This window comes from Nocardia salmonicida NBRC 13393 (genome assembly GCF_001613085.1).
Lineage (GTDB): Bacteria > Actinomycetota > Actinomycetes > Mycobacteriales > Mycobacteriaceae > Nocardia > Nocardia salmonicida.
In genome coordinates, this window is sequence record NZ_BDBR01000013.1 from 1 (window position 1) to 56,288 (window position 56,288).

Below are 56,288 nucleotides of genomic sequence, written 5' to 3' on the forward strand. Positions count from 1 at the left end.
CCGCGAGTGGGCCAGGTCACCCTGGAGTATGTTGTCGAGAACAACATTCGCTCCAGCTCGACCGCCCACAGGCGGTGGTTCCACGAAAGGCCCACGCTCATGCGTCAGGGGATCTTCGGCATCGCGGCCGTCTCGATCGCACTTCTCACGTCGCTCACCGCCTGCGGCGGCGACACTACGAACTCCTCGGGAGGCGGCGCCAAGATCGGCGTGATCCTGCCCGACAGCAAGACCTCGGCGAGGTGGGAGACAGCGGACCGGAAGTATCTCCAGCAGGCGTTCGACGCCGCGGGGATCAAGGCAGACATCCAGAACGCCCAGGGCGACAAGAACGCCTTCCAGACCATCGCCGACCAGATGATCACCAACGGCGCCTCGGTGCTGATGATCACCAACCTCGACAGCGGCACCGGCAAGGCCGTCATCCAGAAGGCAAAAGCGCAGGGCGTCACCGTGATCGACTACGACCGGCTGACCCTCGGCGGCGGTGCGCCGTACTACGTGTCGTTCGACAACGTGAAGGTCGGACAGCTCATGGGCGACGGTCTCGCGAAGTGCCTGGCCGACAAGCAGGCGGCCAAGCCGGTGGTCGCCTACCTCAACGGCGGCCCCACCGACAACAACGCCGCCCTGTTCAAGGGCGGTTACGACGGCGCGCTGAAGCCGAAGTTCGATGCGGGCGAATACGTGAAGGGCCCGGATCAGGCCGTCCCGGAGTGGGACAACACCAAGGCGGGCACCATCTTCGAACAGATGCTCACCGGTACGCCGAACCTCGGTGGCGCCGTGGCGGCCAACGACGGTCTGGCCAATGCCGCCATCGCCGTGCTGAAGAAGCAGAAGCTCAACGGGCAGATTCCGGTGACGGGTCAGGACGCCACGGTGCAGGGTCTGCAGAACGTCCTGGCCGGTGACCAGTGCATGACCGTGTACAAGGCGATCAACCTCGAGGCCGCCGCCGGCGCGAAGCTGGCGATCGCGCTGGCCAACGGTGAGAAGGGCGAGGCGCCGAGCACCGTCGACGACCCAGAGGCGAAGACGAAGGTGCCCGCCGTGCTGCTCGAGCCGAAGGCGATCTTCAAGAACAACGTGAACGACGTCGTGGCGGACGGTTTCGTCGACAAGGCCGAGCTCTGCACCGGTGAATTCGCCAAGCTCTGCGCGGATAACGGCGTGCGCTGATGACCGAGACCCCGCTCATCGAATTGCGCGGATTAGAGAAGAGTTTCGGCCCGGTTCATGTCCTGCACGACATCGACTTCTCCGCCTACCGCGGTGAGGTGACAGCGCTGGTCGGCGACAACGGCGCCGGCAAGTCCACGCTGGTCAAGTGCGTCGGCGGCACCCACGCCATCGACGCGGGCGAAGTGCTGTTCGACGGTGAGCCGGTGCAGATCGGCAATCCGAGGGACGCGGCCGAACTGGGGATCGAGATCGTCTATCAGGATCTCGCGCTCTGCGACAACCTCGACATCGTGCAGAACATGTTCCTCGGCCGCGAGAAGAAGCACGGCATCGTGCTCGACGAGTACGGCATGGAGGAACTCGCGGGCTCGACGCTGGCCGGTCTGTCGGTGCGGACGGTGAAGTCCGTGCGGCAGAAGGTGGCGAGCCTGTCGGGCGGACAACGCCAGACCGTCGCCATCGCCAAGGCCGTGCTGTGGAACAGCAAGGTGGTGATTCTGGACGAGCCGACCGCGGCGCTCGGTGTCGCCCAGACCCAACAGGTCCTCGAACTGGTTCGCCGCTTGGCCGACAAAGGTCTTGCGGTGGTGCTGATCTCGCACAACATGAACGACGTGTTCGCGGTATCGGATCGCATCGCGGCGCTGTATCTGGGCCGGATGGCCGCACAGGTGCGGACCGCCGATGTGACCCATTCGCAGGTCGTGGAACTGATCACCTCCGGCCGCAGCGGGAGTCTCGGAATCGGAGTGCGGGCATGAGCGTGGTCGTGACGGACAAGGCCGCCGAGCCTGCCGCGCCGATGACCGAATTGGTCACCGGCTATGTCGGGCGGATTCGCAGCGGCAACATGGGTGCGCTGCCCTCGGTCATCGCGCTGGTCGTGCTGTCGGTCGTGTTCTGGATCGCGCGGCCGGTATTCATGACCCAGGGCAATATCGCGAACCTGCTCACCCAGGGTGCCGCCATCGCGGTGATCGCGATGGGGTTGATCTTCGTGCTGTTGCTCGGGGAGATCGACCTCTCGGCCGGCTTCACCAGTGGTGTATGCGCGGCGGTGCTCGCGGTGCTGCTCACCGACAAGGGGTGGCCCTGGTACGCGGCGGTACTCGTGTCGCTGCTCACCGGCGTCGTGATCGGGCTGACCATCGGTGCGATAGTGGTGAAGATCGGTGTCCCGTCGTTCGTCGTGACGCTGGCCGCGTTCCTCGCGCTGCAGGGTGTCGCACTGAAGATCATGGACAACGGCCGCAATATCTCCATTCACGACGAGACGATCCTGGCGATCGCCAACAAGAACGTGCCGCCCCTGCTCGGCTGGGTGATGTACCTGGTTTTGCTCGGCGGGTTCTCGTTCGCGCAGTACCGAAAGTTGCGGGCGCGCAACACACTCGGGCTGACCGGCGAGACTGCGCGGGTGGTCGCGTTGCGGATCGCGGCGGTCGCGCTCGTCGCGGGGGTGGCGGTGCTGGTGCTCAATGACGAGCGCAGCCGTAACCCCGAGGTCAACTCGCTGCAGGGCATGCCGATCGTGGTGCCGATCATCATCGCGCTGCTGCTGCTGTGGACCTTCGTGCTCAATCGCACCTCGTTCGGCAGGCATGTCTACGCGGTCGGCGGCAGCGTGGAAGCTGCTCGGCGCGCGGGTATTCCGGTCGATCGGATCAAGATCAGCGCGTTCGTGCTCTGTTCGACGATGGCCGCCGTCGGCGGGTTGATCGCGGCCTCGCGGGCCAACTCCGTCGATCCGAACACCGGCGGTTCCGATGTGCTGCTCACCGCGGTCGGTGCGGCGGTGATCGGTGGCACCAGCCTGTTCGGTGGTCGCGGCCGGATGCTCGACGCGGTGCTCGGCGCCGCGGTGGTCGCGGTGATCAACAACGGGATGGGGCTGATGGGCTACAGCGCGGGCACGAAATTCGTTGTGACAGGATTTGTCCTGCTGCTCGCGGCGGGGGTGGACGCGCTGTCGCGCAAGCGTTCGCTGCCAGGAAGTTGACCATCGACCGGGAAGGCTGGGCCGAATGAGGGCTGCACCCGCCCCGGACGAGATCCGCACCCGCAACCTCGCCGCGTTGCTGCGCCACGTCCATGTGAGTGGCCCGGTCTCGCGGGCGGTGCTGGCCGAGCGAATGGGCTTGAACCGCAGCACGATTCTGGCCTTGACCACCGATCTCGCCGCTGCCGGGCTGGTGAGTGAGGAACTGCCACGCCAGACGGGCCGGGCCGGACGACCGTCGCTGGTGGTGCGACCCGAATCGGAGCGGGTGTATGTGCTCGCGTTGGATGTCGGCGCCGACCGGCTCGCGGTGGCGCGGGTCGGTCTCGGCGGCGTGATTCTCGACCGGCGCGAAACACCGCGTGACAGTATGGCATTCGATCCCGATGAGGTGATCGAATCACTGGCGGTGATGGCCGAGACGATGATCGGCTCGGCCGGGCCCGACAGTGTCTGTGTGGGTGTCGGGCTCGCGTTCTGTGGCATGGTGCGCGAAGGCGACGGCGTCGTGCGGTACGGGCCGAATATCGGCTGGGTGGATGTGCCGGTCGGCGCGCTGCTGTCCGAGCGGCTCGGTGTTCGGGTCGTGGTCGGCAACAATGCCAACCTGGGCGCGCTGGCCGAGCGTGAGCGCGGTGTCGGCGCCGGGGTGTCGGATCTGATCTATCTGCACGGTGAAGTCGGCATCGGCGGCGGCGTCATCATGGGCGGCGAGCTGCTCGGCGGTGAGGGCGGCTACGGCGGCGAGGTGGGGCACATGATCGTGAACCCCGGCGGCCGGGCGTGCAGGTGTGGTTCGCGCGGTTGCCTGGAGGCGGAGGCGGGGGAGCTGGCGCTGATCGCGGTGGCGGGCCGGGCCGGGCTCACCGGCCGGGCGGCGGTCGAGGCGATAGTCGACGCGGCGGCCCGTGGTGACGCGACCGCCCGCGATGCGCTGCACCAGGTCGGCGACTGGCTCGGGTTCGGGGTGGCCAACCTGGTCAATATCTTCAACCCGACGATGGTCGTGTTCGGCGGGGTACTGCGCGAGATCTACCTCGCCTCGGCCGCGCAGGTTCGGAGCCGGTTGGCCGTGAACGGGCTGTTGGCGGTCCGTGAGCGCGTCCGGCTCCGGACCTCCGCGCTGGCCGACGACGCCCCGCTGATCGGGGCCGCGGAACTGGCGTTCGTCGACGTGCTGACCGATCCACTGCAGACACTGGCACGCGCCTGCGGCAGTTGATCGATCGGCGCCGGTGTGGCGACTATCGTGAAGTCATGGCGACCACCAGGATCGGTACGCACATCAATGCGCCTCGCTCCACCGTCTACCGCCTGTTGCTCGACGGCGACGCGGTAGGTGTCTGGATGGTGCCCGACGGGATGACCAGCGAGGTGCATCGGTTCGAGCCGGTCGAGGGCGGATCGTTCTCGATCACCATCACCTACGACGCCTCCACCGACGCGGGCGATACAGATCTGCAGCACGATGCCTACTTCGGGACGTTCCGATCGCTGGTTCCGGACGAACAGGTGGTCGAGGTGCTGGAGTTCGTCACGGTGCGGCCGGAGATGACCGGCGCACAGTCGGTCACCTTCACACTGACCGACGTTGACGGTGGCACCCTCCTCGATGTCCTGCACGAAGGGGTTCCGCCGGGACTCGGTCTCGCCGACAACGAGGGGACCTGGCAGATAGCGTTGACCAAGCTGGCCTCGCTGGCGGAGCGGGGCACGATCGACTGAAACACGGTGCGCCGCAACGACTGGTGCCGACCCACCGCTGCCGGCAGCTTGCGTGGCGCCGTTCGGAGCCGCACCGGGTTCCCGTACCCGCCGGGGATGACGCCCGACTCCGACGTGGTACTCGATGCCGAGAAGTAGCCGAGCACTTCGAATCATGGCAAGGCTAATGGTGTTCGGGGGTGATCGCGGTTGCTTGAATCCTTCTATGCACCGACCGAACACCTTTCGACCCGGCCTGCGTGGCCGCGCCACCGCCGCACTCCTCGCGATGGCAACCGTTGCGACGCTCGGCCTGACCGGCTGCGCGCAAGGCAACGACACACCGGTCGGCACCCCCGACGCGCCACTGCCCACCGAGGTTCCGCCGGGGACCACGCTCGTCGTCGCCGATCAGTCGGAACGTCTGCAATCGGCGCTGCGGTTGTCCGGCGAGCTGGACAAGCTGCCGTTCAAGATCGAGTTCGCGAACTTCGTCGGCGGCCCGGCCATCCTCGAGGCCTTCCGAGCGGGCGCGGCCGACGTCGGTCAGGTCGGCGATGTGCCGCCGATCCACGCCTTGGCCGCGGGCCAGGACGTGCCGATCATCGGTTCCTATCAGACCAACCCCCAGGCCCTGAAACTCGCTGTGGCGCCGGGCCGTTCGATCACCAAGCTCACGGATCTGAAGGGCAAGAAGATCGCCTACGCCGAGGGCACCGCCCAGCAGGCGGCGGTGTTGAAGGCGCTCACCAAGGCGGGTCTGAAGCCCACCGATGTGGAGCTGGTCCGGCTGCAGCTGGCCGAGTTCCCTGACGCGGTCCGCACCGCTCAGGTCGACGTCGCGCCGCTGATCGAACCCAACGTGACCCGGTTCCTCCGCACCGAGGGCGCCTCGCTGATCCCGGATTCGGAGACCACGGGCATCTACAGCGGCCTCGCCTACGTGTACGCGCGCCGGGCGGTGGTCCAGGATCCGGCGAAGGCCGCCGCGACCCGTGCTCTGGTCGGCGCGTTCGTGCGGGCCTGGCAGTGGACCAACACCCATCGCGAGGAATGGGCCACCCGCTACTACGTCGGAAGCCAGAAGGTCAGCGCCGACGACGCCAAGCGGATCGTCGAATCGCTGGGCACCTACACCTTCCCGCACCTCGACCAGCAGTTGATCGCCCGGCAGCAGACCACCATCGACGCGATCGACGCCGTGGGCGAGCTGCCGAAGAAGATCAAGGCCGTGGACGGTTTCGACCTGCGCTTCGATGCCGCGGTCACCGAGGCCGTCACTGCCAGCGGGGCCGCGTTCGCACCGGCGGTGAGCTGATGGCCACCATCGACGCGGGGGCACTGCGCAAGCTCAGGAACAGCACCGCCCCGGTCGAGGCGCTCGCCCCGCGTGGGCGGGGTCGGCGCAAACTGGGACCGGGCAAGCCGATCCCGTTCGGTTTCGCTCTCGGTCCGGTGCTGCTCATCGGCACCTGGGTGATCGGTTCCGCGATCGGTGCCATCGACCCGGAGACCCTGCCCGCGCCGTGGACGGTCGCGCAGACCGCGGGTGATCTGATCGCCGACGGACGGTTGCAGTCGAACCTGCTGACCTCGTTGCAGCGTGCTGTGATCGGTCTCGTTCTCGGTGTGGCGATCGGCGTGGTGCTCGCGCTGGTCGCGGGGCTGAGCCGGATCGGTGAGGCGGTGGTCGACGGTCCCGTGCAGATCAAGCGGGCGATCCCGACGCTGGCGCTGATCCCGTTGTTCATCGTCTGGTTCGGGATCGGCGAGCAGATGAAGCTGATCGTGATCACCACCAGCGTGCTCATTCCGATCTACATCAATACCCACGCCTACCTGCGCAGCGTCGACTCGCGCTATGTGGAACTGGCCGAGACCGTCGGGCTGTCGCGGTGGGGATTCCTGCGGCGCATCGCGTTGCCGGGCTCGTTGCCGGGCTTCTTCCTCGGACTGCGGCTGGCGGTGACCATTTCCTGGTTGGCGCTGGTGGTGGTCGAACAGGTCAACGCGACCAGCGGCATCGGCTACCTGATGACCCAGGCGCGCACCTACGGCCAGATCGACGTGATCGTCGTCGGTCTGGTGATCTACGGGCTGCTCGGACTGTTCGGTGATCTCGCCGTGCGGGCAACGGAACGAAAGGTGCTGGCATGGCGACAGACACTGGGCGACTGAGCTCCGACGAGCGGGTCGTCGTACGCACCCGCGCCCTGACCCGCGGCTTCGGTGAGCGAATTGTGTTGAACGGCATCGACATCGAGATCCGGCGCGGTGAGTTCGTCGCGCTGCTCGGGCGCAGCGGTTCCGGTAAGAGCACGCTGCTGCGGGCGCTGGCTGAACTCGATTCCGAGGTACCCGGATCCGGCGAGCTGACGGTGCCGACACAACGCGCGGTGGTGTTCCAGGATTCGCGGCTGCTGCCGTGGTCGCGCGTCCTCGACAATGTGGTGCTCGGGTTGACCGGGCGCGACGCGCAGCAGCGCGGGCGGTCCGCACTGGCCGAGGTCGGGCTGGCCGGACGCGAGAAGGCTTGGCCGCGTGAGCTTTCCGGCGGCGAGCAGCAGCGGGTGGCCTTGGCCAGGTCGCTGGTGCGTGAGCCGGAACTGCTCCTGGCCGACGAACCGTTCGGCGCGCTCGACGCGCTGACCCGGATTCGGATGCACGCCCTGCTCCAGGCCCTGTGCGCGCGGCATCGGCCCGCCGTGCTGCTGGTGACCCACGATGTGGACGAGGCCGTGCTGCTCGCCGATCGGGTGCTGGTTCTCGACGAGGGCCGGATCACGATCGATCAGCGCATCGAGACCCCGCGCCCGCGCAGGCACGCCCACCCGGAGTTCGTCCGGCTACGGGAAGTGCTGTTGACCGGGCTCGGCGTCGACACAACAGATTCAGAGAAAGTGAAACAAGCGTCATGAGTGCACCGCGTCAACTGAGTCTGAACGCGTTCATCTACCCGTCCGGGCACCATGAGGCCGCCTGGCGGCATCCCGACAGCAGGCCCGACCGCATCTACGACGTCTCCTACTACCAGGAGATCGGGCGTACCGCGGAGGCGGCGAAGCTCGACGCGGTGTTCTTCGCCGACGGCCCCGCCCTGCGCACCGATGTGCGGCACAACGCCGCGCCCGGCTTGGAGCCGATCACGCTGCTCACCGCGATCGCCGCGGCGACAACACATCTCGGCCTGATCGCCACCGCGTCGACCACCTACTACGAGCCCTACAACCTGGCGCGGCTGTTCTCCTCGCTCGACCACATCTCCGGTGGACGCGCGGGCTGGAACATCGTCACCACCGGCACCGACCTGGCCGCGGCCAACTTCGGGCTCGAACGCCACCCGGACCACGCCGAACGCTATGCCCGCGCACGGGAATTCGTCGACGCGGTGGTCGGGCTGTGGGACAGCTGGGAGGACGACGCGATCGTGCTCGACCGCGCCGCCGGTGTGTACGCCGATCCGGACAAGATCCATCCGATCGACTTCGTCGGCGAACATCTCAGTGTGCGTGGGCCGTTCAACTCGGCGCGGACCCCGCAGGGACGTCCGGTGCTGGTGCAGGCCGGGGCGTCGAACGAGGGTCGTGCCTTCGCGGGCAAGTACGCGGAGGCGATCTTCACGGCCCATCAGCGACTGTCGGACGCGCAGTCCTTCTACGCCGATATCAAGTCCAAGGCCACCGAGTTCGGCCGTACCGCCGACGAGGTGAAGATCCTGCCCGGGATCAGCCCGTTCATCGCCGACACCGAGGCCGCGGCGCTGCGTTTGGAACGCGAGTTCAACGAGCTGACGGTCCCCGAATACGGGCTCAAGCAGCTGGAATCGATCACCGGTACCTCGCTGCGCAGCCTCGCGCTCGACGAGCTGGTGCCCGTCGAAACGTTCGCGGGGGCGGGCGATGTCACCGACAACGCGCGCAGCAGGTTGCAGGTGGTGGCGGGCATCGTCGAGCGGGAACGGCCGACCCTGCGTGGGCTGCTGCACCGGCTGGCCGGCGCGCGCGGACACCGGGTGTTCGCGGGAACGCCCGAGCAAGTGGCCGACACCATCGAAGAGTGGTTCACCCAGGGCGCGGCGGACGGCTTCAACGTGATGCCGCCGTACTACCCCGGTGGCCTCGAGGTATTCGCCGAAACGGTCGTGCCGATCCTGCAGGAGCGCGGGCTGTTCCGCACCGAGTACACCGGGACCACGTTGCGCGACCACTTCGGGCTCGCGCGCCCGGAGAGTCAGTTCGCCCGCAGTGCCGCACTAGCCGGATGACGGTGGGCTGTAGCAGCCGGCACGGCACTCGCCGGTCGGTGGCGGCGTCGTGACTCAGCTGCGATCCATGGCGCTGGCGGTCTTCGTTCCGTCCGCCATCTACGGAATCGGTTCGGGCGCAGCGGCTCCCATGCTGCCGCTGCGCGCACTCGAACTCGGCGCGTCGGTCGGAACCGCGGGCGTGGTCGTCGCCATGATGGGCTTCGGGCTCATCCTCGGCGATCTGCCCGCGGGTTGGCTGGTGGCGCGCACGGGGGAGCGCAAGGCGATCGCGCTCGGTTCCTTCACCTGCGCGCTGGGTCTGCTCGTGGCCATCCTCGCGCCGAATATCGGCGTATTCGCGGTCGGGCTGCTGATCAACGGCGCCTCGGGTGCGGTGTGGGGGCTGGCCAGACAGACCTACATCGTGGCCGTGGTGCCGAGTGCCGATCGGGGACGGGCCTTTTCGGCGCTGGCCGGGTGGATGCGGTTCGGGTTCTTCGCCGGACCCTTCCTCGGGGCGGGCGCGGTGCACTGGCTCGGCCCGATCGGTGGGCTGTGGATCCAGCTCGTGGCCATGCTCGTCGCGGGTGTGCTGGTGTTCGCCATGCCGGAGACCGAGGGTTCGCCGACGGTGGTCAGCGACAACACGATTCGCTCGGTGGTGGTCGAGCATCGCAAGCTGCTCAGCACGCTCGGACTCGGCGCTCTGCTCATGGGCGCGGCACGGGCCGCTCGGCAATCGCTGCTGCCGTTGTGGGCGGTGCACATCGGTGCCGACGCGGCGACCACCAGCATCGTGTTCGGTATCGCGGGCGCGGTGGACGTGCTGATGTCGTATCCGGCCGGAATCTGGCTGGATCGCTACGGTCGCAAGGCGATCGGCGTTCCCGCGATGTTCGCCTTCGCCGCGGGGTACGCCCTGTTGCCGTTGGCGGGGTCGGTGGTCGGGCTGACCGCTGTCGCCGTGCTGCTCGGCTTCGCCAACGGGTTGAGCAACGGCGTGATCATGACTGTGGGCGCCGATGTCGCGCCGCCAGGTCAGCGCGCGGAGTTCCTCGGCGCCTGGCGGCTCACCCATGACATCGGCATGTTCGCGGGTCCGATCGCGGTCGGCGCGATCAGCGCGGTGACGGTGCTCGGCGCGGCGGCGGGCGCGCTCGCGGTGGCGGGTCTCGGTGGAGCGGCCGCGATGTATCGCTGGTTCCCCGGACGCCCGGTGGCCCCGATCCCGGTGCCCGAACAGAAGACCGCGGGTCTGCGCGAGCCCCGGGAGTCGGTGGACAGCAACTGACCTCGCACGCCCGGTCGGTCGCCTACGGCCAGGAGGGGTCGCGTCCGGTGAGGCCGAGGATGCGGTCGAGCAGGGGAGCGGTGGCATCGACGGGGACTTCAGGGCTGTAGATGCCCATCTGGCGACCCTGTTCGGCGGTGGCGGCCGTCTCGTCGTAGGTAGTGCGCAGGAAATCGTCGTCCCAGTGTGGCGTGGCGCCGACGGCACGGGCGAGGTCCCAGCCGTGGACGATCAGTTCGCCGACCACCATCCCGCCGACCAGCGGTGCGGGCAGTTCCGTCGGCCCGCCCATGTGGGTGACTCCCCGCCACGCGGCGGGGTCGGTCCACGCGGTGGCGAGTGCGTCGAGGTGCGCGTCGAGGGCCGCGGCCCAGTCGCCCGCGGTCAGGTCGATATCGGTTTCGGCGGCTGCCGGGGGTGCGACCGCCTCCTTGCGTGCGGCGCCGACCAGCGACGGACCCCAGAAGAGCAGGTGGTTGAGCAGGGCTCGGATATCGAACTCGGCGCAGGGGGTGGGGTCGGACAGTCGGGCGGGATCGACCGTGTGGAGGAGCTTCGACAGCGGTGTCGCGGCGTGCGCTACGCGTTCGGTTTCGGACATGTACCGAGGTAACCACCGCGACGCCGCGCTGTCTTGAACAAACGCGACAAAGACCCGCCGGGTGGAACGCGACCCCCGTGAACTGGGCGGTGCCTGGCAGATGCTCGCGGGGCGCTGCGGGACGAGTGTCCGCCGGGTGCAGCGGTTGTTCGCCGAACATGTCGGCATCGGGCCCAAGTGGGTGATCCGCCGCTACCGCCTGCACGAGATCACCGAGCGGCTCGCCGACGGCGTCGACATCGATTGGGCGGTGCTCGCCGCCGACCTCGGGTACGCGGACCAGCCGCACCTCAGCCGCGATTTCCGCAAGATCTTCGGCGAGCCACCGACCAGCTACGCACAGCGGTACGAGCGGTAGCCGGCGCGACAGGTAGAGCGGGGCACCGCGCGGGCGCCCCTACAGTGGAGTGATGTCGTCATTCGATCGGCATCCGTCCACCGTCGCGGACTTCGACGATGCGCGTCGGCGGGATCGGTTGCGTGAAACCAGGCTGGGACACGGGTGGCGCGGTTGGCGCCGGACCAGGCTGGCGGTGCTGCGAATCCTCGGGGTGCTGCTGGTCGCGATGATCGTGTTCGGGCAGTACTGGGTGCACGATGTGGCTCCCGAACGCGATCGGCTGGCACAGACCACGCCGGAGTTGTTGCCCGCGAATCTGCCTGCGGACGCGCGGGATTGGGATACCGCGGTCGTCGATATGGTGGGGCTCGGGGGAGTCAACGCGGCACCGACCGCCAAAGCCCTGCCCGCGCTCAGTCGCCTCGGGGTGGTGTGGGCGGTGCGCTACGACAACGCGGGTATCGACACCAAGGTCATCGCCGAGATGATCGTGCGGGCCGCGCGGTACGGCAATGTGCGCAATATCGTGCTGGTCGGTCACAGCATGGGCGGGATCATCGCGCTCGAGGTGGCGCGCCATATCCACCTGGGCAGCGATCGGCGATTGGTGGCCGTCGTGCTGGACTGCACGCCGATGGATCTGGACGCGGTCCGACCCGAGAGTCGCAGCCGCGGCGCCGATCTGGTGCGGTGGGTGGGGTGGTTGCCCGGGGCGCGGGAGAGCAGGCTCCTGCGCTTCGTGGTCGAGATGTCGGCTCGGCGTGAACGTTTCGCGCAGCGGGACGGACTGTTCTTCGATATCGACTACCGCGCCATGGGGCAGGCGGCCTCAGAGGTATTGCGCGACAAGATCTTCTCTCGTGATGCCGCCAGCAACGGGTTGATCGAGGCGCAGTTCCTGGCGATCGTGGCAGGCGGCGGCACGGCGGATCTGCGGGCGCTCGGCAAGCCGAATCCGGACAAGCGAAACCCGGCGATCGTGTTCATCCGGCCCCGCGAGGCGTCGCGCGATGACGTGGTGGACGTGGAGTATTCGCACAGGGTGCTGATCGAACAGTCCGGCGGCGTCAACGGCACTCTCTCGGTGGTGCGGCCGACTCGGACCGAGCACGCGAATCCGATTCAGCGACCGCGTGAATACAACGAGGTCATCGAAGCGCAGGTACTGCCGTTCGTGCGCCGCTATCAGGAGGCCAATCGCAATGATCCGCCCTGATCAGCGCACGCGGGCCCCGAGGATGGTGCGCACGCCCGCGATGAACAGCTGCAGACCGAAGTCGAATCGAGCTGTGGGATCGGGAGTGTCGAGCAAAGGGGTGTTGTCCTCGGATAGCGCGCCGACGGAATCCATCTGCATGCGCGACTGTTCGTCGACGGTCTGGCCGAGCACGTAGTAGAGCAGGGTGTAGGCCGTGAGATCGGCTTCCTCCCTGGTCATTCCGGCACGGATGACAATGCCCGCCAGGCGTTCACGCGCCTTGCTCGTGGTCAGACGCGAGGCGTAGGTGGCCGAGACCAGCTCGGCGCCGTCGCGATAGGCGAGCAGGCAGTCGCGCAGTCGGTGGGCGAGTTCGGTGAGCTGCGCGGGCCATTCGGTGGCGGTGATCGGCTCGTCCATCGGAGCGAGAATCCGGTCGGCCACCGCGCCGAGCAGGGACTGCTTGTCCTTGACGTGCCAGTACAGCGCCCCCGGCTGCACCTGCAGCGAGCCGGCGAGCCGGCGCATCGTCAGGTCGGCGAGCCCGTACTGATCGAGAATCGCGACGGCGGCATCGACCACATCCGTCTTCCGCAGTTGCACGCGCGTCCTTCCGTCCGATTTTCCGACCCGAGTGTCGTGACTCACTCGCAGCCGCTACCCTATCCTGAACACCGTTCAAGTTGCACGGCCACGCCGGGTGGATCACACCCACGGCTCGTGCGCACACCCCCGTCGAAGGGACATCACGTCGTGACGCAGGCACCCGTCCAGACCGATATTCTGGCCATCGCCCGTGAGCAGGTGCTCGAGCGCGGCGAGGGCCTCACCGAGCAGCAGGCCGTCGAGGTGCTGCGCCTGGGTGACGAGCACCTGGAAGCGCTGCTCGAGCTGGCCCACGACGTGCGGATGAAGTGGTGCGGCCCCGAGGTCGAGGTCGAGGGCATCATCAGCCTCAAGACCGGCGGTTGCCCCGAGGACTGCCACTTCTGCTCACAGTCGGGCCTGTTCCAGTCGCCCGTGCGCGCGGCCTGGCTCGACATCCCCAGCCTGGTCGAGGCGGCCAAGCAGACCGCCAAGACCGGCGCCACCGAGTTCTGCATCGTCGCCGCGGTGCGTGGTCCCGACGAGCGCCTGATGGCGCAGGTCGCCGCGGGTGTGGAGGCCATCCGCAACGAGGTGGACATCCAGGTCGCGTGCTCGCTGGGCATGCTGAACCAGGAGCAGGTCGACCAGCTCGCCGCGATGGGCGTGCACCGCTACAACCACAATCTCGAGACTGCCAAGTCGCACTTCCCCAAGGTGGTCACCACCCACTCCTACGAGGAGCGCTTCGAAACCCTGCGGATGGTGCGCGAAGCGGGCATGGAGGTGTGCTGCGGCGGCATCCTCGGTATGGGCGAGAGCATCGAGCAGCGCGCGGAGTTCGCCACGCAGCTGGCCGCGCTGAGTCCCGACGAGGTTCCGCTGAACTTCCTCAACCCGCGACCCGGCACCCCGTTCGGTGACCTCGAGGTGCTGCCCGCCGCCGACGCGCTGCGCGCGATCGCCACGTTCCGGCTCGCGATGCCGCGCACCATCCTGCGTTTCGCCGGTGGTCGGGAGATCACCCTCGGCGACCTGGGCGCCAAGCAGGGCATGCTCGGCGGGATCAACGCCGTGATCGTCGGCAACTACCTCACCACCCTCGGCCGCCCCGCCGAGTCCGATCTCGATCTGCTCGGTGAGCTGAGCATGCCGATCAAGGCGCTCAACGACACCCTGTAAAACGCTGTGTACGATCGAGTATCGACCCAGGTCGCGGCCGTCGAGTCGCACTTCGCAGAGGCGGTAACAGCATTGGACGAGCGCTACAACCCGTTCACGGGTAAGCGGATCGTGCCCGGGCTCGACGACGCGATGCCCGTGTCGGCCGCGCTCGGTCTCGAACCGCCGCGATTCTGCGAGCAGTGCGGTCGCCGGATGGTCGTGCAGATCAGTCCCGACGGCTGGTGGGCCAAGTGCTCGCGCCACGGTGTCATCGAATCGGCACGGTTGGAACGTCGGTAGTGCTCGGCCGCGGGGAGCGCCCTGAGGTGTTGCGTCGTGAGGTCGTCGGCGTCGGCATCGTCGTCGCGGCGGTGCTGGTCGCGAGCGTGGCGGCCGGGGTGGTGTGGGGTCTGCTCGCGCCGACCGAGCGGTTGCGGGTGACCCAGCCCGGCCGCGCGGCCGTGCTCACCGGCGAGAGTCTGCACCTGTTCGACGCGGTCGGGATGTTCCTGTGCATCGGCGCGGTGGTCGCGGTGCTGAGTGCGGTCGGTGCTTGGCGGGTCCGGATCACCCGTGGGCCCGCTCTCGTGCTCGGCATGCTGGTCGCCTCGGGGCTCGGCGCGGCGCTGATGATGTGGATCGGGGAATGGGTTGCGGGCGTGCGGCATCCGCGTCCCGACGATCCGGCGATCGGCCAGATCATCGCGCTGCCAGCGGAAGTCGGCACCGATCTCGCCCTGCTGGTACAGCCGTTCCTCGCTGCCCTCGTGCTGTTGTTTCTCGCCGCACTGCACCCGTCCGTCGATCTCGGTTCCGGTGCCGGCGGACTGCTCGGTGACCTGCGCCCGGCCGATTTCGGCGACGATCCCGACGCCTACCGCCTGCCGTACGGAGTCGAACAGTATCGGCCCAGCGGCGATTTCGATCCGAGTTCGCAACCACGCGGCTGAGCGATCATTGCGCGATACCATTTCTGCATAACAGCAGTTAGATGCCTTGCTGTGGTGCGAGAGGAACGGTCGTGGCATTCATCGGTGGTGGTCCGGTCGTCGAGGAACTCGACGCGAAATTCTGGCGGCTCACCGAACCGCTCACCTATGAGGGCGCGGTCGAAACCTTCACGGTGCCTGCCGGATTCCGCACCGACTTCGCCTCGGTGCCGCGCGCGTTGGTGTGGCTGATCCCGCGCTACGGCGTCTACACCAGGGCCGCGATCCTGCACGACTATCTGTGCCGCACAGCCGAAGTCGGGCCCGCCGACGCGGACGGGATATTCCGGCGCAGCCTGCACGAGGCCGGGGTGTCGGTGCCGCGACGCTGGATGATGTGGACGGCCGTTCGCCTCGGTAGCCGGTTGCGCGGAGCGCGTGCGGTCGACATGCTCGGCTGGTTGCTGATCGCGGTGCCCTCGCTGGTCTTTCTCGCGGTCCCGGTACTGGTGGTGACCGCTGCGCTGCTGGTGTTCTGGGTGGTCGAGCTGGGGTTCTGGGCCCTGGGTCGGATCACGCGCAGTACCGCGGCACCCCCGCCGAAGCCCCAGATGAAAACGGCCTGAGCCCGGATCTCACCCGGAATGGGGGAGGCGGCCCCACCTTCGCGTGGCTACCGTTCGGCGCATGTCCGAGCCGAGCACCGAACCCGCGACCGCGGCCCCGCCTGCCGAATGGTCGATTCCGCGCGGACTGATCGTGCTGTTGTCGCTCGCGGCCATGGTGGTCACCATCGCCGGACTGGAGGCCTTCTCCGGCGTGGTCGGACCGGTCTTCCTCGCACTCATGCTGACCATCGCGGTGCAGCCGATCCAGACCTGGGCACTGCGCAAGGGCTGGCCCGCCTGGCTCGGCATGGCGGCGGCGCTGGTGGCGGTGGTCGCGATTCTGTTCGGAATCGGTGGTGCGCTGGCACTGTCGGCGGCGCAGCTGGCCTCACTGCTGCCCAACTATGCCGACGAACTCAACAGATTGCTCGACCATGGGCGCGACTGGCTGTCGAGTGCGGGGGTGAGTTCCGATCAGATCCACAAGGCGCTGAGCGGGATCGATGTGGGCAAGGCCGCCGGTGTGATCGAGGAGGTACTCGGCGGCGTGCTCGGGGTCTTCTCGAATCTGTTCTTCGTCCTGGCGCTGCTGCTGTTCATGGCCGTCGACGGGATGACGATGAACCGTCGGCTGGCGATGGTGGCCCACGAGCGGCCCGCGATCGCGCAGGCACTGGGCGATTTCGTTGCCGGGACCCGCAAATACCTCATTGTCTCCACGGTATTCGGCGCCATCGTGGCCGTGATCGATGGTGGCGCACTGTGGTTGATGGGCGTGCCGCTGCCGATCCTGTGGGCCTTGCTGTCGTTCATCACCAACTACATTCCGAACGTCGGGTTCGTCATCGGCGTCATTCCGCCCGCGCTGCTCGCCCTGCTCGACAGCGGGCCGGAGCTGATGATCTGGGTGATCGTGGTCTATTCGGGGATCAACTTCGTGATCCAGTCGATCATTCAACCCAAGTTCGTCGGTGATGCCGTCGGCCTCGGGGTGACCATCACGTTCGTGTCGTTGGTGTTCTGGGCATGGGTGCTCGGTGCGCTCGGTGCGCTGCTGGCGATTCCGCTGACGTTGCTGGTGAAGGCGCTGCTGTTCGACATCGATCCGACAACGCGATGGGCGGACGTGTTGCTCGGTGCGCCCATGGAGAAAAAGCCCGCGCCGCGCGAGAAACCGGACGAGCCCGCACAGACCGAGGCGGCGGTGGACAAGGAATAGCGGGCGCCATGGATCGGTTCACCGGAAAACCAGTGGAATGTGGTCGTACCCGCTCCCTATCCTGGCGGCATCGTGATTTTCGGGGGAGGACCTTGACCATGAAGACCGCAGCCGAGCAGGTCGCAGCGCAGCCCGCCGAGCGACCCGATCTGGTCGCCTGGCGCCGCCGCCATGCCCTACGCAGCTCGTCGGCCGCCACCGCGGTACCCAGCGGTCGCACCTATCGGCGCTCGTCGAAGCATCGCGATCGTCGCCACGATTCCTGAACGGGGCCGGGCTTTTCCGGTTTCGTCCTGCCGCCACGGCTACGCGGTCTGCACGGTGATCCGGTAGCCGACGCCGATCCCCTTGCCGATGTACGCGGCTCCGCCGAGGTGGAGCCAACGGTCGGTGCCGCCGCGCGGATCAGCCAGGAACGCGGCACGCACGTATTCGACGCCGACGGGGAATCCGCCGGCGGGGGAGGACACGGTGCTCATGACATATGCCTCAGCCCACACCCGGGGTTCGTCCGCGATGTCGCGCACGGGCGCCACATCGGGGACGAAGACGCCGAACTCGTCGGCCGGTGCACGAAGAGACTGGAGGAACTTCCCCGTGACGGCGAGCCGCACCACGCCGGTGTAGACGGTGCAGCCCGGTGTCAGCCGCAACGGCGGGGCGGGTTGGATGTCGCACTGCAAGGCCATGTTCCGACTGTACGGACTGCCGGGAGTGGGGCTTCGGTCTCACATATCGAGCCCGAGATCGAGTACGCGCACGGAGTGCGTCAGGGCGCCGATGGCGAGGTAGTCGACGCCGGTGCTCGCGTACTCGGCGGCTTGATCGAGCGAAAGTCCGCCGGAGGACTCGAGTTTCGTGTCGGGAGCCGCCGCGTTGCGGCGCTGGACGGCGGCCTGCGTCTGCCAGAGCGCGAAGTTGTCCAGCAGCACCAGTTCGACGTTCTCGGCGAGCACCGCGTCGAGTTGTTCGAGGCTGTCGACCTCGACCTCGCAGGCGATATCCGGGGCCAATTCGCGGACCGCGCGCAAAGCGTTGACGACCGAACCCGCGGCGACCACGTGGTTGTCCTTGATCAGCGCGGCATCGCCGAGCCCCATCCGATGGTTCACGCCGCCACCGACGCGGACCGCGTACTTCTGCAGGGCGCGCAGGCCGGGCAACGTTTTCCGGCTGTCGCGGATCTTGCACTCGGTGCCGTCGACCGCGTCGACCCAGGCGGCCGTCGCGGTGGCGATGCCGGACAGATGGCAGACCAGGTTGAGCATGGTCCGTTCGGCGGTGAGCAGGCCGCGGGTGGGCGCGACGACGCTCAGCACCGACGTGCCCGGCTCCACCCGGGTGCCGTCGGGGACTCGCGCGGTGATCTCGTAGGCATCAGCGCCGAGCACCTCGTCGAGAACGAGCAGCCCGGCGTCGATGCCCGCGACGGTGCCGTGCTGGCGCGAGACCACCGAGGCCTTGCTCACGGCGTCTTCGGCGACGGTGGCGACCGTGGTGACGTCGGGCCCGTAGCGCAGGTCCTCGTCGAGAGCGGTACGGATCAGCGTCAGCAGCTCATCACGGTCCAGGGTGGCGTCCAGAGCCATTACTGCACTCCTGTTCTCCGGGCGACTGTGCGCCGCGTCGATCGGGCGGGGCGAGTCTCGCTCCGCCGGAATTTCTTGAACAACAGACCGGGCGTGCGATGTCACCGCACCCCGGTCGGCAAGGGCGCGAAATCGACTGCCGCGGTGGATAGCTCGAGTGCGCCGCGCGCGTCGAGAGCGACCGCGATGCTGTGCCGCTGCCCGTCGACGGGCCCCGGATACTCCGAGCGGGTGTGGCAGCCGCGACTCTCCTGACGTGCCGCCGCCGCGAGCAGCAGGGCGCGCGCCGTCACGGTGAGCGCCGCGTCCTCGATACGGCGCAGGTGCGGGGCCGCGGTCACCGAATCCTCGGCAGTGTCGAGCATCGGCACGATCGAACTCGCCGCATCGATACGCGTCAGCGCCTCGGTGAGCCCGGCGCCGTCACGCACGACGGAAGCGCGCTCGGTCATCGCCTGCTGTACCACCGAACGTTCAGCGAATTCCAGTGTCCACGAGTAGATCTCGTCGACCCGAGCGCGCGTTCCGACACGTTCGGCCGCCGCCGCGCCTGCCCGCTCGCCCACCACCAGCCCTTCGAGCAAACTGTTGGAGGCCAGTCGGTTCGCGCCGTGCAGTCCCGTTCTGGCGACCTCGCCCGCGGCGTAGAGCCCCGCGACGCCGGTGCGCCCGTGCGTATCGGTGACGACGCCACCGCACTGGTAGTGCGCGGCGGGCGCGACCGGGATCAGTTGCGCCGCAGGGTCGATCCCCGCCGCCAGGCACGACGCGGTGATCGTCGGGAACCGCTGGGCGAACCCGTCGACGGCGCGCGCGTCGAGGAAGACATGGTCGGTGCCCGACGCCCGCATGCGCTCCGCGATCGCGCGCGACACCACATCCCGGGGAGCCAGGTCGCCTCGCGGATGCACCCCTTCGGTCACCGAGCGCCCCTGGGAATCCACGAGTATCGCGCCTTCGCCACGAACCGCCTCGCTGATCAACGGCCGCCTGCCCACTCCGCCCGGGGTGTAGAGCACGGTCGGATGGAACTGCACGAACTCGAGATCGGCCACCGCCGCCCCGGCCCACAAGGCCAGCGCCACACCGTCACCGGTCGCTCCCGGCGGATTGGTACTGAGCGCGTAGAGCTGCCCGAGCCCGCCGGTGGCCAGCAGGACAGCGGGCGTGTGCACGACACCGAAACCGTTGTCCGACACCGCGATAACGCCCTGCACGCCGTCGGCGCCGGTCACCACGCGCAGTGCGGCGGCGCCGAAGATCACCGGCAGTCCCGCCGCGTTGAGCGCGCGCTGCACCTCGGCGCCGGTGGCGTCGCCGCCGGCGTGGATGATGCGACGCGTGCTGTGCCCGCCCTCGCGAGTGCGCGAGATCTGCCCGTCACGACCGAGGTCGAAGACCGCGCCGAGGTCGGTCAGCGCGGCCACCGCGGCCTGGCCGCCCTCGACGATCGAACGCACCGCGTCGACCTCGCACAACCCGGCGCCTGCCTCGACCGTGTCGAGCACGTGCGAGTCCACCGAGTCGCCGAGCGGTGCGACGACAGCGATGCCGCCTTGCGCGTACTGGGTCGAGGTATCGGTCGGGCCACCCTTGCTGAGGATGAGCACCCGCAGCCCACGCAACGACGCCGTACGCGCCGCGGTGAGACCGGCCACGCCCCCGCCGATGACGACCAGGTCGACCTCGGCCTCCCAGGAAACCGGAACCGTCATGGTCGTTACCGGCTCGGCCCCGCGGCGGCGGTCATTCGCCACCGCCGGAGTTGCCGATGGCGATCATCCGCTGCACCGAGGCGCGACCGGCCTCGGCCATCGCCAGGTCGACGTGCACCTCGTCGGCGCCCTCGACCAGGCAGCGCAGCAGCGCGGCCGGGGTGATCATCTTCATGTACTTGCAGGACGCGCGATCGTTGACGGCCTGGAAGTCGATTCCGGGCGCCGCCTTGCGCAGCTGGTGCAGCATGCCGATCTCGGTCGCCACCAGCACCTGGGTGGAGTGCGAGGCCTTCGCCGCGTCGATCATCCCGCCGGTCGACAGGATGTGCACCCGCTCGGCCGGGAACGCGCCCTCGCCGGCCAGATACAGCGCCGAGGTGGCGCAACCGCACTCCGGGTGCACGAACAGCTCGGCATCGGGGTGGGTGCGGGCCTGCTCGGTGAGCTCGTCGCCGTTGATACCGGCGTGCACGTGGCATTCGCCCGCCCAGATGTGCATGTTCTCGCGGCCGGTCTCGCGCTTGACGTGCGCGCCGAGGAACTGGTCGGGCAGGAACAGCACCTCACGGTCGCGGTCGATCGAGTCGACCACGTCGACGGCGTTGGAGGAGGTGCAGCAGATGTCGGTGAGCGCCTTCACCTCGGCGGTGGTGTTCACGTACGACACCACCATCGCCTCGGGGTGCTCGGCCTTCCAGGCACGCAGTTCCTCGGCGGAGATCGAATCGGCCAGCGAGCAGCCCGCGCGCTGATCCGGGATGAGCACGGTCTTGGCCGGGCTCAGGATCTTGGCGGTCTCGGCCATGAAGTGCACGCCGCAGAACACGATGGTGTCCTCTTCGGCCTCGGCCGCGATGCGCGAGAGCGCCAGCGAGTCGCCGACGTGGTCGGCCACGTCCTGGATCTCGGGCAGCTGGTAGTTGTGCGCGAGGATGGTCGCATTGCGTTCGCGCGCCAGGCGGCGCACCTCCTGCGCCCATTCCGGCGTCGCCTCGACACCCGCGTAGCCCGTGGGTCCGTCGAAGACGGAATCCATCAGCGTCCGCTGTGCAGTCGTCGTCGCCATGGTGGCTCCCTTCATCGTGCGAGCGGCTCCATCGCCGCGATTCGCACCTAACCAGGTTTTCGACTTATAATCGAAAACGTGCCCCATAGTAACACCATCCACGAATCGCTCACCGCGGTGTTCCAGGTACGCCGCTTCCCTCCGAGCATTTCCGCAGGTAGAGGCGCCAAGCACCCGGAGTTGGCGGTTCTGCTGTGGGAACGTGCGCTCGATCCGCAGAAAGGCACGTGGTCGCTACCCGGCGGCCGCCTGCGCGACGACGAAGACCTCGACACCTCCGCCCGGCGCCAGCTCGCCGAGAAGGTCGACGTGCGCGATCTGCACCACCTCGAGCAGGTGTCGGTGTTCAGCAACCCCGACCGGGTCCCCGCGCCGCGCCGCATCGCCTCGGCCTACCTCGGCCTCGTCCCCCTCACCACCGAACCCGAACTCCCCTCCGACACCACCTGGCACCCGGTCTCGAACCTGCCCGACATGTCCTTCGATCACCGCACCGTCGTCGACCATGCCCGCACCCGCCTGGCCGCCAAGCTCTCCTATACCAACATCGCCTACGCACTGGCTCCCGACACGTTCACCATGTCGACGTTGCGCGAAATCTATTGCGCCGCACTCGGCTACGACGTCGATACCACCAACCTCCAGCGAGTTCTCACCCGCCGCAAGGTGATCACGCCCACCGGCGACACCGCTCCCTCCGGGCGGGCGGGAGGTCGGCCCGCGGCGCTGTACCGCTTCACCGACTCCGGCCTGCGCGTCACCGACGAATTCGCCGCGCTACGGCCACCGGGCTGAGAGCGAGACTCAGGCGCGGGTCGGCACCAATTCGGCGACAAGGGCTTCGATGCGAGACCTGATCTCGTCGCGGATCGGGCGCACCGACTCCATGTCCTTGCCCGCCGGGTCTTCCAGGACCCAGTCGCGATAACTCACGCCGGGGAATACGGGACAGGTGTCGCCGCAGCCCATGGTGATGACGACGTCGGAGGTTTCCACGGCGTCGTAGGTGAGGATCTTCGGCGTCTGGTCGGCGATGTCGATGCCGAGTTCGGCCATCGCCGCGACCGCGGCCGGGTTGATCGTCTCGGCGGGCGCGCTGCCCGCGGACCTGACCTCGACGGCGTCACCGGCGAGGTGGGTGAGGAAACCGGCGGCCATCTGGGAGCGACCGGCGTTGTGGACGCAGACGAACAACACGCTGGGCTTGGTGGTCATGTGGGGCAATGCCTTTCAGTGGGCCGGGGAGGCCGAGGGCGTGGTGGTGGGAAATCGTTGACGTAGTGCCAGCGAGACATAGACCAGCGCGACGAGGACGGGGACCTCGATCAGGGGGCCGACGACTCCGGCGAGTGCCTGGCCGGAGGTGGCGCCGAAGGTGGCGATCGCTACCGCGATGGCGAGTTCGAAGTTGTTGCCCGCGGCGGTGAACGCGAGGGTGGTGGTGCGGGCGTAGCCGAGGCCCATGGCGGCGCCGAGGGCGTAGCCGCCGCCCCACATCACGGCGAAGTACGCCAGCAAGGGCAGGGCGATGCGCACGACGTCGACGGGGTGGGCGGTGATCTGCTCGCCCTGCAAGGCGAACAGGATCACGATGGTGAACAGCAGACCGTAGAGCGCCCATGGGCCGATCCGTGGCAGGAATCTCTCCTCGTACCAGTCGCGGCCCTTGGCGCGTTCGCCCAGGCGGCGGGAGAGGAAACCGGCGAGCAGCGGGATGCCGAGGAAGATCAGGACCGATTTCGCGATCTGCCAGGGGGAGACGTCGATCGTGGTCTGTTCGAGGCCGAGCCACCCGGGCAGGACCGACAGGTAGAACCAGCCGAGCACGGCGAACATGAGGACCTGGAAGACCGAGTTCAGGGCCACCAGTACGGCGGCGGCTTCGCGATCGCCGCAGGCCAGGTCGTTCCAGATGATCACCATGGCGATGCAGCGGGCCAGGCCGACGATGATCAGGCCGGTGCGGTATTCGGGCAGGTCGGGCAGAAATAGCCAGGCCAGGGCGAACATCAGCGCGGGGCCGAGTACCCAGTTCAGGACCAGCGAGCCGATCAGCAGCTTGCGGTCGCCGGTGACCGAGTCGAGGCGGTCGTAGCGCACCTTGGCCAGCACCGGGTACATCATGATCAGCAGGCCGAGTGCGATCGGCAGGGAGATGCCGTCGATCTCGACCGCGCTCAACGCGTCGCCGAGGCCGGGGATCATGCGCCCGAGCAGCAACCCGGCGGCCATCGCCACCCCGATCCAGACCGGAAGGAAGCGGTCGAGCGTGGACAGTTTGCCCACGACGGCGGGATGCTCGGTCGCGGTGCTCATAGGGTCACCGCTCCGGCCTCGGTCGCGAGTACCTCCGACAGCCGCGCCAACGCGTGCGGGACGACCCGGTAGTACACCCAGGACGCGCGGCGTTCGCTGGTCAGCAAACCGGCTTCGCGCAGCACCTTCAGGTGGTGGGAGATGGTCGGTTGGGTCACGTCGATCCCCGTCGACAGGTCGCAGACGCAGGCCTCGCCGCCGGCGCGGGACGCGATCGCCGAGAGCAGCCGCAGGCGAACCGGGTCGGCGAGCGCCTTGAACAGCACGGCCAGCTCGGTGGCGGTCTCGCCGGTCATCGGTGCGCGGGTGCTGAGTGTGGCCTCACACGAGGGTGCGGCCACACTCAGCGGCAGATCCTGATTCGACATACGTCGATATTGATCGATGTCTAATCAAGAAGGCAAGCGAACACTGTGTGAACTTGCTCGCGGTAGAGGCCGGTCAGCCGCAGCAGCTCGCGCCGGAGTCGACCGCCTTCGCCTTGGCCTCGGTGCCGCAGCAGGCGCCCTCGGCCTCGGCTTCGGCCGCGGTGCCGCAGCAGACCTCGACCGCTTCGGCGTCGGTGCGGCCGAGTTCGGGTGCGGTGCCGAAGGTTTCGCTGTCGGACAGCACTGTGTAGACCTCCCACCGTTCGGCGCTCGGCCCGGTCACCCACACCTTGTCCTGGGTGGCGAAGCAACAGGTGGTCGCGATCTGTTCCTCGGTGAACAGGCCCGCTTGCGAGAGTCGGGCGATCTCGCCGTGTACCTGCTCGGAGGATTCGACCTCGACTCCGAGGTGGTTGAGGGACCCGCCCTGGCCCGCGTTCTCGATCAGTACGAGCTTGAGCGGGGGCTCGGCGATCGCGAAGTTGGCGTAGCCGGGCTTGCGCTTGGCCGGTTCGGTGGCGAACAGAGTGGAATAGAACCGCACGGCGGTGTCGAGGTCGTCGACGTTGAGGGCCAGCTGGATACGAGACATGATCGAACCTCCACTTGTGTGACATATATCGAAGAACTTGTGAGGCCGAGTCTGCCCACCTTTTCGACATATGTCAATACCGCGGGTAAGGTCGATGTCATGCCGAAGGCGCTACCGATGATCGATATGTCCGCCCCCGTCTGCTGCGCGCCCGTGGCGGCGGGGCCCGTCGACGACGCCGCCGCGCTGGAGGTGGCGCTGCGGCTCAAGGCGATCGCCGACCCGGCCAGGGTCAGATTGCTGTCACTGCTACTGACCAGCCCGCTCGGTGAGGAGAACGGCGGCGACCTCGCCGCCGCGGTCGGTCTGAGCGAGTCCACCGTCTCTCACCATCTCGGCCAGTTGCGCAAAGCGGGCCTGGTGGAGTCCGAACGGCGGGGGATGAACACCATCCATCGCGCCCGCCGCGACGCACTGTCCGCACTGTGCACGGTGCTCGATCCCAACTGCTGCACATAGTCTTCCGCCGTTCGAGCTTCGTCGTGGGTTGATTCGCCCTCAGGCGGTGAGTTCGCGTTGCAAAGGGGTGCGGAAGCGGGGGATGGCTCGGACTTCACCGAACCAGGTTGTGGTGCGGGCGATTTCGGCGTCGATAAGTTTTTCGGTGTCGGCGCCGACATCTTCGAGTAGGCGGGTCACTACTTCGCCGTCGGGGCGTTGGGCCCAGCCGCCCACTATGCGGCCGTCGGCCCAGATGGTGGGGCCGATATTGCCGTTGGTGTCGAAAAGCGCAGGGGTGTGGGGGCCGAGGAACCATGCTCGGGATTGCCAGCCCATGGGGGTCGGGTCGAGGGCGGGGAGTAGGGCTGCCCACGGTTCGGGGGTGGGGGCGGGGGCGAGGTCGTCGGCGAGGATTATGCCGGGGGTGCCGTCGAGGTCTACCTCGACTGTGTCGAGTTCCGCCAAGGCTTTCCGGACTTCACCGAGCGTCCAGCCGGTCCACCATTTCAGGTCGGTGACCGGGGCCGGTCCGAAGGTGCGCAACCACTGACGTACCAGTTCGACGCGGGCCCGTGCGGCGGGCAACGGTGAAAACCCTTCGGGTAGCCAGGTTTCCACGGGGGCCCAGGTGTACTGGCTGCTGGTCCAGCTGCCGTTCGGGCGGCCGCGCACGATGCGACCTTCGGCGCCGAGGACGACCAGGACCCAGGTGGTGATGCTGGTCGGTTTGGAATAGGACTTGCCGGGCGCGGTGTCTATCTGGGTGCGCAGGCGTGGCACGTCCTTGCTCAGCTGGACGCCGGTCGCCGCGCCGCGGGTCAGCAATGCCGCGTGGGTCTCGGCTTCCACGTCGGCGAGCCAGGTCGAGATGTCGCCGTCGACCACGCCGGCCTGTTCGATGAAGCGACCGTAGGTGCGGCGTTGTTTGTGGGCCAGCGCATCGCAGGTGGAGGCCTGTAGAACAGGGAGCAACTCGGTCGGCGCGACGAACATCGTGCGGCGCATGGCGAGCATGCGAATCAGGGCGCGGTCGTCGTACAACGCCTTCTCGACATGGGCCGGAGTGAGATCGATGCCACGGGCGCCGACCGAAAGGAACACCGTCGCCGGGTCGGTGGCGTGCAGAACCACCATCGAGCGCGCGATGTCGACCGGGTCGTTCGAGCGGGCCGACGGCGCGAGGCGATGCCTGGTCGCCAATCTGGCGCGACGCTGCGCGGTATCGATCGAGAGCATGAGCGGATGGTATGCGGGGACACCGACAACCACGCGCGTGTGCGGCGCGAGCGGGTTCGGATCGGCTGTGCTGTCGAGGGCGCGTCAGCTCGGCGGTGGGACGGGGGTGAGACCGTCGAGGAACTTCGCGGCCGCGCGATGTGAGCCGAGCCGAACGAAGGTGAGGTTCTGAAATACCGGGTCGGATTGTGCCGCAAGGTAATTCATCCGGTTCTTCGCATGGGTCGTCCAGGCCCACGCGATCACCGATCGTTGCGGGTCGAGCGAGATCATGTCGCGCCAGCGTTCCCGATTGCCGTTCCACAGCTCGCGCCCGGCCAGTGCGCGGCCCACCGTCCGGCGGACGATCTGGCGCATGACCAGCGACCGGGGCAGATCGAACCAGGCCACCGTATCGGCCTGTCGCCACACCAGATCGCCGAGTTTGCCTCGGTAATTGCCGTCGACCACCCAGGCTTCCTCGGCGATCCGCTCGGCGACGGCGGCCTGGAAATCGGGCGCGGGCATCGGCGTCCAGTTCGCTTGATGATGGATCGCGTCCAGCTCGATGTGCGGGATATCGAGCTGAGCCGAGATCTGCCGGGCCAGGGTGCTCTTGCCCGACCCCGATGTCCCCACCACGAGAATTCGTCGCATCCCAGCCACCACGACAGTATCCACCCCGGTTCGGTCGGGATCGAGAGTTATTCGGGGCGCCAGGTGCGGACGAGGTCGAGGAGGCCGGGGAAGCGGGTGTCGAGGTCGGCGACTCGGACCTGGCTGCGGCGTTCGAGGCCATAGCGGTGCTGGCGGGTGATGCCTGCTTCGCGGAGAGCGCGGAAGTGGTGGGTGAGCGTCGACTTGGGGCGGTCGATGCCGAACCAGCTGCAGGGGCGGTCGAGGCCGGGGGATTCGATGAGGAGCTTGTGCACGATCCCGAGGCGGAGTGGATCGCTGAGTGCGCCGAGAACGACATCGAGGCGCAGGTCTGCGCGCGCGGGCTCGGGGAGTCGTTCGGCTTCGATCGCTGCCTGCATCGGACACCTTCCACTTCGGGGGTTGTACGAATCTTATCGTACTGAGTATGTTCGATTTATCTCGTACTAGTACGAGTTAAATCGAACTAGGGAGTGGGCATGACGATTCAGGCAGCGGCACCACGAGTGCGCGATGGGGCGATATGGGCGGCGGCGTGGCCGGTGCTCGCGGTGTTCGTGCTCTCGAACGCGGCGACCCCGCTCTATGTCGTGTGGCAGCGGGAGATGGGATTCTCCTCTGGCACGCTCACACTCGTGTTCGCCAGCTATATCGCGGGATTGCTCGGGGCGCTGACCGTCGCGGGGGTGGTCTCCGACCGGGTGGGGCGCAAACCGGTGCTGCTGCCCGCGATCGTGCTGGCGATGGTGGCGTGTGTGCTGTTCGCCTGTGCTGGTTCGGTGCTCGTGCTCGCCCTGGCGCGGTTGCTCACCGGCATCGCCGTGGGCTGCGCGGTCTCGGCCGGTATGGCGGCGGTAACCGATATCGCCGGCTGGGGCCGGATGGCGAAGGGTGCCTTGGCCGCTTCGGTGGCCATGGTGCTCGGCGCCGGACTGGGTCCGCTGCTGTCCGGGGTGCTGTCGGAGCTGGCGCCCGGCGCGACGGTGACGGTGTTCGTCGTCGAAATCGTGCTGCTTGCCGTCGCTTTCGTGGTGGTACTGCGGATGGATCTGCCGAGCGGCGCGGGCGGGCGTGGCCCGTGGATCCGGTTGCCCGCAGTGCCCGTGCAGGGCCGGACAGCGGTGCTGCTCGGGATCGCTGCCTTCGCCCCGGGCATCACGGCCACTTCCTTCGTCCTGTCGCTCGGCCCTTCGGTGCTCGGGTTGCTCGGGTCGGCGAATCGGGTCGTGGCGGGCGGGACGGCCTTCGTGATGTTCCTGGCCGCGACAGGGATTCAGTTCGCGGTGCGGCACAGGGGTGTTCGCGTGATCTTGGTCGGCAGCTCGGTGGCGACGACCGCGAGCACTGTCGCGCTGGCCGGTGCGGTCGCGACGGCGTCGGTGCCGGTGTTCGGTGTCGCCGCGGTACTGGCGGGGATGGGGCAGGGACTCGGGCAGCTGGGAGGATTGACCGCGATCGGGTCGACGGTGCCGGCGGATCGGTTGGCCGAGGCCAACGCCGCGCAGAACGTGGGCGGATACCTCCCCGCCGCGGTCGTGCCGCTAACGGCCGGATTTCTCGGCGACGCGGCCGGGCTGGCTACGGCCACAACGGTGTTCGCGGTCGTCGTCGCGGTCACGGCCCTCGTGGGTGCCACCTTCGCGCTGTGCCGGGGTGCGGAGGTGGATCGTGGTGTGGGGCAACGATGATCGCCACTCGTGCGTAGTGTCCATTTTGTACAGACTGTACGGTTGTCGATTTCGTCACCGGGCAGGAATCTCGTTGCTATCGTCCGCTCATGAACGCGGCGCCACCTGTTGTCACTGCGGCTGAGGTGGGGGTGGACGACGAAGAGCGGCCCGCGCGGGTGCTCTCCGGATTTCCCGGTCGGCTGGTCGGTGTTGTCGCGCTCGGGCTCGCGCTGTTGTCGGTGTGGCAGGTGTTTCGGCCGTTGGCGCAGGGCAGTCAGTACTACCTGGTCATCTTTCTGGCTGTCGCGCTGCCGCTGGTGTATCTGAGCTACCGGTCGTGGTGGGGTCCACTCGATCGGGCGGACGGGCCCTCGGTGCTCGACTGGGTGCTGGCCGGAATCACGGTGGTGGTGTGTCTGTATCCGGTGCTGCCGATCCGGATCGGTGACGCGGGCGGCGGATACGACGCGTTCCTCGATCGCCAGGGAATGCTGGCGCCGCTCGACGTGGTGATGGGCGGGCTGCTGCTGGTGCTGGTGCTCGAGGCGTGCAGGCGTACCACCGGGGTGATCTTGCCGATCGTGTGTCTGGTGTTCCTCGGGTACGGGTACTACGGGGGTCTGCTGCCGCAGGACTGGTCGATCGCGCACGCGGGGCTCGATGTCGATCAGATCGTCGACGCGCTCTACAACTCCGGCAGTGGCTTCTACGGCACGCCGCTGGACGTGGCCGCCAGTTACATCGTGTTGTTCACGCTGTACGGGGCGGTGCTCGAATTCTCCGGTGCCGCGAGGTTCTTCGTCGATCTGTCGGTGTCGTTGTTCCGTCGCTCGCACAGTGCGGCGGGGCGGACAGCGGTGGCGTCGGGATTTCTGCTCGGGACCGTCTCGGGGTCGGGGACCGCGACCGCGGTGAGCACCGGCGCGGTGACCTGGCCGATTCTGCGCAAGGCCGGATACCGGCCCGAGCAGGCGGGCGGGATGCTGGCCGCGGCGGGCGTCGGTGCGATTCTGTCGCCGCCGACGCTGGGTGTCGCGGCGTTCATCGTCGCCGAGTATCTCGACGTGTCGTATGTGACGGTGCTCGGGTGGGCGCTGATCCCGACATTGCTGTACTACCTCGGTATCCTGCTGTCGGTCGAGATCGACGCGCGCCGCATCCACGCGGAAGGCCGCGCGCCCGCGGATCTGGCCGATGGTCCGCTGCCGACGCCGTGGTGGAAGCTGCTGGGGCGCTTCGGGTATCACTTCTCGTCGCTGCTCGTGATCGTCGTGCTCTTGCTGGCCGGTGTGAGCGCGACCCGCGCGGTCGTCTACGCGACGGTGCTCGCGCTGCTGCTCGCGATCCCGGACCGGATGCTGCGGACTGCCGCCGACGACAGTGCGAGCCCCGCCGATCTGACGAAAACGCCCGCCGGACAGGGGGTTGCGGAATCGGCTGACAGTGCGATCACCGACCGTGGCTCGGCTCCGAAGACAGGTGGGTTCAGCTGGTCACGGAAGAGCTTGGGGCAGTTCGTGATCGAGGCATTGCGCTCGCTGTCGTATGGCATGCGCTCGGCGCTGCCCGTGGTCGCGGTGTGTGCCGCCGCCGGCGTGATCACCGCGATGACCACCAAGACCGGACTCGGAGCGCAACTGGCCGCGCTGCTGGTCAAGGCCGGATCGGCACTGTCCGATGATCCCGCCGTGGTGCTGGCGACCACTGCGGTGCTGGCGGCGATCGCGTTGTCGCTGCTCGGCCTCGCGGTGCCGGTGACGGCGTCGTTCGTCATCGGCTGGGTGATCATCGGGCCCGCGCTGCTCGACCTGCACGTGGCCGCACCCGCCGCCGCCATGTTCGTCTTCTACTTCTCGGTGCTCTCGGAGGTGACGCCGCCGACCGCGCTCGCCGCCGTCGGCGCGGCCGCCGTGACCGGCGCGAAGGCCATGCCGACGATGTGGCACGCCCTGCGGTACGCGCTGCCCGCGTTCCTGGTGCCGCTGATGTTCGTGCTCACCGACTCCGGACAGCATCTGCTCGGACTCGGCGCGGTGCTCGACGTGCTGTGGGTCAGCGCGGCCGCCTGCGTGGGTGTCGCGGCGCTGGCCGCCGCGACGGGCGGATGGTTGTTCGGAATCGGGGCGATCGGCCCGATCGCGCGTGCGATCGCCGCCGCGGCGGGGCTGACATTGCTGTACCCGAATCCGGTCGCCACGGGGATCGGGCTCGGACTGCTGGTCCTCGCCGCGGTGGCGGGTCTGGTCGAACGGGCGAACAGAACATCCACGGACACACCGTGATCCGTGGGAACAGGCAGGCGGCCTCGCCGTCGACGGAAGGGGACCGCATGGTCAGAACAATTGTCGCCGTGGTCGCGGCCGCCGCGTTACTCACCGGCTGCGGTGGGCGCCAGGACACCCCGACGGCCGACGCGGGTGGTGAGGTGAGCTGTGAGGTGAAGCAGAACACCAGGATCGGCATCGCCACCGGCAACGCGACCGGGGTGTACTTCGCGCTGGGCAACGCCTATGCCGAGCAGATCTCCTCCGCCACCGGCGGCACCGTGAAGGCGACCGCGGCCGAGACCGGCGCCTCGGTGCAGAACATCCAGCAGGTCGTCGGCGGCACCTATCAGGTCGGCTTCTCGCTCGCCGACTCCGCGGCCGACGCGGTCGCGGGCAAGGGCAGCTTCACCAGCGAGCAGCCGATTCGCGCACTGGCCCGGCTCTACGACAATTACACCCAGGTCATCGTGCGCACCGACGCGGGCATCAACTCCCTCGCCGACCTGCGCGGCAAACGGGTCTCCACCGGCTCGCCGAAATCGGGCACGGAGGTGATCGCCCAACGCGTGCTGCAAGCCGCGGGGCTAAACCCGGACAGCGATGTCTCCGCCCAGCGCCTCGACCTGACCAAGACCGTCGACGGGCTCGAGGACGGGTCTATCGACGCCATGTTCTGGTCCGGGGGCCTGCCGACACCGGGCATCACCGACCTGTTCACCACCGCGAAGGACAAGGTCCGCTTCCTCGACATCACCGGGGTGCTGCCGAAACTGAAGGAGATCAACCCGGTCTACGAGACGGGCTCGATCCCGGCCGCCACCTATGGCCTGTCCGCCGACACACCGACCATCGTGGTGCCCAACCTGCTGGTGGTGCGCGAGGACCTCGACGCGAACCTGGCCTGCGTGCTCACGACAACGTTGCTGGATCGCAAACCCCAACTGGAACAAGCGAATCCGGCCGCCAAGGGGATCAGCGCCGACACCGCGAGCAAGACGGCGCCGGTGCAGTTGCATCGCGGGTCGGAGGTCGCGCTGCGCTGAGGTCACCTCGGACGGACCCGCGCCGACACACGGGTTCCGGCGGTCCTCGCGACCCCTACGACTGGTAGAGGTCGCGAGGACCGTGTCAGGTGAGCGTGGGAACGCGCGAGGATGTGCTGGACCCCCGCCGACCGGTGGCGGACAATCGCGGCATGAAGCGGGTCGGAGTCGTCGTGGCGGTGTGCGCGTTGCTGTTCGCGATGGCGGCCGCGGTCGGACCCGCCTTGCGTGCGCAACCGCCGTGCACGGCGGGCGTCGATCTGCGACAGGTCGCGATCACGGTGGACGGTGAGCGTGCGACCGGGCGCGTATACGAGCCATATCGCTGTGTCCCCGGCGATATCCCGGCCACGAAGTTGGTGGTCGCGGTCCACGGTCACGGCGGGTCCTCGGCCGATTTCGCGCCGTATATGTCCGCGCTCGCCCGCACGGGCGGGTCGCCGATTCTGCTCATGGATCTGCGCAGCGCCGACGGACCGTGGCGCACCGGTGACTGGAATCTGTGGGCGGGCTGGCACGACCTGGTGGCGGCGACGCAGTGGTATCGCGGCGAACATCCCGATATCGCGTCCACCGTCCTGTGGGGATGGAGTCAGGGCGGCATCACCAGCGGGCTCGCGGTGGCGCACGGTCCGCCCGGGCTGTTCGACTACTGGGTCGACAACTACGGTCCCTCCGACGATTTCACCATGTGGGCGGCCAGCGGGTCGGTGAACCCGGCGCTGCCGCGACAGATCGAACGTGACGCGGGCGGCTGCACACCGATGATCTGCCCGCTCGCCTACATCGAGCGCTCGCCCGCGCTGCTCGCCGACCGGATGAGCATGCGCAGGGCCTTTCTGATCCACGGCACCGCCGATGCCGTCGTGCCCTTCGCCACCAGTGTGGAATTGCGCGCGGCGCTGACCGCGGCGGGCAAACCGTTCTCCTTCTACACCGTGGTCAGCGGGCGCGATCTCACCGGCGCGATCGTCCCCGGCGATCACGCTGTCGGACCCGCGCTGTTCGAGGGCGGCTGTGTGGTGTTGCGGCTGCTCGCGGGGACCGAGCCGCTCGCGCCGCAGGTCAGCGACTATGTCGTCGATGTCGGGCACGACCTGGTCACCGCGCCCCCGGCGCCCGCGGGCGCGAAGTGCGCGGCCTGAGGCGCCAGGGAACAACGTTCGCCGGACCGCGGTTGTGCGAAAGACACCGACCGGAACGAGGATGCGATGACCGACCCAGTGCCCGACGATCACGGCTGGCGGGGCGCCGAGCTCGACCTGGACGCCTACCTGGCCCGAATCGGCTTTGCCGGGCCGCGCACCGCCTCGGTCGACACCCTGCGCGCACTCGTGCGCGCCCACACGACCTCGATCCCCTTCGAGAATCTCGAGATCATCCTCGGACGGGGCATCCCGCTCGACCTCGACTCGCTGCAGCGCAAGCTGATCCTTCAGCGTCGCGGTGGTTACTGCTACGAGAACGTCGGGGTGTTCGCCGCCGCGCTCGAACGGTTCGGTTTCGGTGTCAGCGGACTCAGCGGGCGGGTCACCTACGGTGTGGCCGATACCGGCGTGCTGCGGCCGGCGACCCACGCCCTGCTGCGCGTGAGCACCCCTGACGACGATCGCGTCTGGATCTGCGATGTCGGTTTCGGTTTCGGACCGCTGGAACCGTTCGAACTGGTCGACAGCGGCGGCGAATTCGCGCTCGGCGACTGGCGCTACCGGCTGGAGCACCGGGCCGGTGGCCTGTGGGTGCTGTACCAGTTCAGCCGCGACGGCTGGACGGACCGCTATACCTTCACCGAGAACCCGCAGTTCCGCATCGACTACGCGGTCGGCAACCACTTCGTGTCGACCTCGCCACGCTCGCCGTTCACCACCCGCCCCTTCCTCCAGCGATTCCTGCCCGAGGTCCACCATGTGCTCGACGACCTGACGCTGAGCTCGGAATACCCCGACGGCACCGCCACTTCGCATGACCTCGATCCCAGCGAGCTGACCAAGGTGCTGGCCGAAGTATTCGACATCGACCTCGACGAAGCCGACGCGGCCACCCTGGCGACCACGCCCTGGCGAACCCGATAGCACCCTCTCCGCGCGGCACGGCGGTTTGCTTCCTGGGTGTCCCTACGGCAAATTGATGGTTACTTGCCGGGAAACAAATCTGTTGTGGGGGCCGATTCTGTGGGGTCGTTGGTGCCGAATATCCGGACCGCATCGCCGCTCGTGCCGGGTGCGGCGGCGGTTCGCGGCACCGTCGAACGGCGCCAGGATCTGGACGGACTGCGCGGGGTAGCGATCGCGCTCGTGGTGGCGTTCCACGTGTGGGCGGGCCGCGTATCCGGCGGAGTCGACGTTTTCCTCGTGCTGTCGGGATTCTTCTTCACCGGCGCGGTGGTGCGCGGGGTGGAGCGCAGCGGTGGGGTGTCGGCCAAGGAGACGGCGCGACGGACCGTGCGCAGGCTGATGCCGTCGTTGGTCGTGGTGTTAGGGGCGATTCTGCTCGCCACGGTGGTGATGCGGCCGTATACCCAGCTGGGCGAGGCCGCGGCGCAGACGTTGGCCTCGATGTTCTACGGCCAGAACTGGTATCTGGCCACCGCCGAGCTCGACTACCTCTCACCCGATCCCTCGGTGAGCCCGTTGCAGCACCTGTGGTCGATGTCGGTGCAGGGGCAGTTCTACCTGGTGATCCTCGCGCTGCTGGCGGGGTGGGCCTGGTTGCGCAGACGCGGTTCGGCCGGGCGGCTCACCCTGGTGATCGTGCTGGGCGGGCTGGCGTCGCTGTCGTTCTGGTACGCCGTTTCGGGGACCGGGCAGCACCAGGCGTGGACCTACTACGACAGCGTCGCGCGCGGCTGGGAGTTGCTCGCCGGTGCGATGCTGGCCGTCGCGGCACCCTGGTTGCGGTTGCCGAATCGGCTGCGTGGGCTCGCGGCCGCGCTCGGGCTGGCGATGGTGCTGTCGTGCGGACCGCTGTTCGACGGCGCGAATCAGTTCCCCGGTGTCGCGGCGCTGTGGCCGGTGGCGGCCGCCTGCCTGGTGATCGCCTCGGGGTTCGCGGCGGCAACGCAGGCGTGGCCGAACCGGCTGCTGGCCGGACGGTTCTGTACCGAACTCGGCGCGCTGGCCTACCCGCTGTACCTGTGGCACTGGCCGATCCTGATCTTCTATCTGGGCGAGACCGGGCGCGCGAATGCCGGGATCGTCGACGGGCTGGTGGTGATCGGCGCCTCGCTGGCGCTGGCCTACGCGACCACTCGGCTGATCGAGACGCCGCTGCGCATGCCGCCTCGGGGCGAGCGGCCGGAAACCCGCAAGGCGGCCGGCGCCCTGGTCACCGCCACCGCGGTGGCGGTCCTGATCGCCTCGGTGGGGTGGCAGGTGGTGCTGGTGGCCAACCCGGCGGTGCCGCCGCAGGCACTCGACACCCACCGCTATCCGGGCGCCGCCGCCCTGTACTCCGGCGCCGAGTACTCGCCGGAACCCATGCGCCCCACGGTCTTCGAAGGCCAGGCCGACACCCCGTCGCCGACCACCGACGGCTGTATCACGCCCAACCGCGAAGTCCGCGTCTGTACCTACGGCGACCCCACCGCAACCCGCTCGATCGCGCTGGTCGGCGGCTCGCACTCCGAGCACTGGCTGCCCGCGTTGGAACCGCTCGCCGTCGAACACGGGTTCCGGGTGGTCTCCTATCTCAAGGAAGGGTGCCCGGTGGTCCTCGCCGATCAGCCGTCCTATGCCGAGTGGCCCTTCCCGGAGTGTCACGAATGGTCGGTGGAGGTGCTCGACCGGCTGTCGGCCGAACCGCCTGACTGGGTGCTGACCCTGTCCACCCGCTACCGCATGAACGGCGTGGGCGACGAGGTGCCCGCCGAATACCTCGAGGTGTGGACGGCGATGCAGGATCGGGGCTTCAACGTGCTCGCGCTGCGTGACACCCCACGGCTGCGCCGCGACGGCGTCCTCTACCGCGCCACCGATTGCCTGGCCCACCGCGGCGACCCCGACAGCTGCGGCCTCGATCGCGGCGAGGTCCTCGACCCGCACGATCCCGCCGAGATACCGGCGGCCGGCTACCCGAATATCCATCCGCTGGACCTGTCCGATGCCGTCTGCCGACCGCAGCGCTGCCGGGTGGTCGAGGGCAATGTGCTCATCTATCGCGACGAGCATCACCTGACCGCCAGTTATGCCCGCTCGCTCGCTCCCGAACTCGGCCGCCAGATCGGGGCGATCACCGGGTGGTGGTAGCGGATGGCCTCGTCACAGCAGAAACGACAACCCCACCGGCACCACGGATCGAGCTAGTCTCGGACCCGTGCGCACTCCACGGAAGGCATCGGTCCTACTCGTCGCGCTCGCTGCGCTGCCCCTGGCCTGCTCGTCCGGACCCGACCAACCACAGACCGTTGCCGAGTCCTTCGCCGCCGCGCTGACCAGCGGAGACGCCGCCGCCGCTGCCGAACTCACCGACGCACCCGAGGCAGCCCGCCCGGTGCTGACGGCGCTGTTCGACAACCTCGGCAAGAACGACACAGTCCGGGTGTCGTCCACCGACGACAAGTCGTTCACGCTGGAATCCACCTGGAAATTCGGCCCAGACGGCCGCAACGCGTGGACCTACTCGAGTGCCGGAACCACCACCGGCGCCGACGGGTGGAAGATCGCCTGGCAGCCGACCACGGTCGCGCCCGGCCTCGACCTCGGCGCGCTGAGCTACAGCCCGGTCGCCGCGAAACCGGCCAGAGTGCTCGACGCCTCCGGTGGTGACCTGATGACCCAGCAGGTGGTCACGCTGGTGAACGTCGCGCCCGATGCCGACCTGTCCGCCGCCGCCGCGCTGCTCGCGCCGCAGGGGGTCAGCGAGGCCACCTTACGGGCGGATCTGGCTGCGGCACAGGGCAAACCGATTACCGCCGTCGCCCTGCGCGATGCCGACATCGCGCCGGTGCAGCAGGCACTGACCGGCGTGCGCGGCGTGACGCTCGCGCCACAGATTCGGCTGCTCACCGTCGACAAGACGCTGGCCGGACCCACCATCGGCGGGCTCGCCGAGGTCTGGCAGGACCAAGCCGACACCGCCGCGGGCTGGGCGATCCGCGCGCAGACCGCCGAGGGCACCCAGCGCATCGCCGGACCCGACGCGAAGCCGACCCCCGACATCGCCAGCACCCTCGACATCGACCTCCAGCACGCGGCGGAGGACGCGCTGACCCCGATCGCCACCCCGTCCGCCATCGTCGCGCTGCGACCCTCGACCGGCGAGGTGCTGGCCGTCGCGCAGAACGCGCCCGCCGACGCCCAGGGCCCGATCGCGCTGACCGGGCTCTACCCGCCGGGCTCCACGTTCAAGACCGTCACGGTTTCGGCGGCCCTGCAAGCGGGCGGCGTCACCCCCGACACCGTGCTGCCCTGCCCGGGCCGCGCCACCATCGAGGGCCGCACGATTCCCAACGACAACGGCTTCGACCTGGGTATGGTGCCCCTGCACACCGCGTTCGCGCGTTCGTGCAACACCACGATGGCCGAGTTGGGAGTGCAATTGCCCGCCGACGGATTGACCGCGGCCGCCCAACAGCTGGGCCTCGGGGTGGATTATGTGACACCCGGCTTGACGACTGTCACAGGGAAAGTTCCACCCGCCGAAAATCCGGCGCAACGGGTCGAATCGAGCATCGGACAGGGCACGGTGACCGCCTCGCCGTTCGGGATGGCGCTCGTCGCGGCCTCCCTGGTGCACGGTTCCGCGCCCGCGCCGAGCCTCATCCGCGGCCGTCCCGGCACCCCGGATCGGACTTCGCCGCCGGTGCCCGCGACGGTGACGTCGCAGCTAGAGACCATGATGGGGGAGACGGTGAGTGCGGGCACAGCCACCGCGCTGCGCGACATCCCCGGTCTGCTCGGCAAGACCGGCACCGCGGAGTATCTCGACGACACCCACGCCCACGGCTGGTTCGTCGGCATCGAGGGTGATCTGGCGTTCGCGGTGTTCGTCGCGGACGCCGGAAGCTCCGGACCGGCGGTCGAGGCAGCGGGACGGATGCTACGTGTGACACCATGAGTCGTCTTTCCCCCCGCAGGCGAGCAATCCCCCCGCTGCCGCACGCGGTCATCACTGCGCCAGCTACACTCGGCGGCGGACCATACCCATGGTCAATACGCGGGATGTCACAATTTCGAGAAGGTTCGGAGTAGGCGCCATCGATACCGGTCAGAAGATCGCGGAGCATTACCGCCTGGTCGAGCGTATTGGTAGCGGCGGCACAGGCGTTGTATGGCGTGCTGTCGACGAACGCCTCCAACGCTCCGTGGCTGTGAAGCAGATCCACATCAAACCCAGCTTGCCCGAGGGCGAGCGGGATGTGTTGCGCCAGCGCGCGATTCGGGAGGCCCGCAACGCGGCGCGCTTCCAGCATCCCAATGCCATCGTGGTATTCGACATCACCGAGCACAACGGTGATCCGTGCCTGGTGATGGAGTACCTCAAGTCGGTCAGCCTCGCGGGGGAGCTGGGTCAGAAGGGCCCGCTGCCGCTGCTCGAGGTCGCCCGCATCGGTGAGATGGTCGCTTCCTCGCTGATCGCCGCCCACCAGGCCGGTTTGGTGCACCGCGACGTGAAACCGGGCAATATCCTGCTCGGCGACCACGGTGAGGTGAAGATCACCGACTTCGGCATCTCCCGTGCGGCCGGCGACGTGACGCTCACCGAGACCGGGTTGATCTGCGGAACTGCCGCTTATCTGGCACCCGAGGTGGCACGCGGCTCCGACCCCACGCCCGCCGCCGACGTATTCGCCCTAGGCGCAACGCTTTTCCATGCGCTGGAAGGCGAACCGCCCTACGGCGCCAACTCCAACCCCCTCGCGGTGCTCTACGCCGCCGCCAACGGTCAGGTGCGCGAGCCCCACAACGCGGGCCCCGCCACCGACTTCCTGCTCGACCTGCTCAGTCCGGACCCTCTCGACCGTCCGACGATGACCGAAGCCCGCGACGCGCTGGCTTCGTTCGCTGAGGACGACGCGGTCCCCGCCGGGTTCGTGCCTGCCAGTGAGGCTTTCAATCGTCGCAACTCCGCGGCGACCACCCAGGTGATCCGGCAGTCCGGTCGCCGGGCCTCCCACGCGGGCGCGTCCACGGCCACAACCCGCCAGATCCGCTCGAATCCGCGTCCGCAGGTCCGGCAGGACACCGCGGCGCACCCGCAGACCCAGGCTCATCCCATGCCCGCCCCGCGCAAGCAGGCAGGCAAGGGGCGTGCGGTGCTGATCGGATCCGGTGTCGGCGCGCTTGTCGCTGCGATCGCCGTCGCCGTCAGCGCGCTGAGCAGCTCCGATTCCGATTCACCGCGGGTGCAGGCGAGTCCGCCGACCTCGGTGCAGGCCTCGGCGGCTCCCAAGCCGAGCGCGGCGGTTCCTCCGCTCGGGCAGGCCGGCAATGTCGGCACGGTGGACATCGGTTCGGCCGGTCTGCTGGTCGAGAACTTCTTCAGCAACCCAGGCGGTTCGTGGTCGCTGCTCACCCCCGCCGCGCAGGAGGTGTACGGCAGTGAGTCCGCGTTCCGCGAATACTGGAACGACCGCACTGTCGAGAACTTCGCCAGCATCACCGCGGTCAGCGGCAACAATGCCGACGGCTCCACGAATATGCGCCTGGCCAGCATCACCATCAACGGCTCGACAAAGGCCATGGTCATGCGTGTGGTGAGCTCGGGTGGCAGTCTGCGCATCGACGGAGACACCCGCTAGGTGGTACGTGCGACGGATCCGTAGGACGGGTCCGTCGCCTCGGCGGGATGTGGGTGGAAAAGCGATGGCGGGCGACCATTAGGCTGGTACCTGACCTGAGCCCCACCACAGAACAGGACCGTACCCCGATATGACTTCCCGCATCGAGCTCGCCCGCGTCGATCTGCGCGGTCGTACTCCTTCCGCTGCCGAGCTGCGCACCGCGCTGCCGCGCGGAGGGGTCGACGTGGACTCGGTGCTGCATCATGTGCGGCCGGTCGTCGAGGACATCCGCGATCGGGGCGCCGCGGCGGCGCTGGACTACAGCGAGAAGTTCGACGGTGTGCGGCCCGCCGTGGTGCGGGTGCCGGTCGGCGAGCTGACCAAGGCGCTGGCCGAGTTGGACCCGGCCGTGCGCGCCGCACTCGAGGTGGCGATCGAACGGACCAGGAAGGTACACGCTGATCAGCGGCGCACCGACACGGTGACCGAGGTCGTGCCCGGCGGCACCGTCACCGAGAAGTGGCTGCCGGTGGAGCGGGTCGGGCTGTATGTGCCCGGCGGCAACGCGGTGTATCCGTCCTCGGTCGTGATGAACGTGGTGCCCGCGCAGGCCGCCGGTGTCGAATCGCTGGTGGTGGCCTCGCCGCCGCAGGCGCAGTTCGGCGGGCTGCCGCACCCGACGATCATGGCGGCCGCCGCGCTGCTCGGGGTCGACGAGGTGTGGGCGGTCGGTGGCGCGCAGGCGGTGGCGTTGCTGTCGTACGGCGGTGTCGATACCGACGGTGGGGCGCTCGAGCCCGTCGATCTCATCACCGGTCCCGGCAATATCTATGTCACCGCGGCCAAGCGACTGTGCCGTGGGCTGGTCGGCATCGATGCCGAGGCGGGCCCGACCGAGATCGCGGTGCTGGCCGACGCCACGGCCGATCCGGTGCATGTGGCCGCTGATCTGATCAGTCAGGCCGAGCACGATGTGCTCGCGGCCAGTGTGCTCGTCACCGATTCCGTAGCGCTGGCCGACGCGGTCGACGCCGCGCTGAATGCTCAACTCGCCGTGGTCAAGCACAACGATCGTGTGCGGGAAGCGTTGAGCGGCAAGCAGTCCGGGACCGTGCTCGTCGACGACATCGCGCAGGGCCTTCGGGTGGTCGATGCCTATGCCGCCGAGCATCTCGAGATCCAGACCGTCGACGCCGCCGCGGTCGCCGCTCGGGTGCGCAGCGCGGGCGCGATCTTCGTCGGGCCGTGGGCGCCCGTCAGCCTGGGCGACTACTGCGCAGGCTCCAATCACGTGCTGCCGACCGCGGGTTGCGCCCGGCATTCCTCGGGGCTGAGCGTGCAGACGTTCCTGCGTGGCATCCACATCGTGGAGTACACCGAGGCGGCGTTGAAGGATGTGGCCGGACACGTTGTCGCCCTGGCCGACGCGGAGGATCTGCCCGCGCACGGTCAGGCTGTGCAGGCGCGTTTCGAGGCGCTGTCGTGAGCACTCCCACCGTGCCCGGCGCCTCGGCGACCCTGGATCAACTGCCGTTGCGGGACAATCTGCGGGGCAAATCGCCTTATGGCGCACCGCAATTGACGGTGCCCGTCCAGCTCAATACCAACGAGAACCCACACCCGCCGAGCAAGGCGCTGATCGACGACGTCGCCGAATCGGTGCGGGCCGCCGCCGTGGACCTGCACCGGTACCCGGATCGCGACGCCGTCGCACTGCGTCACGACCTGGCCGAGTACCTGACCCGCCAGACCGGCGTCGCTGTCGACACCGCGAACGTGTGGGCGGCCAACGGCTCCAACGAGATTCTGCAGCAGCTGTTGCAGGCCTTCGGCGGGCCCGGCCGCAGCGCACTGGGTTTCGTGCCGTCGTACTCGATGCACCCGATCATCTCGGAGGGCATCGACACCGAGTGGGTCGAGGCGAAGCGCAGCGGTGACTTCTCGCTCGACATCGACTACGCGGTGGCCCAGATCGTCGAACGCCGCCCCGATGTGGTGTTCGTGACGAGCCCGAACAATCCGACCGGGCACAGCATTCCGATCGACGAGCTCGAGCGGATTCTCGATGTCGCGCCCGGCATCGTCGTCGTGGACGAGGCCTATGGCGAGTTCTCGGCGGCGCCGAGCGCGATCACGTTGATCGACCGGTTCCCGACCGAGCTCGTGGTCACTCGGACCATGAGCAAGGCGTTCGCCTTCGCGGGTGGGCGCCTGGGTTACCTGGCCGCCTCGCCCGCGGTGATCGACGCGATTCTGTTGGTGCGGTTGCCGTATCACCTGTCGGTCGTCACCCAGGCCGCGGCGCGCGCCGCCCTGCGCCATGCCGACGAGACCCTCGGCAGCGTGGCGGAACTGGCGGCTCAGCGTGACCGGGTCGCCGCCGCGCTGGTGGCGCTCGGCTTCGATGTGATCCCCAGCGACGCCAACTTCGTGCTGTTCGGCCGGTTCACCGATGCGGGCGCGGCGTGGCAGCACTACCTCGACGCGGGCGTGCTGATCCGCGACGTCGGGATCCCCGGTTACCTGCGCGCCACCATCGGCCTGCCCGCGGAGAACGACGAATTCCTGCGCGTGAGCCGCGATATCGCGGGCACCGACCTTACTCACTGAATCCACCTGTGGAGGAACACATCATGAGCAGAACAGCGCGGGTGGAACGCGTCACCAAAGAGTCCTCGATTCTGGTGGAGCTGAACCTCGACGGCACCGGGCAGACCGAGATCTCCACCGGGGTGCCGTTCTACGACCACATGCTGACCGCACTGGGCGCGCACGCCGGGTTCGACCTGGTCGTGCGGGCCGAGGGCGACATCGAGATCGAAGCCCACCACACGGTCGAGGACACCGCGATCGTGCTGGGTCAGGCACTCGGCCAGGCGCTGGGCGACAAGAAGGGCATCCGCCGCTTCGGCGACGCGTTCATCCCGATGGACGAGACCCTCGCGCACGCCGCCGTCGACGTGTCCGGTCGCCCCTACTGCGTGTTCACCGGCGAGCCGGAACACCTGGTGCACACCATCATTCCCAGCGCGGGCCCCGGCGCCTCGTACTCGACCGTGCTCAACAAGCACGTCTTCGAGTCGATCGCGCAGAACGCCCGTATCGCCCTGCACGTGCGGGTGCTCTACGGCCGCGACCAGCACCACATCACCGAGGCCGAATTCAAGGCTGTCGCGCGGGCTCTGCGCGCCGCCGTCGAGATCGACCCGCGGGTCAGCGGTGTGCCGTCCACGAAGGGTGTGCTGTGAGATCGGTTGTTCTGCTCGACTACGGTTCCGGCAACCTGCACTCCGCCGAACGCGCGCTGGTGCGTGCGGGCGCGCAGGTAGAGGTCACCGCCGATCCCCAGGCCGCGTTGGCGGCCGACGGACTCGTCGTCCCCGGCGTCGGCGCGTACGCGGCCTGCATGGCCGGGCTGCTCGCGGTGCGCGGTGACCGGATCATCGGCCAGCGCCTCGCCGGTGGGCGTCCCGTGCTCGGCATCTGCGTCGGCATGCAGGTCATGTTCGACCGCGGCGTCGAGTTCGGCGTCGAGACCGAAGGTTGCGGCGAATGGCCCGGCACGGTCGCGGGCCTGGACGCCCCCGTCCTGCCGCACATGGGCTGGAACACGGTGAAGGCCCCCGCCGACAGCACCCTGTTCGCCGGTATGGACGCCGACACCCGCTTCTATTTCGTCCACTCCTACGCGGCCCAGCAGTGGGAACTGCCCGAGAACGAGCACATCGCCTCCCCGAAGCTCACCTGGGCCGAGCACGGCGTGCCGTTCCTCGCCGCGGTAGAGAACGGGCCGCTGTCGGCTACTCAGTTCCACCCGGAGAAGTCCGGCGACGCGGGGGCGCAGCTGCTGCGCAACTGGATCGGCTCGCTGTAGCTCTATCGAGGGCCTCGAATCGTTGTCGGGTCAGGGGTTGTCGACGTCGGCTCGGTCGGCGGCTTCGGTGCCCGCGGTCCAGCCTTCGGCGCTGCGGATGGTGATGCCCCGGGTGCGGACGGTGGGGAAGTAGGTGTCGAAGGCTTTGTCCACTCGTTGCTGGTGGGTGGCCAGGACCGGGAGTAGGTGGGTGGGGTCGGGGGAGTCGGCGATGGTCGCTTCGGCGGCCTCGGCGAGGCGTTCGCCGATGCGGGTGGCGTAGGCGGTGAGGAAGGCCTTGCGGTAGTGGCGGGAGCGGGATTCCTCGGTGGCGGCGTTGTCGATCATGGTGCGGGTGGCTTGGACGAGTAGGGAAGTCGACAGGATTTCCACGGCGTCGAGGTCGGGATCGTCGCCGACGATCGTGACGAAACCCCAGTCGGCGACGAAGATCGCGCGGGAGCGGTTGGCGCGGGTGACCATGTCGATGAGCAGGGCTTTGGCGTCGGTGTAGGGGGTTTCGAGCCAGATACGGCGGGCGGCGGGGAGGTCGGGGTCGGTGCGCTGGGAATCGATCAGGGCACGGTCGATCGCGTACTTGGTCATGAGTTCCTGCGCCTTGGCGGACAGGGTTTCGGCTTCCTCGGCGAAGGACGTCGACTCGGCTTTGGCCAGGAGACCGCGGACTCGGCCGAGGGTTCTCTCGTCGACGTGGTGGTGGGTGACGGTCTGCCCGCGGGTACCGGGCAGGGGAACGATCTGCTCGAGTTTCGGGAGTTGGATGAGCAGGGCCAGGGCGCCGAGGGCCGACTCGAGGGCCTCGTCGTCGGTGAGCAGTGCACGGTCGGCCCACTGTTGGAGGTGGGGGCGCTCGGCTGTCCACCACACCGTGGCGCCCAGTTCGTCCAGTTGGGACTGCCAGATCTCGTCCACCGACTCGGACGCGAAGCCGACCCGGTGTTCGGCCAGCAGATCGGTCAGATAGCCGACCGCGAACTCGTCGACCCGCCTGCGCGCGGCCTCGTGAACATCCCTGGGCAACCAGCCGAACTCGAAGGCGCGGGCGATGATTCGTCGCGCGGCGAGCTGGACCCCGGCGGCCGACTCCGCGCCCGCCACCTGTTCGACGAACCTCGTGATCGCGATCTTGTCGCCCTGCGCGGCGAGGAAGGCGACGGTCGCGATCGCGTCGGCGACCTGCGACGGATCGCCCGACAACGCGGCATCGATCGGGAGTCCAGGAGCGGCTGTCGGTTTGCGACCGGTCCGGCGCCGACGATTCTGCTTGGCCAAGGTGTGCGCCGATCCTGTTCGTGAGGTGAAAGCGGGCAGCGGAGGAGAAGTTCGCGGCGTTCATTGTCGCGCATCGCCGCACGGTCGGCTTCGACGCGTCGGTCCAGGTCAGCCGCCCTGGACGGATCACGGATCGTAATCACTCCTCGCCCAGCAGAATCCGACCGTGGAAGGATTCGCCGAGGCGATCGGTCCGATTAGGGTGGCGGTATGAGTTATCGGGGGATGCTGGTCGACGAACGGGCCGAACTGGTCGAACTGCTGCGGGGGTTGAGCGAGCAGGAATGGGAGACGCCGTCGCTGTGCGCGGGGTGGCGGGTTCGCGACGTCGTGGGACACCTGATGCAGGACACGCTGAGTCCGCTGAGTTACGCGGGGGTGGTGCTGAAGAGTCGCGGGTCGGTGAATCGCACCAATAATGCTCTCGCGCAGTCGTTCTCGGGGCTTTCGACCGAGCAGTTGGTGGACAAACTCGACAGGGAGTCGGGTCGGTTGTCGAAGTATTCGCCCCGGCTCATGCTCTCCGACCTCGTGGTCCACCACCAGGACATCCGCCGCCCGCTGGGTCGTCCTCGCACCATCCCCGCCGACCGCCTCGTCGCGGTCCTGTCCTACCCCGATCCCTTCGCCTTCCCCGGCAGATTCACCAAGGGGCTGCGTTTCGTCGCCACCGACGTGTCCTGGTCCTCGGGCGAGGGCCCGGAAGTTCGCGGCCCAGGTGAGGCCATCGTCCTGGCCGTGGTCGGCCGCACCGTCGCGCTCGACGATCTCACCGGCGACGGACTGCCCGAACTCCGCCGCCGCTTGGCCTGACCCACCTCGACGAGATCGCGCGCGGCGCCGATCGGTTCAGCGTCGCAGCGCTGTCTCCGTCTCCGTTCGCGACAACTTGTCGGGATTGCGCACGGAGTAGAGCCCGGTGATCAGACCGTCGTCGACGCGCACCGCGAACACCGTGTCGATCGCGCCGTCGAGTCGCAGGATCAGGGCCGGGTGGCCGTTGAGCTGGGCTGGTTCGACGGTCATCTCGGCGCTGATCCTCGGCACACTGGCGGTGAGCAGGGCGGCGACCAGGTCGGCTCCCACGATGGGCGAGAGTGCGGCCTGTTTGATTCCGCCACCGTCGCCGAGAAAGACGACATCCGGCGCGAGGAGGTCGAGCAGGTTCTGTAGATCACCGGTTTCGATCGCGTGCTGGAAGGCCGCGAGCGCGTCGCGCGACTGGCTCGCGGACACGATCCCGCGCGGTCGGCGGGCAGCGACGTGGGCCCGCGCTCGGTAGGCCAGCTGGCGGACGGCGGGCGGGCTCTTGTCGACGGCGTCGGCGATCTCGTCGTAGTTCAGATCGAATACTTCGCGCAGCACGAACACCGCCCGCTCGATCGGTGCCAGCGTCTCCAGAACCAGCAGCATCGCCATCGAGACGCTCTCGGCCAATTCGACGTCCTCGGCCACGTCGGGCGTGGTCAGTAGGGGCTCGGGTAACCAGGGACCGACATAGGTCTCCTTGCGGCGGCCGAGCGTGCGCAGGCGATCGAGCGACTGGCGGGTCGTGATCCTGACCAGATACGCGCGCTGGTCGCGCACCGCGGCGAGATCGACTCCCACCCAACGCAGCCAGGTCTCCTGCAGGACGTCCTCGGCGTCGGCGGCCGAGCCGAGCATCTCGTAGGCGACGGTGAACAGCAGATTGCGGTGGGCGACGAACACCTCGGTCGCCGGGTCCTTCGCTGTGCCGTCGGGTGTGGTGTGCGGCGCCATGGGTTGCTCCTGTTTCCGCTCGGGTGTGTCACCACCAGACGCCGGCCACCGCCGTGGCGTAACACCGACGCGCCATGGCGTCCGTCACGCCGGGAACGTGTTACGCGGATCCGGTCGTCGCCGTCTCATGGTCGTTCGATTCAGCACAACCAGTGAGGAACACGTCATGGAACCCCGATTCAACCTGTTCGATACCGCGGTCGGCGCGAAGTTCGCCAAGCGGTTCGCCAACGCCAGCCTGGCCCTGCTCCAGTCGAGCCTGCCGAAGGCCACTCAGGATCTGGTGATGTTGCGCGCCAGCCAGATCAACGGCTGCGGCTACTGCACCGACGCGCACAGCAAGGATCTGGCGCACGCGGGAGAGGCCGCGACGCGGATCAACCTGGTCGCCGCGTGGCGCGAGTCCACCGTGTTCACCGAGGCGGAGCGCGCTGCCCTGGCACTCGCCGAGGAAGGCACCCGCGTCGCCGACGCCGCGCAGGGCGTGTCCGACGAGACCTGGGCGCAGGTGCGCGAGCACTACGACGACGAACAGCTCGCCGCCTTGGTCGCGGTGGTGGCGCAGATCAACGCGGCCAACCGGCTCGGGGTGATCCTGCGTCAGCAGGGCGGCTCCTATGAGCCCGGCATGTTCGAAGCCGCGGCCGACTGAGCGCGCACGGCGTGGTTCGCGTGACACGGGCCTCACCGCCGCGGACCGTTGCGGGAACGCGGACACAGACCTACTAGTCTGAATGGGTGAGTCTTGTGCTGTTGCCCGCTGTCGATGTCGCCAATGGTGAGGCCGTGCGCCTCGTGCAAGGGGAGGCCGGTAGCGAAACGAGCTATGGGTCGCCTCGGGACGCGGCGTTGGCGTGGCAGCAAGCGGGGGCCGAGTGGGTGCATCTGGTCGATCTGGACGCGGCCTTCGGCAAGGGGAGCAATCGCGAACTGATCGCCCAGGTCGTCGGCGAGCTCGATGTGAAGGTCGAACTGTCCGGTGGTATCCGTGACGACGACTCACTGAAGGCGGCGCTGGCGACCGGGTGCGCGCGGGTGAACATCGGCACCGCGGCGATCGAGAACCCGCAGTGGTGTGCCCGGGTACTCGGCGAATACGGCGACCGGATCGCGGTCGGGCTCGACGTCAAGCAGATCGACGGACAGTGGCGCCTGCGCGGCCGTGGCTGGGTGAGCGACGGCGGCGACCTGTGGGAGGTGCTCGAACGCCTCGAGCGCGACGGGTGCGCGCGCTATGTCGTCACCGACGTCTCCAAGGACGGCACGCTGACCGGGCCGAACCTGGAACTGCTGAGCGAGGTCGCCAATGCCGCCGAGGCTCCGGTGGTCGCCTCCGGCGGTATCTCGGTGCTCGACGACCTCGTCGCCATCGCGGGCCTGACCGACGACGGTGTGGAGGGCGCGATCATCGGCAAGGCGTTGTACGCGGGCCGGTTCACGCTGCCGCAAGCGCTGGCCGCGGTGCGCTGACACCACTGATGACCGCCACGCCGAGCACTGCCGAACTGACCGACCTGCTGACCGTCGCCACCCAGATCCTGGACGGCGTGGTGCCGCGTTTCGTCGAAGGACTCGGCGCGCCGAGCGCGGTGACCAAGGGCCGCAACGACTTCGCCACCGAACTCGATCTCGAGCTGGAACGCACCATCTCCGCCGAACTCCAGCAACGCACCGGGATCGCGGTGCACGGCGAGGAATTCGGTGGGCCCGCGCTCACCTCGGGCACGGCCTGGGTGCTCGATCCGATCGACGGCACCTTCAATTACTCCTCCGGCCACCCCATGTCGGGCACGCTGCTGGCACTGGTGCACGAGGGTGAGCCGGTGATCGGCCTGACCTGGCTGCCCATGCTCGGCCGCCGCTACGCCGCGGTGACCGGTGGGCCGGTGTACCTCGACGGTGTGGCGTTGCCGCCGTTGGCACCGGGCAGACTCGCCGACGCGATGATCGGGTTCGGCGCCTTCAATCTCGACTCGGCGGGCCGCATCCCCGGCCAGTTCCGATTCGACCTGCTCGGAGCGCTGAGCCGGTTGTCCTCGCGGGTGCGCATGCACGGCGCGACCGGCATCGACTTGGCGTTCACCGCGTCCGGGGCGCTCGGCGGCGCGGTCGTGTTCGGGCACCATCCATGGGACAACGCGGCCGGGGTGGCGCTGGTGCGCGCCGCGGGTGGCGTGGTCACCGACCTCGCCGGCGCGCCGTGGACCATCACCTCCGGTTCGGTGCTGGCCGCCGCGCCGGGCGTGCACGAAGAACTGCTGGAAATGATTTGCACTGTCAGCGAAGAAGAACGAGGGTGAACCGCATGACACCGCGCACCGACGAACGAGCGAGCACCACGGCGCCGAGCACCCTGGCGGTCCGCGTGATCCCGTGCCTCGACGTCGACGCGGGTCGTGTGGTCAAGGGCGTGAACTTCCAGAACCTGCGCGACGCGGGCGATCCGGTGGAACTGGCCGCGACCTACGACGCCCAGGGCGCCGACGAGCTGACCTTCCTCGACGTCACCGCCTCCACCGGCGACCGCGGCACCATGCTCGACGTGGTGACCCGCACCGCCGAACAGATCTTCATCCCGCTCACCGTCGGCGGCGGCGTGCGCACGGTCGAAGACGTCGACCGGCTGCTGCGCGCGGGCGCGGACAAGGTGTCGGTGAACACCGCCGCCATCGCGCGCCCCGAAGTGCTGTTCGAGATGTCGCAGCGCTTCGGCGCCCAGTGCATCGTGCTCTCGGTCGACGCGCGCACCGTGCCCGACGGTGCGCCCGACACCCCGTCCGGCTGGGAGGTCACCACGCACGGCGGCAAGCGCGGTACCGGTATCGACGCGGTCGAATGGGCCATCCGCGGCGCTGAACTCGGCGTGGGCGAGATCCTGCTGAACTCGATGGACGCCGACGGCACCAAGGCCGGTTTCGATCTGCCGATGATCACCGCGGTGCGCGCGGCGGTGCGGGTGCCGGTGATCGCCAGCGGCGGCGCGGGCGCGGTCGAACACTTTCCGCCCGCCGTGCACGCCGGTGCCGACGCGGTGCTGGCCGCGAGCGTGTTCCACTTCGGCGACCTCACCATCGGTCAGGTGAAGGACGCGATGCGCGCGGACGGCATCACCGTTCGCTGACGCGAGCTCCGGCCGAATTCGCCGGACGCCGAGACTGTTCCGACGATGAAATCCCCGTGCGTCGATCGTGACGACTCGCGATATCGGCGGTGTTGTCACCGGGTCGCCGCGGCGGCTGGGCAGGCCGCGACCTCGTATCATCGCGATGGTTCCCGGTGTCGTCACCGCCGACGTCGCCGAGGCGCGCGGCATCGCCGAGGCGAAAACCGCCTTCTACGACACGCCACCGATGTGGTGTTCTCGCAGACCGACCTGACCACGCCCGAAGACCAGCAGCGCACCTGGCGACTGCTCGATGAGCTGAACCGCGCCCGCTGACCCGGTCTCACAGGCCCATCTCGGCGGCGATGATCGCGCGAAGGACATCGCTGGTGCCGCCCATGATGCGGTCGATCCGGTGGTCGGCGTAGAGGCGGGCGATGGGGGAGTCCGCGAGATAGCCTAGGCCGCCGTGCAATTGGAGGCAGCGGTCGATCACCCGGCCCGCCGACTCGGTGCAGAACAGTTTGGCCGAGGCCGCGTCGGCGGGGGCCAGGTCGCCGCGGTCGTGGGCGGCCAGCGCGCGGTCGACGACCGCCTCGACGGCATCGACCTCGGCGCGGCAGGCGGCCAGTTCGAACCCGGTGTTCTGGAAACTCGCCACCGAGTGCGCTGACGCGGTGCGCTCGGTGGTGAAGCGGTGGGCGAAACGTACTGCCGCCCTGGCTTGCGCGTGGGCACCGACGGCGATGGTCAGACGTTCCCGTGGCAGCTGCGCGGCGAGATGAGCTTGGCCGCGATGTGGCTGGCCTAGGCGATCACTCACCGGCACCCGCACATCGGTGAAGGTGAGTTCGGCTGTGTCGGAGACCTTTCGGCCGAGGGTGTCGAGTGCGCGGCCCACCCGGTAGCCGGGCGCCGTGGCATCGACGACCAGCAGCGACAGGCCGTAGGTGGGGTCCGCGGAATTCGGGGACGCGGTGCGCGCGCACACGATGACGCGGTCGGCGTGTACACCACCGATGACGAAGGTCTTCGAACCGTTGAGCAGGTATTCGGTGCCGTCCAGCGACAACGGGGCGGTGGTGCGCATGCCGGAGGGCTCCGTGTCGGTCCCCGGTTCGGCGACCGCGAGCGCGAACATCGTTTCACCGGTGACCGATCCCGGCAGCCAACGCTGCCGCTGTTCGGCGGTCCCCAGTTCGTCGAGCAGCGGCAGACAGCGCGACACATGGGCGCTCGAACCACCGAAAGACACTGCGGCGCGGGCGATCTCCTCGGCGAGCACCGCGCGGTAGCGGATCGACTCGAGGCCGGAGCCGCCGTACTCGACGGGCACCTCCAAGCCGAGGATCCCGAGTTCGCCCAGCCGGTAATAGAATTCGCGCGGCACCCGTCCCTCGTCGTACCACTTGCCGAAACTCGGCACGACTTCGTCCTCGATGAACGCGCGCATCGACGCCCGGAAGGCGCGGTGCTCGGCATCGAAAACTGTTCTGCGCATGAGATTCCTAACCGGCCGGAAACGGCCACGAGCCGGCCCGCCCGACGAGGTGATCGAGGGCGGGCCGGCGAGAACGGCGGTGGGAGACTACTTCGGCGGTGTGGGAACCGCGGGGTCCTTGCAGTACGCTCCGAGCTCGGCCGGGCACGGCGCGAGAATGGTGGAGAAGTACTGGTAGGCGGAGAAGACCGCCAGCGGACCACCGACGGTGACCAGGCCCAGCATCGTGCCGACCGCGCCGAGCGTGGCCGCGCCGAGCACACAACCGGCCACCGTGGCGCCGACCCACGGCACCAGCAGCACGATCACCGGGCTGGCGATGGCCGCACCCGCGGCACCGCCGACCAGACAGCCGACGCCGCCGCCGACCACCGCGCCGACGATGGCCGCCACGGCGCCGCCGACGCCGAGGCGCTGGCTGAGCACGCCGAGCGCGGCTTGATCACGCGGGGTGAAGGACTCGGCGATCTGCTGCGCGGCCACATCCTGGGTGATCACGTTCGTGGCCGCGGCCACCGGGGCACCGTTCTCCTTGGACGGTGTCAGGGTCGCGGTGCCGCCGTCGATGGTGGCCGAGATCGGGAACACCTTGTCGTCCATGCGGTAGGTCAGCGGCAGGGCGGCGACCGGGGTGTCGGCGCCGGTGGTGAGCAGCAGCTGGCCGTCGACGATGTGCAGTTTGCCGTCGGTGGACAGCACCGCGGAGTCACCCTGCCTGCTCACCTCGTAGCGCACCTCGGTCTGCGGTGCCGGATCGGCGTTACCGGTCCCGGTGCTGACGCACAGCGCCAGTGCGGTCATGGCCGCCGTGGCCAGAGTGGTTGACAACTTCATATTCGGATCCTCATCGTTCGGATATTTCGAAAAGCCGCGCACGCTGGGCTGCGCTGCGCAACGTCGAGGGGCGACTACTTGCCGCTGGTGTCGATCAGGCCGCCGTCGGTCAGCGACCAGTGCTCGCCGACGAAGGTCTGGATACCGACGGCCTGGAGCGGATAGCCGTCGTCGGTGCCGGTTTTCATCGAGATGCCGGGCAGCATCAGGTCGGCGGAGACGTTGTCGAGCGAGCGCATCGCGTCACGCAGGCCCTCTCGCGTCGGGCACTTCGCCGCTTCCATGGTCTTGCGGAAGCTCTCGGCCATCGTCCATCCGGCCATGGCGTGCTGGTTCTCGGGATCGGCGCCGGGGGCGTACTGCGCCAGCTTGGATCGGTAGGTCTGCATGCCCGCGTCGGAGGCCCAGCGCGGGTCGGCGGCGTCCTTGAGGAATGCCGCGGTCACCGTGCCCTGGACGTTGGGCAGGCCCACTGGACGCAGGGTGGCCATGGTGTTGGAGACCACGGCGAGCACGTGCAACGGATTCCAGTCGGCGTTGCGCACATCGGCGGCCAGCGCCTGCGAGGCGAACTTCGGGGTCGAGAAGTTCAGCAGCACATCGGCTTTGGAGTTGGCCAGGTTGCGCACCTGGGCGTCGACGGTGGGGTCGGTGACCTCGAAGCTCTGCTCGGCGATCACCTTCACCCCGCTGCCGGCGACGCCCTCGGTGAACGCCGCGAGCAGGTCCTTGCCGAAGTCGTCGTTCTGGTAGAGCACCGCCACGGTGGCGTTCGGCCGCTGCGCCTTCACGTACTGCGCGTAGGCCAGACCCTCGGTGCGGTAGCTGGGCTGCCAGCCGATGGTCCACGGGTGCTCGGTGCCCGCACCGAATTTGTTCGCCCCGGTGGCGACGAAGACCTGGGGCACCTTGCGCTGGTTGAGGTAGTCGGTGACCGCCGAAGAGGTTGCCGTGCCGAGGGTTTGGAAGACCGCGAACACTTGGTCCTGTTCGACCAGGCGGCGGGTCTCCTCGACGGTCTTGGGCGGCTGGTAGCCGTCGTCGCGGACGATGTACTCGACTTTGCGTCCGTCGATGCCGCCCTGTTCGGCGTTGATGTAGTCGAAGTAGGCCTTGGCGCCCTTGGGTACCTCGCTGTAGGCCGAGGCCGGACCCGACAGCGGGTAGGCCCCGCCGAGTTTAATGGTGGTGTCGGTGATTCCGGTGGTCTGCTGACCCTGGCAGTCGCCTTGACCGACGGAGCCGTTCTCCTCGCCGCGACCACCGCAGGCGGTGAGGGTCGCGAGAAGCGCGGCCGTGACCCCGATGGAGCGGATTGCCCTAGTGCGCATGAGTTTTCCCTTTCCGGACACGATGTCCGAGCCATTGCGTCCACTGGGTGGCCAGGCCGGCCAATCCCTTGGGCGCGAGGTACATGACCGCGATGATCAGCAGTCCGAAGATGACGCCGGGTGCGGCTTGGTTGACGTCCTGGGCGAAGCTGGGCACGAACATCACGAACAGTCCGCCCAGCAGCGGGCCCCAGGTGGTGCCGAGCCCGCCGACGACGAGTCCGGCCAGCAGCGTGATCGACAACGTCAGCGCGAAGGAGTCGGGCGAGACGAACGCGATCACCCAGGTGTAGACACAGCCGGCCACACCGGCCAGTAGCGCGCTCCAGGCGAAGGCGAGCGTCTTGTAGTGCGCCAGGTTCACCCCGAGCACCTCGGCGGCGATCTCGTTGTCGCGCATCGCGTGTAGTGCCCGCCCGACTCGTGAGCGCAGCATTCCGGCGACCAGCACGAAGCTGAGCACGGTGGTGGCCAGTGCCAGGAAGTACAGCCACTGGTCCTCGGCGAGGCCGGTCCAGGCGGGCGGTACCGGCTTGTCGACGACGAGTCCCATCGAGCCGCCGGTCAGGCCGTCGAACCGCTTGAGCAGGGGGACCAGGAAGATCGCGATGGCCAGGGTGACCAGGGCCAGGTACAGCCCGCGCAGTCGCAGTGCCGGGACGCCGAGTGCGAAACCGAGGACGAAGGTGACGGCGGCGGCGATCGGGATGGTCGCGAAATACGGTGTGTCCCACTGTTCCATCGCGACCGCGGCGGTGTAGGCGCCGATCGCGAAGAAGGCGCCGTGGCCGAGCGAGATCTGGCCGGTGTGCCCGACCAGCAGGTTCAGCCCGAGCAAGGTGACCGCGTAGATCATCGCCATGGCCAGCTGGAAGGTGTGGAAGGGCACCAGCTGGAAGGGGGCGACGCAGGCCAGCAGGAGGACTCCGGCCGTCGCGACGAGCGGCCAGCGCAGCGTCGTCAGTCGGTGCGGTTTCGGTTTCGGTTTCGGTTTCGCGACAGGCGTTACCGAAGGCGTAGCCGCAATGTTCACTTCGCTCATACTCTTTCCACCGCCGCGTGTCCGAACAGACCTTGCGGGCGCAGCAACAGCACGCCCAGGATGATCACCAGCGGCACGCCGATCTTGAGTTCGGTGCCGATCGCGTCGACGTAAGCGCCGGTGAGGGTTTCGGCGACGCCGACTATCAGACCGCCTGCCACCGCGCCGCCGGGGGAGTCGAACCCGCCCAGCGTCGCCGCCGCGAAGGCGTAGATGAGGACCCCGCCCATCATGTTGGGTTCGAGGAACAGCAGCGGCGCCGACAGCACACCGGACACCGCCCCGACCAGCGCGGCCAGTCCCCAGCCGAGCGCGAGCACGGTGCCGACCCGGATGCCGACGAGCTTGGCCGACTGCGGGTTACAGGCCACCGCCCGCATCGCGAGCCCGATCCTGGTGTAGCGGAACAGCAGATACAGCAGCGCCATGACCACGGCGACGACGAGCAGGACACCGAGACTGCCGTAGCCCACGCTCAGGCCGCCACCACGGAGAGCCCCCTCCGGGAAGGGATTCGGGAACGATTTGGTCTGATACGACCAGATCCAGCCCGCGGTGGCGTGGATGGTGAAGAACAGCCCGACGGTGACGATCACCAGGGTGATCTCGGGTGCGCCCTCGACCGGACGGATCACCACCCGTTCGATCAGCATGCCGCCGGCGAACGAGATCGCCAAGGTGAGGATCAGCGCTGCCCAGAACGGCATGGTCTGGCTCAGCTGCCAGGCCAGGAACGCCGAGAACATGGCCAGCTCGCCCTGGGCGAAATTGACGATCCCGGTGAATCGGTAGATGAGCACCAGCGCCAGCGCGAGACCCGCGTAGATAGCGCCCGCGGACAGGCCCTCGACGAGTTGCTGCAGGAATTCGATCACGGCTTCACCTGGATTCCCAGGTAGGAGCGGGTGACCTGCTCATCGGCCCTGATCTGCTCGGCGGTGCCCGACAACACGATGCGCCCGGTTTCCAGGACGTGCGCCTGCTGGGCGACACTGAGCGCCAGGTGGGCGTTCTGTTCGACGACGATCACCGTGGTGCGTTCCTCTTCGTTGATGGTGGCGACGATCCCGAACAACTCCTGGGTGACCAGCGGTGAGAGGCCGAGCGAGGGTTCGTCGAGCAGCAGCATGCGTGGGCGCAACATCAGCGCCCGGCCGATGGCGAGCATCTGCTGCTGGCCGCCGGACAGACCGCCCGCGGCGTCGCGCTGCTTGTCGCGCAGGATCGGGAAGTAGTCGTAGACGCGGCGCAGGTCGGTGTCGACGGCGGCGCGGTCACGGCGCGTGTAGGCGCCCAGGCGCAGGTTCTCTTCGACGGTGAGCGGGGCGAAGGTGCCGCGTCCCTCGGGAACGTGGGCGACGCCGAGTCGCGCCATCGCTTCCGGTGCGCGACCGGATACTTCGCCACCGTCGAGGACCAGGCTCCCGCGAACCTTGATCATCCCGCACAGGGCGCGCAGCAGGGTGGTCTTGCCCGCGCCGTTGGGGCCGAGGATCGCGCACACCGTGCCCTGCTCGACCGAGAAGCTGACGCCGTGCAGGACTTTCGCCGCACCGTAACCGGCATGCAGATCGGTGACCGTCAAGAACGCGTTGTCGGCCGTCGGCCAGTGCTCGCTCATGCCGAAGCTCCCAGGTAGGCGCGGATGACTGCCGGATCCTGCTGCACCGCTTCGGGTTTGCCCTCGGCGATCACCTGGCCGAACTCGAGACAGATCACCCGATCGCAGGTGCCCATCACGAAACCCATGTGGTGTTCGACGACGATCACGGTGAGCGCGAGGTCGGCTTGCAGGCCGCGCAGGCGGGCGGCGAATTCGTCCACCTCCCCGTGGCTCAA

Annotated in this window: 59 protein-coding genes (1 of these 59 running past the window's edge); 37 read left to right on the forward strand and 22 right to left on the reverse strand. The window is 68.4% G+C overall.

What is annotated here, in order from left to right; genetic code table 11:
* The 10 genes from NS1_RS15650 to NS1_RS15695 all read left to right on the forward strand — a co-directional run.
* On the forward strand, positions 1-1,182 hold a 1,182-nt coding region (locus NS1_RS15650; protein WP_307619108.1), incomplete at its 5' end, for a sugar ABC transporter substrate-binding protein.
* Entirely contained in the window at positions 1,182-1,946 is a 765-nt protein-coding gene (locus tag NS1_RS15655) for an ATP-binding cassette domain-containing protein (RefSeq protein ID WP_062985368.1), read from the forward strand. The genes NS1_RS15650 and NS1_RS15655, both read left to right, overlap by 1 nt.
* Positions 1,943-3,184, forward strand: a complete 1,242-nt coding sequence (locus tag NS1_RS15660; protein WP_062985369.1) for a sugar ABC transporter permease — start codon at positions 1,943-1,945, stop codon at positions 3,182-3,184. The genes NS1_RS15655 and NS1_RS15660 overlap by 4 nt, the downstream gene beginning before the upstream one ends.
* Before the next feature lie 25 nt (positions 3,185-3,209).
* Entirely contained in the window at positions 3,210-4,406 is a 1,197-nt protein-coding gene (locus NS1_RS15665; RefSeq protein WP_062985370.1) for an ROK family transcriptional regulator, read from the forward strand.
* Positions 4,407-4,441: 35 nt separating this feature from the next.
* Complete coding sequence (locus NS1_RS15670; protein WP_062985371.1) at positions 4,442-4,909, forward strand: SRPBCC domain-containing protein; 468 nt, start codon at positions 4,442-4,444, stop codon at positions 4,907-4,909.
* Between the two features lie 205 nt (positions 4,910-5,114).
* Entirely contained in the window at positions 5,115-6,206 is a 1,092-nt protein-coding gene (locus NS1_RS15675) for an ABC transporter substrate-binding protein (protein ID WP_062985666.1), read from the forward strand.
* A complete protein-coding gene (locus tag NS1_RS15680) occupies positions 6,206-7,066 on the forward strand; it encodes an ABC transporter permease (RefSeq protein WP_062985372.1) in 861 nt (286 codons plus the stop codon). The genes NS1_RS15675 and NS1_RS15680 overlap by 1 nt, the downstream gene beginning before the upstream one ends.
* Positions 7,042-7,806, forward strand: a complete 765-nt coding sequence (locus NS1_RS15685; RefSeq protein WP_062985373.1) for an ABC transporter ATP-binding protein — start codon at positions 7,042-7,044, stop codon at positions 7,804-7,806. Before NS1_RS15680 ends, NS1_RS15685 begins: the two co-directional genes overlap by 25 nt.
* On the forward strand, positions 7,803-9,152 hold the full coding sequence (locus NS1_RS15690; RefSeq protein ID WP_062985375.1) for an LLM class flavin-dependent oxidoreductase: 1,350 nt from the start codon (positions 7,803-7,805) through the stop codon (positions 9,150-9,152). Before NS1_RS15685 ends, NS1_RS15690 begins: the two co-directional genes overlap by 4 nt.
* Before the next feature lie 49 nt (positions 9,153-9,201).
* The gene (locus NS1_RS15695) at positions 9,202-10,425 is read left to right on the forward strand and encodes an MFS transporter (RefSeq protein WP_255284548.1); all 1,224 of its coding nucleotides are present in this window, start codon (positions 9,202-9,204) and stop codon (positions 10,423-10,425) included.
* 22 nt (positions 10,426-10,447) lie between these two features.
* On the opposite strand, the gene NS1_RS15700 is transcribed toward NS1_RS15695, so the two are convergent.
* Positions 10,448-11,026, reverse strand: a complete 579-nt coding sequence (locus tag NS1_RS15700; protein WP_062985392.1) for a TIGR03086 family metal-binding protein — start codon at positions 11,024-11,026, stop codon at positions 10,448-10,450.
* Positions 11,027-11,087: 61 nt separating this feature from the next.
* On the opposite strand from NS1_RS15700, the gene NS1_RS15705 reads away from it, so the two are divergent.
* Entirely contained in the window at positions 11,088-11,384 is a 297-nt protein-coding gene (locus tag NS1_RS15705; protein WP_255284549.1) for a helix-turn-helix domain-containing protein, read from the forward strand.
* Between the two features lie 52 nt (positions 11,385-11,436).
* The gene (locus tag NS1_RS15710) at positions 11,437-12,582 is read left to right on the forward strand and encodes an alpha/beta fold hydrolase (RefSeq protein WP_062985394.1); all 1,146 of its coding nucleotides are present in this window, start codon (positions 11,437-11,439) and stop codon (positions 12,580-12,582) included.
* Here the strand turns inward: NS1_RS15710 and NS1_RS15715 are convergent, their stop codons facing one another.
* The gene (locus NS1_RS15715; protein ID WP_062985397.1) at positions 12,583-13,167 is read right to left on the reverse strand and encodes a TetR/AcrR family transcriptional regulator C-terminal domain-containing protein; all 585 of its coding nucleotides are present in this window, start codon (positions 13,165-13,167) and stop codon (positions 12,583-12,585) included. It lies immediately after the preceding gene.
* 150 nt (positions 13,168-13,317) lie between these two features.
* Here NS1_RS15715 and bioB point away from each other — a divergent pair, with 150 nt between their 5' ends.
* The 6 genes from bioB (at position 13,318) to NS1_RS40815 (ending at position 17,335) form a co-directional block, all read left to right on the forward strand.
* Positions 13,318-14,331, forward strand: a complete 1,014-nt coding sequence (bioB, locus tag NS1_RS15720) for a biotin synthase BioB (protein WP_062985398.1) — start codon at positions 13,318-13,320, stop codon at positions 14,329-14,331.
* 72 nt (positions 14,332-14,403) lie between these two features.
* The gene (gene bsaP / locus NS1_RS15725) at positions 14,404-14,613 is read left to right on the forward strand and encodes a biotin synthase auxiliary protein BsaP (RefSeq protein WP_056824887.1); all 210 of its coding nucleotides are present in this window, start codon (positions 14,404-14,406) and stop codon (positions 14,611-14,613) included.
* Between the two features lie 26 nt (positions 14,614-14,639).
* A complete protein-coding gene (locus NS1_RS15730) occupies positions 14,640-15,263 on the forward strand; it encodes a DUF2567 domain-containing protein (RefSeq protein WP_255284550.1) in 624 nt (207 codons plus the stop codon).
* A gap of 71 nt (positions 15,264-15,334) precedes the next feature.
* Positions 15,335-15,868 (forward strand): DUF1353 domain-containing protein, encoded by a 534-nt coding sequence (locus NS1_RS15735; protein WP_062985402.1) that lies wholly within the window; start codon positions 15,335-15,337, stop codon positions 15,866-15,868.
* A gap of 61 nt (positions 15,869-15,929) precedes the next feature.
* Complete coding sequence (locus NS1_RS15740; protein ID WP_062985404.1) at positions 15,930-17,069, forward strand: AI-2E family transporter; 1,140 nt, start codon at positions 15,930-15,932, stop codon at positions 17,067-17,069.
* Positions 17,070-17,167: 98 nt separating this feature from the next.
* Positions 17,168-17,335 (forward strand): hypothetical protein, encoded by a 168-nt coding sequence (locus tag NS1_RS40815; protein WP_165610398.1) that lies wholly within the window; start codon positions 17,168-17,170, stop codon positions 17,333-17,335.
* 39 nt (positions 17,336-17,374) lie between these two features.
* On the opposite strand, the gene NS1_RS15745 is transcribed toward NS1_RS40815, so the two are convergent.
* The 4 genes from NS1_RS15745 to nadA form a co-directional block, all read right to left on the reverse strand.
* Entirely contained in the window at positions 17,375-17,758 is a 384-nt protein-coding gene (locus NS1_RS15745) for a hypothetical protein (RefSeq protein ID WP_062985406.1), read from the reverse strand.
* Between the two features lie 39 nt (positions 17,759-17,797).
* Positions 17,798-18,658: a carboxylating nicotinate-nucleotide diphosphorylase gene (gene nadC, locus NS1_RS15750; RefSeq protein ID WP_062985408.1), complete on the reverse strand. Its 861-nt coding sequence runs from the start codon at positions 18,656-18,658 to the stop codon at positions 17,798-17,800.
* A 101-nt stretch (positions 18,659-18,759) separates the two neighbouring features.
* A complete protein-coding gene (locus tag NS1_RS15755; RefSeq protein ID WP_062985410.1) occupies positions 18,760-20,373 on the reverse strand; it encodes an L-aspartate oxidase in 1,614 nt (537 codons plus the stop codon).
* A 31-nt stretch (positions 20,374-20,404) separates the two neighbouring features.
* Positions 20,405-21,442 (reverse strand): quinolinate synthase NadA, encoded by a 1,038-nt coding sequence (nadA, locus tag NS1_RS15760; RefSeq protein ID WP_056824884.1) that lies wholly within the window; start codon positions 21,440-21,442, stop codon positions 20,405-20,407.
* A 78-nt stretch (positions 21,443-21,520) separates the two neighbouring features.
* Between nadA and NS1_RS15765 the strand changes: the two genes are divergently transcribed.
* On the forward strand, positions 21,521-22,237 hold the full coding sequence (locus NS1_RS15765; protein ID WP_062985412.1) for an NUDIX hydrolase: 717 nt from the start codon (positions 21,521-21,523) through the stop codon (positions 22,235-22,237).
* A gap of 9 nt (positions 22,238-22,246) precedes the next feature.
* Here NS1_RS15765 and NS1_RS15770 read toward each other — a convergent pair whose 3' ends face one another.
* From NS1_RS15770 to NS1_RS15785, 4 genes are all read right to left on the reverse strand, one after another.
* Positions 22,247-22,657, reverse strand: a complete 411-nt coding sequence (locus NS1_RS15770) for an arsenate reductase ArsC (RefSeq protein WP_062985415.1) — start codon at positions 22,655-22,657, stop codon at positions 22,247-22,249.
* A 15-nt stretch (positions 22,658-22,672) separates the two neighbouring features.
* Positions 22,673-23,758 (reverse strand): ACR3 family arsenite efflux transporter, encoded by a 1,086-nt coding sequence (gene arsB / locus NS1_RS15775; protein WP_062985417.1) that lies wholly within the window; start codon positions 23,756-23,758, stop codon positions 22,673-22,675.
* Complete coding sequence (locus NS1_RS15780) at positions 23,755-24,126, reverse strand: ArsR/SmtB family transcription factor (protein WP_062985419.1); 372 nt, start codon at positions 24,124-24,126, stop codon at positions 23,755-23,757. Before NS1_RS15780 ends, arsB begins: the two co-directional genes overlap by 4 nt.
* Positions 24,127-24,199: 73 nt before the next feature.
* Positions 24,200-24,718, reverse strand: coding sequence for an ArsI/CadI family heavy metal resistance metalloenzyme (locus NS1_RS15785; RefSeq protein ID WP_062985421.1), 519 nt, complete (start codon positions 24,716-24,718; stop codon positions 24,200-24,202).
* A 99-nt stretch (positions 24,719-24,817) separates the two neighbouring features.
* Here NS1_RS15785 and NS1_RS15790 point away from each other — a divergent pair, with 99 nt between their 5' ends.
* Positions 24,818-25,177: an Rv2640c family ArsR-like transcriptional regulator gene (locus tag NS1_RS15790; protein ID WP_056824741.1), complete on the forward strand. Its 360-nt coding sequence runs from the start codon at positions 24,818-24,820 to the stop codon at positions 25,175-25,177.
* A gap of 39 nt (positions 25,178-25,216) precedes the next feature.
* Here the strand turns inward: NS1_RS15790 and NS1_RS15795 are convergent, their stop codons facing one another.
* From NS1_RS15795 to NS1_RS15805, 3 genes are all read right to left on the reverse strand, one after another.
* Entirely contained in the window at positions 25,217-26,395 is a 1,179-nt protein-coding gene (locus NS1_RS15795; RefSeq protein ID WP_062985667.1) for a winged helix DNA-binding domain-containing protein, read from the reverse strand.
* Positions 26,396-26,479: 84 nt separating this feature from the next.
* The gene (locus NS1_RS15800; RefSeq protein ID WP_062985423.1) at positions 26,480-27,031 is read right to left on the reverse strand and encodes an AAA family ATPase; all 552 of its coding nucleotides are present in this window, start codon (positions 27,029-27,031) and stop codon (positions 26,480-26,482) included.
* Between the two features lie 47 nt (positions 27,032-27,078).
* Positions 27,079-27,411 (reverse strand): ArsR/SmtB family transcription factor, encoded by a 333-nt coding sequence (locus tag NS1_RS15805; RefSeq protein ID WP_062985425.1) that lies wholly within the window; start codon positions 27,409-27,411, stop codon positions 27,079-27,081.
* A gap of 99 nt (positions 27,412-27,510) precedes the next feature.
* On the opposite strand from NS1_RS15805, the gene NS1_RS15810 reads away from it, so the two are divergent.
* The 12 genes from NS1_RS15810 to hisH all read left to right on the forward strand — a co-directional run bounded on the left by NS1_RS15810 (position 27,511) and on the right by hisH (position 43,605).
* Entirely contained in the window at positions 27,511-28,719 is a 1,209-nt protein-coding gene (locus NS1_RS15810) for an MFS transporter (protein ID WP_062985427.1), read from the forward strand.
* 89 nt (positions 28,720-28,808) lie between these two features.
* A complete protein-coding gene (locus NS1_RS15815) occupies positions 28,809-30,983 on the forward strand; it encodes a TRAP transporter permease (protein ID WP_062985429.1) in 2,175 nt (724 codons plus the stop codon).
* 47 nt (positions 30,984-31,030) lie between these two features.
* Entirely contained in the window at positions 31,031-32,011 is a 981-nt protein-coding gene (locus tag NS1_RS15820) for a TAXI family TRAP transporter solute-binding subunit (protein ID WP_062985431.1), read from the forward strand.
* A gap of 89 nt (positions 32,012-32,100) precedes the next feature.
* On the forward strand, positions 32,101-33,156 hold the full coding sequence (locus NS1_RS15825) for an alpha/beta hydrolase family protein (protein ID WP_255284551.1): 1,056 nt from the start codon (positions 32,101-32,103) through the stop codon (positions 33,154-33,156).
* A gap of 66 nt (positions 33,157-33,222) precedes the next feature.
* The gene (locus NS1_RS15830) at positions 33,223-34,083 is read left to right on the forward strand and encodes an arylamine N-acetyltransferase family protein (RefSeq protein WP_062985433.1); all 861 of its coding nucleotides are present in this window, start codon (positions 33,223-33,225) and stop codon (positions 34,081-34,083) included.
* 120 nt (positions 34,084-34,203) lie between these two features.
* Entirely contained in the window at positions 34,204-36,255 is a 2,052-nt protein-coding gene (locus tag NS1_RS15835; protein ID WP_084503773.1) for an acyltransferase family protein, read from the forward strand.
* A 67-nt stretch (positions 36,256-36,322) separates the two neighbouring features.
* Positions 36,323-38,065, forward strand: a complete 1,743-nt coding sequence (locus NS1_RS15840; RefSeq protein ID WP_062985435.1) for a penicillin-binding transpeptidase domain-containing protein — start codon at positions 36,323-36,325, stop codon at positions 38,063-38,065.
* Between the two features lie 88 nt (positions 38,066-38,153).
* Positions 38,154-39,749 carry a serine/threonine-protein kinase gene (locus NS1_RS15845; protein ID WP_084503760.1) on the forward strand — a complete coding sequence of 532 codons (1,596 nt, stop codon included), beginning with the start codon at positions 38,154-38,156 and terminating at the stop codon, positions 39,747-39,749.
* A gap of 130 nt (positions 39,750-39,879) precedes the next feature.
* Complete coding sequence (hisD, locus tag NS1_RS15850; protein WP_062985437.1) at positions 39,880-41,217, forward strand: histidinol dehydrogenase; 1,338 nt, start codon at positions 39,880-39,882, stop codon at positions 41,215-41,217.
* The gene (locus NS1_RS15855) at positions 41,214-42,341 is read left to right on the forward strand and encodes a histidinol-phosphate transaminase (RefSeq protein WP_062985439.1); all 1,128 of its coding nucleotides are present in this window, start codon (positions 41,214-41,216) and stop codon (positions 42,339-42,341) included. Before hisD ends, NS1_RS15855 begins: the two co-directional genes overlap by 4 nt.
* Before the next feature lie 23 nt (positions 42,342-42,364).
* Positions 42,365-42,979 (forward strand): imidazoleglycerol-phosphate dehydratase HisB, encoded by a 615-nt coding sequence (gene hisB, locus NS1_RS15860; protein ID WP_056824871.1) that lies wholly within the window; start codon positions 42,365-42,367, stop codon positions 42,977-42,979.
* On the forward strand, positions 42,976-43,605 hold the full coding sequence (gene hisH / locus NS1_RS15865) for an imidazole glycerol phosphate synthase subunit HisH (protein ID WP_056824708.1): 630 nt from the start codon (positions 42,976-42,978) through the stop codon (positions 43,603-43,605). The genes hisB and hisH overlap by 4 nt, the downstream gene beginning before the upstream one ends.
* A gap of 30 nt (positions 43,606-43,635) precedes the next feature.
* On the opposite strand, the gene NS1_RS15870 is transcribed toward hisH, so the two are convergent.
* Positions 43,636-44,877 (reverse strand): DUF2786 domain-containing protein, encoded by a 1,242-nt coding sequence (locus tag NS1_RS15870; RefSeq protein ID WP_062985441.1) that lies wholly within the window; start codon positions 44,875-44,877, stop codon positions 43,636-43,638.
* A 210-nt stretch (positions 44,878-45,087) separates the two neighbouring features.
* On the opposite strand from NS1_RS15870, the gene NS1_RS15875 reads away from it, so the two are divergent.
* Positions 45,088-45,690: a maleylpyruvate isomerase family mycothiol-dependent enzyme gene (locus tag NS1_RS15875; RefSeq protein ID WP_062985443.1), complete on the forward strand. Its 603-nt coding sequence runs from the start codon at positions 45,088-45,090 to the stop codon at positions 45,688-45,690.
* A 36-nt stretch (positions 45,691-45,726) separates the two neighbouring features.
* Here NS1_RS15875 and NS1_RS15880 read toward each other — a convergent pair whose 3' ends face one another.
* Positions 45,727-46,638 (reverse strand): RNA polymerase sigma-70 factor, encoded by a 912-nt coding sequence (locus NS1_RS15880; RefSeq protein ID WP_062985445.1) that lies wholly within the window; start codon positions 46,636-46,638, stop codon positions 45,727-45,729.
* 166 nt (positions 46,639-46,804) lie between these two features.
* Between NS1_RS15880 and NS1_RS15885 the strand changes: the two genes are divergently transcribed.
* From NS1_RS15885 to hisF, 4 genes are all read left to right on the forward strand, one after another.
* On the forward strand, positions 46,805-47,290 hold the full coding sequence (locus NS1_RS15885; RefSeq protein ID WP_062985447.1) for a carboxymuconolactone decarboxylase family protein: 486 nt from the start codon (positions 46,805-46,807) through the stop codon (positions 47,288-47,290).
* An 86-nt stretch (positions 47,291-47,376) separates the two neighbouring features.
* Positions 47,377-48,108, forward strand: coding sequence for a bifunctional 1-(5-phosphoribosyl)-5-((5-phosphoribosylamino)methylideneamino)imidazole-4-carboxamide isomerase/phosphoribosylanthranilate isomerase PriA (gene priA / locus NS1_RS15890; protein ID WP_062985449.1), 732 nt, complete (start codon positions 47,377-47,379; stop codon positions 48,106-48,108).
* 8 nt (positions 48,109-48,116) lie between these two features.
* Positions 48,117-48,938, forward strand: a complete 822-nt coding sequence (locus NS1_RS15895; protein ID WP_056824693.1) for an inositol monophosphatase family protein — start codon at positions 48,117-48,119, stop codon at positions 48,936-48,938.
* Between the two features lie 5 nt (positions 48,939-48,943).
* Complete coding sequence (gene hisF / locus NS1_RS15900) at positions 48,944-49,759, forward strand: imidazole glycerol phosphate synthase subunit HisF (RefSeq protein WP_056824868.1); 816 nt, start codon at positions 48,944-48,946, stop codon at positions 49,757-49,759.
* A 325-nt stretch (positions 49,760-50,084) separates the two neighbouring features.
* On the opposite strand, the gene NS1_RS15910 is transcribed toward hisF, so the two are convergent.
* The 7 genes from NS1_RS15910 to NS1_RS15940 all read right to left on the reverse strand — a co-directional run.
* Entirely contained in the window at positions 50,085-51,242 is a 1,158-nt protein-coding gene (locus NS1_RS15910; protein WP_062985453.1) for an acyl-CoA dehydrogenase family protein, read from the reverse strand.
* A gap of 87 nt (positions 51,243-51,329) precedes the next feature.
* Complete coding sequence (locus tag NS1_RS15915) at positions 51,330-52,076, reverse strand: DUF8020 domain-containing protein (RefSeq protein ID WP_062985456.1); 747 nt, start codon at positions 52,074-52,076, stop codon at positions 51,330-51,332.
* 74 nt (positions 52,077-52,150) lie between these two features.
* Positions 52,151-53,407 (reverse strand): ABC transporter substrate-binding protein, encoded by a 1,257-nt coding sequence (locus tag NS1_RS15920; RefSeq protein WP_062985458.1) that lies wholly within the window; start codon positions 53,405-53,407, stop codon positions 52,151-52,153.
* Complete coding sequence (locus NS1_RS15925; RefSeq protein WP_255284553.1) at positions 53,397-54,449, reverse strand: branched-chain amino acid ABC transporter permease; 1,053 nt, start codon at positions 54,447-54,449, stop codon at positions 53,397-53,399. The genes NS1_RS15920 and NS1_RS15925 overlap by 11 nt, the downstream gene beginning before the upstream one ends.
* Positions 54,446-55,324, reverse strand: a complete 879-nt coding sequence (locus NS1_RS15930; protein ID WP_062985460.1) for a branched-chain amino acid ABC transporter permease — start codon at positions 55,322-55,324, stop codon at positions 54,446-54,448. The genes NS1_RS15925 and NS1_RS15930 overlap by 4 nt, the downstream gene beginning before the upstream one ends.
* The gene (locus NS1_RS15935; RefSeq protein WP_062985462.1) at positions 55,321-56,070 is read right to left on the reverse strand and encodes an ABC transporter ATP-binding protein; all 750 of its coding nucleotides are present in this window, start codon (positions 56,068-56,070) and stop codon (positions 55,321-55,323) included. Before NS1_RS15935 ends, NS1_RS15930 begins: the two co-directional genes overlap by 4 nt.
* Positions 56,067-56,288, reverse strand: partial view of an ABC transporter ATP-binding protein gene (locus NS1_RS15940; RefSeq protein ID WP_062985464.1) — the end only. It continues 537 nt past the right edge of the window; the window shows 222 of its 759 coding nt (coding positions 538-759); the start codon falls outside the window, past its right edge — the gene reads right to left on this strand; the stop codon is at positions 56,067-56,069. The genes NS1_RS15935 and NS1_RS15940 overlap by 4 nt, the downstream gene beginning before the upstream one ends.

Bases quoted from the DNA above. Each gene is read 5' to 3' on its own strand.
- NS1_RS15920 (WP_062985458.1), bottom strand. From the start codon at position 53,407: ATGCGCACTAGGGCAATCCGCTCCATCGGGGTCACGGCCGCGCTTCTC.
- NS1_RS15830 (WP_062985433.1), top strand. From the start codon at position 33,223: ATGACCGACCCAGTGCCCGACGATCACGGCTGGCGGGGCGCCGAGCTC.
- NS1_RS15740 (WP_062985404.1), top strand. From the start codon at position 15,930: ATGTCCGAGCCGAGCACCGAACCCGCGACCGCGGCCCCGCCTGCCGAA.
- NS1_RS15655 (WP_062985368.1), top strand. From the start codon at position 1,182: ATGACCGAGACCCCGCTCATCGAATTGCGCGGATTAGAGAAGAGTTTC.
- NS1_RS15820 (WP_062985431.1), top strand. From the start codon at position 31,031: ATGGTCAGAACAATTGTCGCCGTGGTCGCGGCCGCCGCGTTACTCACC.
- NS1_RS15675 (WP_062985666.1), top strand. From the start codon at position 5,115: ATGCACCGACCGAACACCTTTCGACCCGGCCTGCGTGGCCGCGCCACC.
- NS1_RS15665 (WP_062985370.1), top strand. From the start codon at position 3,210: ATGAGGGCTGCACCCGCCCCGGACGAGATCCGCACCCGCAACCTCGCC.
- NS1_RS15845 (WP_084503760.1), top strand. From the start codon at position 38,154: ATGGTCAATACGCGGGATGTCACAATTTCGAGAAGGTTCGGAGTAGGC.
- NS1_RS15755 (WP_062985410.1), bottom strand. From the start codon at position 20,373: ATGACGGTTCCGGTTTCCTGGGAGGCCGAGGTCGACCTGGTCGTCATC.
- NS1_RS15925 (WP_255284553.1), bottom strand. From the start codon at position 54,449: ATGAGCGAAGTGAACATTGCGGCTACGCCTTCGGTAACGCCTGTCGCG.
- NS1_RS15885 (WP_062985447.1), top strand. From the start codon at position 46,805: ATGGAACCCCGATTCAACCTGTTCGATACCGCGGTCGGCGCGAAGTTC.
- NS1_RS15780 (WP_062985419.1), bottom strand. From the start codon at position 24,126: ATGTCGAATCAGGATCTGCCGCTGAGTGTGGCCGCACCCTCGTGTGAG.
- NS1_RS15690 (WP_062985375.1), top strand. From the start codon at position 7,803: ATGAGTGCACCGCGTCAACTGAGTCTGAACGCGTTCATCTACCCGTCC.
- NS1_RS15815 (WP_062985429.1), top strand. From the start codon at position 28,809: ATGAACGCGGCGCCACCTGTTGTCACTGCGGCTGAGGTGGGGGTGGAC.
- NS1_RS15700 (WP_062985392.1), bottom strand. From the start codon at position 11,026: ATGTCCGAAACCGAACGCGTAGCGCACGCCGCGACACCGCTGTCGAAG.
- NS1_RS15875 (WP_062985443.1), top strand. From the start codon at position 45,088: ATGAGTTATCGGGGGATGCTGGTCGACGAACGGGCCGAACTGGTCGAA.
- nadA (WP_056824884.1), bottom strand. From the start codon at position 21,442: ATGGCGACGACGACTGCACAGCGGACGCTGATGGATTCCGTCTTCGAC.
- NS1_RS15880 (WP_062985445.1), bottom strand. From the start codon at position 46,638: ATGGCGCCGCACACCACACCCGACGGCACAGCGAAGGACCCGGCGACC.
- hisF (WP_056824868.1), top strand. From the start codon at position 48,944: ATGACACCGCGCACCGACGAACGAGCGAGCACCACGGCGCCGAGCACC.
- hisB (WP_056824871.1), top strand. From the start codon at position 42,365: ATGAGCAGAACAGCGCGGGTGGAACGCGTCACCAAAGAGTCCTCGATT.
- NS1_RS15935 (WP_062985462.1), bottom strand. From the start codon at position 56,070: ATGAGCGAGCACTGGCCGACGGCCGACAACGCGTTCTTGACGGTCACC.
- NS1_RS15785 (WP_062985421.1), bottom strand. From the start codon at position 24,718: ATGTCTCGTATCCAGCTGGCCCTCAACGTCGACGACCTCGACACCGCC.
- NS1_RS15910 (WP_062985453.1), bottom strand. From the start codon at position 51,242: ATGCGCAGAACAGTTTTCGATGCCGAGCACCGCGCCTTCCGGGCGTCG.
- NS1_RS15810 (WP_062985427.1), top strand. From the start codon at position 27,511: ATGACGATTCAGGCAGCGGCACCACGAGTGCGCGATGGGGCGATATGG.
- NS1_RS15895 (WP_056824693.1), top strand. From the start codon at position 48,117: ATGACCGCCACGCCGAGCACTGCCGAACTGACCGACCTGCTGACCGTC.
- NS1_RS15800 (WP_062985423.1), bottom strand. From the start codon at position 27,031: ATGCGACGAATTCTCGTGGTGGGGACATCGGGGTCGGGCAAGAGCACC.
- NS1_RS40815 (WP_165610398.1), top strand. From the start codon at position 17,168: ATGAAGACCGCAGCCGAGCAGGTCGCAGCGCAGCCCGCCGAGCGACCC.
- nadC (WP_062985408.1), bottom strand. From the start codon at position 18,658: ATGGCTCTGGACGCCACCCTGGACCGTGATGAGCTGCTGACGCTGATC.
- NS1_RS15795 (WP_062985667.1), bottom strand. From the start codon at position 26,395: ATGCTCTCGATCGATACCGCGCAGCGTCGCGCCAGATTGGCGACCAGG.
- NS1_RS15915 (WP_062985456.1), bottom strand. From the start codon at position 52,076: ATGAAGTTGTCAACCACTCTGGCCACGGCGGCCATGACCGCACTGGCG.
- NS1_RS15770 (WP_062985415.1), bottom strand. From the start codon at position 22,657: ATGACCACCAAGCCCAGCGTGTTGTTCGTCTGCGTCCACAACGCCGGT.
- arsB (WP_062985417.1), bottom strand. From the start codon at position 23,758: ATGAGCACCGCGACCGAGCATCCCGCCGTCGTGGGCAAACTGTCCACG.
- NS1_RS15805 (WP_062985425.1), bottom strand. From the start codon at position 27,411: ATGCAGGCAGCGATCGAAGCCGAACGACTCCCCGAGCCCGCGCGCGCA.
- NS1_RS15680 (WP_062985372.1), top strand. From the start codon at position 6,206: ATGGCCACCATCGACGCGGGGGCACTGCGCAAGCTCAGGAACAGCACC.
- NS1_RS15710 (WP_062985394.1), top strand. From the start codon at position 11,437: ATGTCGTCATTCGATCGGCATCCGTCCACCGTCGCGGACTTCGACGAT.
- NS1_RS15660 (WP_062985369.1), top strand. From the start codon at position 1,943: ATGAGCGTGGTCGTGACGGACAAGGCCGCCGAGCCTGCCGCGCCGATG.
- NS1_RS15685 (WP_062985373.1), top strand. From the start codon at position 7,042: ATGGCGACAGACACTGGGCGACTGAGCTCCGACGAGCGGGTCGTCGTA.
- NS1_RS15745 (WP_062985406.1), bottom strand. From the start codon at position 17,758: ATGGCCTTGCAGTGCGACATCCAACCCGCCCCGCCGTTGCGGCTGACA.
- NS1_RS15790 (WP_056824741.1), top strand. From the start codon at position 24,818: ATGCCGAAGGCGCTACCGATGATCGATATGTCCGCCCCCGTCTGCTGC.
- NS1_RS15670 (WP_062985371.1), top strand. From the start codon at position 4,442: ATGGCGACCACCAGGATCGGTACGCACATCAATGCGCCTCGCTCCACC.
- hisD (WP_062985437.1), top strand. From the start codon at position 39,880: ATGACTTCCCGCATCGAGCTCGCCCGCGTCGATCTGCGCGGTCGTACT.